The sequence below is a fragment of the Stutzerimonas xanthomarina DSM 18231 genome (genome assembly GCF_900129835.1).
Taxonomy (GTDB): Bacteria; Pseudomonadota; Gammaproteobacteria; order Pseudomonadales; family Pseudomonadaceae; genus Stutzerimonas; species Stutzerimonas xanthomarina.
In genome coordinates, this window is the sequence record NZ_FQXA01000004.1 from 451,073 (window position 1) to 506,521 (window position 55,449).

Genomic DNA, 55,449 nt, shown 5'->3' on the forward strand with positions numbered 1-55,449 from the left:
GATCCGGCGCGCGAAGGCTTGCCGGTACGGGTAGACTGGCTCGACTGGCTGGATCACCAGGTTCTGCGATTGCGCCTGGTGCCCAGTGCGCGGCCGCTACGCTATCAGGCTGGCCAGCATGTGTTGTTATGGAACAGTCTTGGGGTCGCCCGGCCTTATTCGCTCGCGAGCGTACCTTGGGAAGATCGCTGGCTTGAGTTTCACCTCGATTGCCGGCACAGCGGTGCGTTCTGCGACGCGGCACGTACGCTGACCATCGGTGACACTCTGCGGCTGGGCCAACCGCATACGGGCGCGCTGCGCTACGAGCCCGAATGGCAGATGAGGCCGTTACTGTTGCTGGCTGCCGGGACTGGACTTGCCCCGCTCTGGGGCCTGATGCGAGAAGCACTGCACCGAGAACACCAGGGGCCGATTCGGCTGCTGCATTTCTGCCGTGGCGCCTCCTATCTGCAAGGGCCGCTCGAAGCGCTTGCCGAGGCGAATAGCAATCTGAGCATCGAATACGTCGACTGGCGGCATGGAAGCAGCTGTCTGCAGTCGCTGCGTGCCACGTCCCGTCAGGAAGTTGCGCTGATCTGCGGCGGCAGCGGCTTTGTCGAAGACTGCGCCAGGCGCATGTTTCTGGCGGGCCTGCCACGGGGGCAGGTATTGAGTGACGCCTTTCTTACCCGTCAGTTCGGGACATAAAGAACCGCAACAGGCGTGAGCCGTTAATCGGGAACGGCGCGCCAGGCCACGCTGACCGGCAGCTGGCGCGCCGCGCCAATCACGTCAGCGAATCACCTACACGCAGGATCTTCATGGTGTTAGTGCCACCTGTGCCGTGATAGGTGTCGCCCTTGGTCAGGATCACCCAGTCGCCAACATTGACGATGTTGCGCTTGAGCAACTCGTCCACTGCTGATTGGCTGACCTTGTCGGCGGGCAGGGCTGCCGGATCGAAGGGAATGGTCTGCACGCCGCGGAACATGGCAACGCGCGCCTGAGTGTCGCGATGGGGCGAGAAGGCGAAGATTGGTACTGACGAGCGAATCCGCGACATGATCAGCGGGGTATAGCCGCTTTCGGTCAGGCTGATGATCGCCTTGACGCCCGGGAAGTGGTTCGCCGTGTACATCGCCGCCAGTGCCGTGCTTTCATCGCTGCGCTCGAAGCGCTGACCCAGACGATGGCCCGATTTGATGCTGGTTGGATGCTTCTCGGCACCGACGCAAACGCGCGCCATGGCCTTGATCGCTTCGACCGGGTATTCGCCCGCGGCGCTTTCGGCCGAGAGCATCACGGCGTCGGTGTAGTCGAGCACGGCATTGGCTACATCGGACACTTCGGCGCGGGTCGGCATCGGATTCTGGATCATCGACTCCATCATCTGTGTCGCGGTGATCACCACCTTGTTGTTGCGGCGTGCGTGCAGAATGATCTTTTTCTGGATGCCCACCAGCTCGGCATCACCGATTTCAACGCCCAGGTCGCCGCGCGCGACCATCACGCCGTCACTGGCGCGGATCAGGCCATCCAGCGCCTCGTCATCGGCGACGGCTTCGGCGCGCTCGATCTTGGCGATCAGCCAGGCGCTTGAGCCCGCTTCGTCACGCAGGCGGCGGGCCAGCTCCATGTCGGCGGCATCACGCGGGAAAGAGACGGCGAGATAGTCAAGGTCCATATCGGCAGCCAGTTTGATGTCGGCCTTGTCCTTTGCAGTCAATGCCGGTGCGGTCAGGCCGCCACCGCGACGGTTAATGCCCTTGTTGTCAGACAGCGGCCCGCCGATCAGGACGGTGCAGTGCAGCTCATCGGCTGTGCTGTTGTCCACGCGCATGACCACGCGACCATCGTCCAGCAGCAGTTCGTCGCCAACACTGCAGTCCTTCACCAGATCCGGATAGTCGATGCCGACCACTTCCTGGGTGCCGGCGTCGCGCGGGTGGGTAACGGAGAAGCGAAAGCTGTCGCCTTCGGCCAACTCGATGCGCTTATTGGCGAACTTGGCGATACGGATCTTCGGCCCCTGCAGGTCACCCAGCAGCGCGACGAAGCGCCCGTGTTTGGCGGCGATGTCCCGTACCAGCTGCGCCCGTGCGCGGTGCTCATCCGGCGTCCCGTGGGAAAAATTCAGGCGGGCCACATCGAGCCCGGCAACGATCATTTTTTCCAGCACCTCGGGCGAACTACTGGCAGGCCCCAGCGTGGCGACGATTTTGGTACGGCGCGAAGTCATTCAATGCTCCTTTTTCAAGAATGACCGCGAGGCTACTATGCCCGGCGGCTGTAGTCATTGTTGGCCTGCACTACTCTTTCGGTGGCGTCGGAGACGCCCTGAAGGGCGAATTAGCTGGAGCGGTGGACTGCAGTTTTCGTAACGACGGTCGATAATCCGGCATCGGAGGAATCACCCATGCGCACACTGTTCATCATTGTTCTGGCCACCCTCAGCGTAGGCTGCAGCAGCAAAAATGCCCTGAATCGCCATCTCGACGCAGCCTACAAACATTACGAGCTGGGTGATTGCGGCCAGGCCATGCTCGAACTGTCCCAGGCGGAGCGTCGCAGCCGACCGCGGGATAAACTGCAACCGGAAATATCGCTGTTGCGCGGCCAGTGCCTGGAGCGTCAGGGCTTGTTCGTCGACGCGGCACAGACCTATCAGTTCATTCAGGCGCGCTATCCGGCCAGCGAATACGCTTTTCGCGGGCGGGCCAGGCTGGAGACGCTGCGTCAGTTGGGGCACTATCAGCCGGAGGAACGGGTGGTGACCCATGCCGTCAAACCCTGAGACGAGAGCCCGCTCATAACGACCGGCAGGGAAGGATCCCATGCGTATCGCATTACTGATCATCAGCATTTTGTTGGCCCCGCTGGCGTCCGCGGAAATATACCGCTGGGTTGATCCCGCCGGTAACGTGCATTTCAGCGCCAAGCCGCAGGCGGGTGCGGAGCAGATCGAGGTTCGGCCGCAGGTGATCGATAGAGACGAGGCGACCCGCGAGCGCCAGGCGCGCACGGAGCGTTTCTTCGAGGCTCGTCGCGAGGAGCAGGAGGCGGCCAACGTGGCGGCGAGCGCCAGGCAGACGCAACGAGAGCAAGAGTGCCAGCAGCTGCAAAACCGTCTGTCACGCCTGTCTCGTGGCGGGCGCTATTTCAGTGCCGATGCAAAGGGTGAGCGCGTCTACTACAGTGATGAAGAAATAGGGGCGGCGCGGCGGCAGTTGGCCAGTCGTATCAGTCAGCTCTGCCGCTAAATAGCCGGACACGGCAGCAGCGATAAACTTGGCGGCAGGCCCGCATCCGATGAACATGCACAATCAGCGCAGTATTCAACGGCACCAGTTGCCGTATTACCTCAACGTATTCAACCGTTTCACGGACAAGCCCTTGGGTTTCATCGGCAATCTGTCCGAGGCCGGACTGATGCTGATCAGTCCCTATCCGATGATGATCGACGTACGTTTCGATATGCGGCTGAAGATTCCGGGGCAGCATAGCCAGATGCGCTATATCGATTTCAGTGCCGTCTGTCGTTGGTCGCGCGAGGACGTGACGCCCGGTAGCTTTGACTCCGGTTTCATATTCGTCTCACCGCCGCGTGAGATTCGCGAAATGATCGATGCGTTGCACCACTACTTCAGCTTTCGCCCTATGCAGCATATCCCGCCAGCACGTCTGCCACGCATCGAGTCCTCCGGGAACAAGTCCGCTGACCAGGATTGCTGCAAAGGCAGCTGAACCTGTGCAACTTGGCCAAGCGTGCAAGGCTCAAGCGCTTTGCGCAGCAACCCCAACAACTGGTTAGAGCACACCGCCTTTTTTCCACGCTAGATAGCGGCTGATAAGCGCTGGCCCGAGCTCGTGCGGACGGGCATCGAGCAGAGGCACGCCATGGGCGACAAGTTGTTCATGAAGCCTGCCGCGAGCGTGTAGGTAGTCGAGTGCTCCGCAATAATCGAGGGCCTGCTGAAAGGATTCAACGGGCTGCTGACGTAGCTCGTCGAGTACCGGCTCGCGCAAGCTCACGACCAGTACACGGTGGCGACGGGAAAGTTGCCGGACGGCACCGAGCAGAGCCTCGTCATCCTCGTCGCGCAGGTTGCTCAGGATGATCACCAGGGCCCGGCGTTTCTGCAGGTTCAGGACATCGTTGATGGCCAGCGCGAAATCCGCCGGTCGCTGCGTATTGACCAGGTCATAAACACCGTTGAGCAGCGCGTTGAGTTGGGTCTGGCCTTTGGCCGGGGCGAAGAAACGCCGTTGCTCGGTGGCGAACGTATACAGGCCCAATGCGTCGCCCTGGCGCAGAGCGACATAGCCCAGTAGCAGGCTGGCATTGAGCGCATGATCGAAGTGCGCAAGCGGGCCGTCCTTGCTGCGCATCCGTCTGCCGCAATCAAGCATCAGCAGGACCTGCTGATCTCTATCGTCCTGATACTCCCGGACGATGGGCATGCGGTTGCGCGCCGTGGCCTTCCAGTCGATCTGCCGCAGGGTGTCGCCTTCCTGAAAGCCGCGTAACTGGTGAAAGTCCATACCAAGCCCCCGCCTGGGCTGCTGGCGCACACCCAGGCGGCTCAGCCAGCGGTCCACCGCCATCAGTGGCGCACCGTGCAGCTGGGTGAAATCGGGATAGACCCGCGTCTTCGATTGCAGCGGCAGTAGACGCCGCTCTCGCCACAATCCCAGAGGGCTGAACAAGCGAATCTCGCAATGCTCAAACTGGAAGTGCCCGCGACGCGTCGGTTGCAGACGGTAGCTGAGCTGGCAGAACTGCCGCGGTTCCAGCAGCACTTGCTGTGGCAGCGCCTGCACGTCCAGCCCCGCAGGCACATGGTCGAAGATTTCGGCACGCATGGCGCGCGCCGGGTGTCGAATCTCGAGCTGAACGTCATGCCAGCGGCCCAGGGCGAGATTCCCGGCGAGTAAGCGCCGCACCTCTGGCGAAGGCAGGCGGCGCAGATGCAAGGCGTCAAACGTTGCGACCAGTCCCAGGCACAGCAACAAACCCCACCAGGCCGTACGGATAGCCGAAGGCACGGCGCTGTCGAGCGCTGCGGCGATACCCAGTAAAAGCCCAAGGCAAAGCAGGGCGGCCAGTGCGTAGAGCAATCGACGTGACGGACTCATTGACTGCCTCGAATGCCGTTTAGCGTCACAGGCGAGGAGCCGCGATCTGCTCCAGCAGCTGTTGAAGCAGCTGGTCCACCGAAGTGCCTTCTATGTCGAGTTCGGGAGAGAGCCTGACCCGATGCCGCAACACAGCCAGGGCGCAGCCTTTTACATCATCAGGGACGACAAAATCGCCGCCGCGCAACAGGGCGCGTGCACGTGCGCAGCGCACCAGCGCGATCGAAGCGCGTGGCCCAGCGCCCAGTGTCAGCCCCGGCCAGCTGCGGGTGGCTCGGGCCAGCCGAACGGCATAGTCGAGCACCTGGTCGTCCAGCGGCAAGTCGCTGGCGATTTTCTGCAACGCCTGGACATCTTTGGCGTGCAGCAGAACCCGCAAGCCACTGACGTCAAGTATGTCAGTGCGAACCGAGCGAGTGACCTGACGAACCAGCGTCAACTCCTCGTCCGCCTGCGGGTAGTCCATGCGCAGCATCAGCATGAAGCGGTCGAGCTCGGCTTCCGGCAACGGGTAGGTGCCTTCCTGCTCGATCGGGTTCTGCGTGGCCATGACCAGAAATGGCTGGGGTGCAGCGAGTGCGCGGCCCTCAAGGGTGACCTGACGCTCCTGCATGACCTCCAGCAACGCCGCCTGGGTCTTGGCCGGCGCACGATTGATCTCGTCAGCCAACAGCAGGTTGGTGAACACCGGGCCCTTGCGCAACTTGAACTGCTCGCTGGCCATGTCGTAGATCGCATGGCCGGTTATGTCGCTGGGCATGAGGTCCGGCGTGAACTGGATACGCGCGAAGTCACCTCCAAAGCAGCGCGCCAATGCCCGCACCAATAAGGTTTTGCCTAGACCCGGCACGCCTTCGACCAACACGTGACCACCGGCGATCAGTGCCGTGAGCAGTCCATCGACGACTTCGTGCTGGCCGATTACGGCCTTGTGCAGCTCGTGGCGTAGCGCCTGGGCGAGCTGGCTGGCACGTTGGCGCTGATTGCTCGGCGGCACATCTGGATTGACGCTATTTGGATCTGTGGGTGTTTCGCTCATAAGCGGTTCCTGATGCTTTGCAGGCGGGCAACCTGGCGGGTGAATTCGGCGGCGCTGACGGGGTTTTTCAAAGGGGGCAGCATGGCCTGCGTGACAGTCTCGGCACCGGTTCCGCTGACCCTCGCCAGCACCTGGCACTGTTCGGCGTGTTCGAGGGTCTCAAGGCCCGGGTGACGTCGCTGCGCCTGTCGCAGAATATCGTCTTGAAGGCTGCTAATTAATCGGTGCTGTCCGACCCGCCGGTGGAGAAAATCGGCAGTGCCGCGCAGGTGCTCTTGCAGGCGCCGGCGATTCCGCTCGGCTGGCGCCTCCAATGGGCCCTGTCGCTGCGCCACATGCCAGAGCGTTGCAAGCAGCATCAGTAGCAGCGCCGCCAGTGCTTCTGGGAAGTAACGCAGCAACCGTTGCAGCAGATCATCATGTTCGGTGCGATAGATCAGTGTCACGTCGCGGTCCTGGGTGAGGTACCACAGCAGCCAGGCATGGTCGTATTGGGCAATCGCATCGTTCTGCCAGATCCAGCTGTCGGTCAGCGCCGTGATCAGGCCGTTCCCGCGCCGCAGTTGCAGCATGTGCGTCGCGCTGGCGCTGTTGGCCCATGCATGCGCACGGCCACCGGCGTCGTAGAGGTGATAGTTCGTATCAAAGGCGAGATAGGCGGGGGCATCCTCGTTCTCCAGATAGAGGCGAGTCAATGCAGGGCGTTTTTCGGCGTTAGCGGCGGCGTCAGCGGTATGGCTGTCATCGAGGTTCTCGCCTGCTTCGTGCTGCTGCAGGTTCAGCGCATCGAGCAGCAGGTCGCCGCTGCTTCCGTTTTTTTCGTCCCAGATACGCTCAGCGACGAACACCAGGTGGCCACCCTGATCGACCCAGTGCAACAGGCGTTCGGCCTGGCCGGGCGTCATGGTGCTGCGTTCGCCCAGCAACAACAGCACCTGTTGATTTTTTCTGGACTCGACGAGGCCACCGAGGCCTTCTGCATGATCGACGGCGCGTCCCTGGTCGATCAGGAAACGCTCTGCGGCCAGGTACGGATTGCTGCGTACCTCCGGTGCGGGGCCATGCTCGATCGTTTCCTTATAGGGCGTCGCCTTGCTCAGGGCAAAAAGCAGCAACAGCCCAAGCAGCAACCCGCCGGCAGCAAGCAGAAAGAGCCGACGTGGCCTGCTCATGCGAGCCGCTCACTGCCAAACAGTGCGCGCCAACGCTCGCACAGCTCGTCGCGGGCCCTCTCAGGTGGCAGCTGATGCCCGTAGGCCAGGCGCAGCCAGTGGCGCGTCAAGGCTTCGGCGTACTCGAGCAGCTGTGGCTGAGCCTGCTGTCGCAGCAACTCAAGTATTTCCCCCTCGGTATGCGAGTTTTTCAGTGGCATTTGTCGCTCGTGCAGCAGCCGGCTGAGAAAGGCCCGGTAAAGCAGGCCAAGCGCTTCGCGTGGATGTGCGTGCCAAAGCCGCTGCACCTCAGCGACAACGTCCGTCGGAATGCTTTCGGGTTGCAGGTCAAGCCCGAACAGCATGGCAGGCGTTGTTTGCCGCTGTCTGATCCGCAACTGGCCTGGCGTCGCGTATAGCTTGAGCCAGTCACGATAGCGCCACAGCAGCCAGCCGGCCAGGCTGAACAGGGCGGTCCATAGGAACACTTCGATTACGCTTGTGAGGGTGCCGGTGTGCTGGGTTAGCAGATCGCTGCGCAACAGTCGCTCAAGCAGGTGCGCAAGCCAGCCCGGCTCTTCATCCGCTGCTTCGGTGAAGCGCCAGCGGGTGACTGTTTCGCGGTTTCGGAAAGGCGGCTGGTCAAGCAATTCACCAATCCGGTCACTGGCTGCTTTGCTGGTCAAGGGCTGCTTGAGCAGGCGATCACTGTCTGGGCCAGAGGGCTCGATCGTTTGAGTCGTTCCCTCTGCGGCAGTAGCGGCGAGTGCCACCTCGGGTGGCGATACCAACCACAGGCCCAGCCCCACCAGCAGCACCGGCAGTAACGACTTCATGCGTGCCTGCAGGCGACGAAACGTCAGTTCGATATCCCAGGCCTCAAGCGTGGTGCGGCGGTTGAGGTAAAGACTAAAACCGCTGGCGACATATATTGGCTCCCAGACTACCAGCACCAACGCATAGAGCAGGTTCGACAGGTGTTCGAACCACAGCCAATCGCCGTTCATGCCGAGCAGGTCTTGCCAGTCCCAGTCCGCCAGCATCTGCTGTGGGATGAGCATATACATCAGCGCCAGCGCACCAAACCAGAGCCCCATCTCCAGATGCATGCCGACCAAAGTCAGCCAGAATGCGGCCCGTCTGTCTCGTTGTCCCAGCACCGCGAGGCGCTGCTGACGAGCCGAGCCGGCCAATTGCTCGAGCTGTAGCACCGGAAGATCGAAACTGCGAGTCACGCTGAAGCGGCGCCATGTCACGCTGGAAAACCACTGTGGACGCAGCAGGGGGGGCAGTGCCGTGATGCTCTGGCGCAGCGACGGTGTGTCGCCGAACAGTGCTCGCGACAGGATGAACAGAGGCAGCCGTTCATAGAGCGGTTTGAACCACCAGAACAGCAACAACGAAAGCGTCGGGTGTTGCCAGAACAACAGACTGAACAGGGCGAAGATCGGCAACGTTACCAGCGCCCAGCTGCTCATCAGCAATACGGCATGACGCCGTGCCAGCAGGATGCCAAGATCCAGCGCCTCCCATGCAGTGCGGGGGCGGATTGCCATGCTGGCATCATTCAGGCGCATGGAAACGTCGCCCACTTCGTGACAAATAGACTCCGACCAGTAGCCACAACAGAGCACCGACGGCGTATTTGACCGGGGCAGGGGGGTAAGTCATCGACGACCAGTACGCCTCGATAAAGGCTGCGATCAGGAGAAAAAACGTCGCCCCGACGATCAGCCGCACTGCTGTGGCGGCAGCCAGGCGCAATGCCTCGCCGCGTGTTTGGCGGCCGGGGGCGACGAGGGCAGCACCCAGTTTCAACCCGGCTGCGCCCGCCAATGTGATCGCGGTCAGTTCAAACGCACCATGACCGATAACGAATGACCAAAACGGCTGATCGTAGCCGATGCCGGTCAGGTGGCCGGCAATAGCGCCAATGATCAAACCGTTGAACACCAGATAGAACAGGCTGCCAAGGCCGAACAGCAGTCCTCCGGCAAAAGTCTGGAAGGCGATGCCGATGTTATGCATCACGTAGTAACCGAACATGACCCAGTCGTCAGCGGAACCACGCTCGCCGAAGCGGCCGAGCCGAATGGCGTCAGGGTCGTACATGGCTTCCATCTCTGCGACCTGTTCCGGGCTGATAAGGCTGTAGACCAGCTCCGGAAAGGCCAGCACCAGCGCAGCCATACCCAGCAGACTCAGGTAGAAAATCAGACTCGCGGCTGCCAGATAGCGCCACTCTGTGCGAACGAGTCTGGCAAAACCGCCCAGAACGAAGCCGAGCAGGCGGCCACTCAACGGGCTCTGGTGGCGATACATCTGATGGTGCCCGCGCTGAGCCAGCAGCTGCAGACGCTCGACGAAGCGCATGCTGTAACCGCGCGACTGGGCCAGAGCCAGCTGCTGGCAAAGCCGTCGATAGGCTGCCGGAAAGCCGGCGACTGCTTCTGGCGTGCGGGCTTTGCCGCGCTCCAATGTCCTGAGCATCTCCTCGAACGCCTGCCACTCGGCCTGGTGCCGGGTTTCGAACTGGCTTTGCTTCATGCCGGGCCCACCAGGCTACGGGCGATGCCGTGGATCCGGGCTTCCGCCTGTGTAGGTTCAATCTTCAGCGGTTCGGCCAGGATCGAGGCCAGCTCGAGTCGCCTTTGCGCCGTGAGCGTCGAATGGCGCTCGGCGAATGCGATCAGGGCATGTTGCTCGTCCAGTTTCAGGGGTAGCGGGGGCGTTACTGCTTCAGCTTCTGGCAAGGCTGGCGCGCTGACGTTGCGCTCGCGGTACACCACCAAGGTGCCCGCGGCGAGGTCGCCCAAGCGCTTGAATGATGGGTGCCAGAGACAGCAGAGAGCCCCGAGAAAATAGCCGAACGGCAGCATGTCGACGAAACGCAGCAGATTGCGTGTCAGGGAGGAAGTCCAACCGACCGGCGTGCCGTCATCATGGATGACGCGAAGCCCCAACCATTGTTTGCCCGGGGTGCGTCCCTGGTTCAGCACTTCGAACAGCACCATGTACCACCACTGCACCAGAAACAGCAGCAACGCCCCAACACCCATGCCGAACTTGCCCAGCAAAGCGAACGCAAAACCCAAAGCCGCCAACAGCGCGCCCCGTATCAGCAGATCCAGTGCAAATGCCAAGGCGCGAGGGACCAGTCCGGCTGGATGGAGGAGCAAATCGATACCTTCCGGCGTTTCGACACGGTGCGTGTTATCCAGCAAGGCTGTGGCTGAAGGGGCGGATTGCACGGCTCTGGCTCGTAAATGGGGGACTGGATGCTATGCGCACATGGCGTACCGAGCAACGCCTGGCGGAAGCGCTCCTGCTGAATGAAACCATTGAATGACGTCGGCGGCCATAACCGGCTTGGCACTTTGATTGATGCGCCAGCGAGATATTCAGGTCAATGTTCAAACCCCATCTCCACGAGGCGCCGGTCCATTCGGTAAGGCCGGGTCTGGCGCGTTAGACTGGGGCCGACAATCGAGAAGGAAGCTCCCTTGATCTCAAGTATCTTTTGGTACGACTTCGAAACAACCGGCATATCGCCTCGCTGTGACCGGCCTGTGCAAGTGGCCGGCATCCGCACCAACGAGGCGCTGGAGGAAGTTGGCGAACCGCTGAACATCTATTGCCGGCTGAGCGATGACATTCTCCCGCACCCCGCTGCGTGCCTGGTCACGGGAATCACGCCTGCCACGCTAGCGGAAAAAGGCCTGTGCGAGGCTGAGTTCGTGGCCCGGCTGCACCATGAGCTGGCTGTGCCAGGCACTTGTGGCGCGGGGTACAACAGCTTGCGCTTCGATGATGAGGTGCTGCGCTATAGCCTCTATCGCAACTTCTTCGATCCCTATGCGCGTGAATGGCAGGGCGGCAACAGTCGCTGGGACCTCATTGACCTGATTCGTACCGCCTGTGCATTGCGTCCGGAAGGCATCGTCTGGCCGGAAGAGGAGGGGCGAGTCACCTTGAAGCTGGAGCGGCTCAGTGCGGCTAACGGGCTCGAACACGAGAATGCTCACGATGCACTGTCAGACGTGCGGGCGACGATTGCGTTGGCTCGCCTGATTCGCGAGCGACAACCGCGTCTTTATGACTATCTCTACAAGCTACGGCGTAAACATGCGGTGATCGAACAGGTCCAACTTCTAAAACCGATGGTGCATATATCGGGTCGGTTTTCCGCGGCACGACATTTTCTATCGGTGGTACTGCCGCTGGCCTGGCATCCTCGTAACCGTAATGCACTGATCGTTTGCGACCTGAATGCCGACTGCACGCCGTTGTGGAAAGAACAGGTCGAGACCATTCGCGAACGGCTCTATACCCGTCGGGAAGACTTGGGCGAGAAACTTCCGATTCCCTTGAAACTCGTACACATGAACCGCTGCCCCGTGCTGGCACCAATGAGCGTCCTGCGGCCATCGGATATTGTGCGGCTGGGACTGGATATCCAATGTTGCGAGTCGAGAGCGACCGAGTTACGTGGGCGCGAACCGGAGTGGAGCTGGAAGCTTGCCGACATCTACCAAGAGGATGTCTTTACGGGTTCGTCCGATCCGGAGCAGCAATTGTATGACGGCTTTTTCAATGAACGCGACCGGCGCCTGTGCGAGCAGGTACGAGGTACCCCGCCGCTTTCGACAGGCGCCGCACTGCCGTTTGATGACCCGCGCTTGCCAGAGCTGCATTTCCGCTATCGCGCGCGTAACTTTCCCGAGTGTTTATCACTCGCTGAAGCCGAGCAGTGGCATGCCTTCTGCCAGCAGCGCTTGATGAAAGCCGAGTTCGGCGCTCCGAACACCTTGGAGCAGTTTGAAAGAACTGTGCAGACTTTGTTGCCCTCAGCTACGCCCGAACAAGCGCGTTTGCTGCAGCAATGGTCAATACATGCTCGCGGCTTGCGTGAGCGTTACATGCTGTGAAGATGCCTGGTCAGAGAACAAAAAAGCCATCTGAAGCAGCATGACTGCGTCAGATGGCTTTTGGGTACGGCGTTGAAACTTAGCCCAACAAGGTGGCCCAGCTTTCAACCTCGTCGGAACCCCATTGTGCTTTCCATTCTTTCAACGTTTTGTGATTGCCACCTTTGGTTTCAATCACTTCACCGTTGTGAGGGTTCTTGTACTGCTTGACGCGACGGGCGCGCTTGGTCGCGGTAGGTGCTTTGGATGCACGCAGCGGCTTGTTGCTGCGGGCATCGGGGTCGAGCAGAGCGATAATGTCGCGAAGAGACTTCTGATATTCGCCCATCAGTTCGCGCAGTTTGCCTTCAAACTCGAGTTCCTTTTTCAGCTTGTCATCTGCTGACAAGGATTTCAGGCGCTCCTGTAGTTCCTTGATAGCTTCCTCAGTGGCGCGGTATTCATTGATCAGCGACATGTCACTTCCTTGGTATAGGTTTGAACGCAAGTGACCGCAATCATAGACAGCTGCTGCGGACAAGTAAATGTTGGTTTGGGTAAAGTTTGCTCACTTTGTTTCATCTTTTGTGTATGGCGCGAGGTGCACTAGTTAAATCTGGCATCGGTGAAGTAGTGCACATAAACAAAGGTTGCGTCGGGCCACGTCACGCTTATTTACCCCGCCCGGGTGTTTGGAATCCTCTTCAGTGTTGCGTTCCTCCGCCCGCTGAGCAGCGCCAGGCAACTTATCCCTTCGGTTATTGCGGTTTAATCATGATCTTCGTGCAATCGAATGATTCATCCTGACCTGAGAGTAGCAACAGCACAGGGCATGCTGTGGTACGGGTTGAATAATATGGTGGCAGTTTTCTTCGCTGAGCTAGAATGCCGCATCTTTATGGGTAAGCCGGAGTTAACTTAAAAATGCGCACTTTCAGGCTGGTTATCGCCTGTCCCGACGGCGTCGGCATTGTGGCCAAGGTCGGCAATTTCCTGGCGACCTACAATGGCTGGATCACCGAAGCCAATCACCATTCCGATCATCAGAGCGGCTGGTTCTTCATGCGACATGAGATCCGGGCCGACTCTCTGCCTTTTGATCTCGATGGCTTTCGCCAAGCGTTTGCGCCAATCGCGCGCGAGTTTTCCATGGAATGGCGCATCACCGACTCTGCCCAGCGCAAGCGGGTAGTACTGATGGCCAGCCGCGAGTCGCACTGCCTCGCCGATCTGTTGCATCGTTGGCACAGCGGGGAACTGGATTGCGACATTCCTTGTGTAATCTCCAACCACGACGATCTGCGCAGCATGGTCGAGTGGCATGGCATTCCGTATTTCCATGTGCCCGTCCAGCCGGGACGCAAGGAAGAGGCTTTTGCCGAAGTGTCGCGCCTGGTTCGCGAGCAGCGGGCCGACGCGATCGTATTGGCGCGCTACATGCAAATTCTGCCGGCTGAGCTCTGCGAGGAATATGCGCAACGGGTGATTAACATCCATCACAGCTTTCTGCCGTCGTTCGTCGGTGCAAAGCCCTACCATCAGGCCTCGCTGCGGGGGGTCAAACTCATTGGTGCGACCTGCCACTATGTAACCGAAGAGCTCGATGCCGGGCCGATCATCGAGCAGGACGTGGTGCGCGTCAGCCACAGAGACAGCATCGAGGACATGGTTCGGCTGGGCAAGGACGTGGAAAAGATGGTGTTGTCCCGTGGTTTGCGCTATCACCTGGAAGAGAGAGTGCTGGTGCATAGCAACAAGACACTGGTATTCAACTGATCCATCGCTATCGGCGCGGGAGGTGAAATGACCAACCCACTGGACAAGGCTGGCGCGAAAGCGCCACCGATCATCGGAAGCGGTTGTACTCAACGTTACGATCCGGATCGGCTGGGGCCAGAGTTGGGCACTGACTTTCCAGGTGCTGAAGTGCTCTGGAAACGTTACCTTGATGCGTTCGATAACATTGTCGACGACAGCATAAGTAGCGATGTCGTCAATGCTCAAGCCAGCAGCGCGAGACCGGCTGACTGACATTGCAGAACAATCCATTGTTCAGTTCGAGGCCTGCGATGAAACAGACAGATTGCCTGTTACTGGGCGCTGACGCGACGGGCGAGCCCAACGTGCACCCGCTGCATCTGGCCAACCGCCACGGTTTGATCGCCGGCGCCACCGGCACCGGAAAAACCGTGACCTTGCAGCGCCTCGCTGAGCAGTTCAGCGATGCTGGCGTCGCTGTTTTCGCAGCGGATATCAAAGGCGATTTATGTGGCCTGGGCGCCGCTGGCGACCCGCAAGGAAAGATCACCGAGCGGATCGCCAGCATGCCCTGGCTCGATCATCGCCCTCAGGCCTATCCGGTGACTTTGTGGGACGTGCACGGTGTGAGCGGTCATCCGCTGAGGACCACGCTGACAGAGATGGGGCCCTTGTTGCTGGGCAACCTACTGGAGCTGAGCGACAGCCAGCAGGCGGCGCTCTATGCGGCCTTCAAGGTGGCTGATCGCGAAGCGCTGCTGCTACTCGACCTGAAAGATCTCAAGTCCCTACTTGCTCATCTGAAACAGTATCCGGAGATGCTTGGTGAGGATGCGGCCTTGCTAACGAGCGCATCATCCCAGGCGCTGTTACGGCGGCTGGCAACACTGGAGCAACAGGGCGCCGAGGCGCTGTTTGGTGAGCCGGCGCTCGCGCTCGAAGACATTCTGCAGCCTGCGAGCGACGGGCGCGGACGGATTCATCTACTCGACGCCAGCCAGCTCGTCCATCAGGCCCCCAAAGTCTATGCAACCTTTTTGCTGTGGCTGTTGGCGGAGTTGTTCGAACAGCTCCCCGAGCGCGGTGATGCCAATCGACCACTGCTCGCGCTGTTCTTCGACGAAGCGCATCTGCTGTTCAACGGCACCCCGAAAGCTTTGCAGGACAGGTTGCTGCAAGTGGTCAGGCTGATTCGCTCGAAGGGCGTTGGCGTCTATTTCGTCACCCAGAGCCCAACGGATCTGCCGGATGATGTGTTGGCTCAGTTGGGCTTGCGCGTGCAGCACGGACTCAGGGCCTACACGGTCAAGGAGCAGAAAGCGTTGCGTGCGGTGGCGGACGGTTTCCGCGCCAACCCGGCGTTTTCATCGCTGGACACCTTGTCCGGTCTAGGAACCGGTGAAGCGCTGGTCGGTGGCCTCGAGGACAAAGGTACGCCGGCGATGGCCCAGCGTGTTGCCGTCGCACCCCCTCAGTCGCGCATCGGGCCGCTAACCGAGCGCGAGAGACAGGACCTGATCGCCAGTTCGCCGCTGAGAGGCCGTTACGACAGGCCGGTCGACCGTGAATCTGCTTACGAGATATTGCTCGAGCGGGCCAAGCAAGCTTCCGAGAACCAGCCACAAGCAAAGGCTGCTGCATCAAAAAACGGTGTGACCGATGCGTTAGGCGATATGGCCGGGCAGGTATTCAAGAGCGCAATGCGCCAGGCTGCGACGCAGTTAGGTCGGCAGTTGGCACGAGGGCTTTTGGGCTCTTTATTGGGCGGTAAGCGCTGAGCAGAATCAATCAGCTACGGCTGCTTGTTTCTGACGGCTATGCTTGCGGTGCGCATTGCCGCAGTTCACCTGGCCTCTGGGGCTTGTTCTGACAACTCTTTCTCGATCTTCTGCAGCTCGGCCTTGAATACTTGATCATGAACGGTCGGCTTTTTACGCCATGGCTTTCGTTCTGGATCAGGCTGCGCGGCATAGGTCGTGATTTCACCACCGTAGACAGCTTGGAAACGGTTGGCTTGTTTCTCCAGTTCGGCGCGTAGTTCTTCTTTTGTCACGTCTTGTGTTGCCTCTTTATTAAAGTTTATTTTCAGCGCGGCGCGCTAAGGGGCGCGAGCTTCTGGGCTTGAAATGAGGCCCGGCTCGAATTGGGTGCGTATGCGATAGGGGAGACAGTACTGCAAGCGGCCTGGGCTAAACAAGTGTGACGTTAAAACTGTATTCAGCCCGGTAGTTAAGTGCGATGTAGCTCGTATGAAATCTGACTGCGCGAGTTATTGAAAAAGGAAAGCCCCAGCTTGAGCTGTAACGAAAAATTTTCTGACCAGGCTCTGGCTGGCGCAAACAAGCGGGTTCAGCAGTTCTAGCCGCCGTAAAACAACCGTTAATAAAAAAACCGCGCCTGATCCGGCGCGGTTTTTTGGCCATATCTGATTTTTAGCGAGCCGATTGGCTGGCCACGTCATTTGGCGCGCGGCCATAGACGTCGTCCAGCCGCTCGATATCATCCTCGCCCAGATAGCTACCCGACTGGACTTCGATAATTTCCAGCGGAATTTTGCCAGGGTTGGCCAAGCGGTGAATGGACGTCACCGGAATGTAGGTGGACTGGTTCTCGGTGAGCAGGAACGTCTTGTCATTGCAGGTCACCTGGGCAGTGCCGGAAACGACGATCCAATGCTCGGCGCGATGATGGTGCATCTGCAACGACAGCTGGGCGCCCGGGTTGACGCAGATCCGCTTGACCTGGAAGCGGCCGCCCATATCGACCGAGTCGTACCAGCCCCAGGGGCGATAGACAGCGCAGTGATTCTGCGTTTCGGAGCGCTTCATGGCGTCGAGCTTGTTCACCAGCTTCTTGACGTCCTGGACCTTGTCCTTATGGGCGATCATGGTGGCGTCCTTGGTCTCGACCACTACGATATTATCCAGGCCAACCACGGTGACCAGCTTGCCGTTACCGTGCACGAGACAGTTGCGGCTGTCTTCGACAATCACGTCGCCGCGGGTCACGTTACCGTTTTCGTCCTTTTCAAGAACATCCCAAAGCGATGACCAGGAGCCCACATCGCTCCAGCCTGCCGACATCGGCACGACGCATGCCAGTTCGGTTTTTTCCATCACGGCATAGTCGATCGAATTGTCCGGGCAGCAGGCAAAGGTGGCTGGATCGATCAGCAGTTCTTCGCCATTCTTGATGCTGCGCTCCAGCGCCACCCAGCAGGTGTCGTAGATGTCCGGGTCGTGCTTCTTCAGCTCGTCAAGGAACACACTGGCACGGAACAGGAACATGCCACTGTTCCAGTAGTAGTCACCGGAGTCGACGTATTCCTGAGCGCGCACCTCGTCCGGCTTTTCGACGAACTGGGTGACGCGGTTGACGCCTTCTGGCAGCCCGTTGCGCCCCTGGTGATCGCACTTGATGTAACCGTAGCCAGTTTCCGGGCTGGTGGCTGGAATGCCGAACAGGACCATTCCGCCGTTTTCGGCTGCATTGGTGGCCAGGGCGAGAGAGCGTTGGAACGCTTTGTGGTCTTCGATGACGTGGTCGGCCGGCAGCACCAGCAGCAGCTCGTCACGCTCATCGGCAAGCAACTTCATCGCGGCGATGGCAATCGCCGGCGCGGTATTACGGCCGAAGGGTTCGAGCATGAGGCCTTGGGTTTGAAGCTTTCGTGCGGCCAGCTGCTCTTTAACGATGAACCGGTGCTCCTTGTTGCAGACCAGCAGCGGCGCTTGCATGCCTTCAAAGGCCAGGCGCTCAATGGTTTGCTGGAACAGTGTTTGCTCGGCCGTCAGGGCGAGGAACTGCTTGGGAAAGGCCTTGCGCGAAAGAGGCCAAAGCCGGGAACCGCTGCCGCCTGAGAGGATGACCGGAATCATGTTGTTTCTCCTGAATCGTTGAGAAGGGGAAGTTCTTCTTGTCCATGTGGGCGGCCAGATGTCTGTGCTCGCCATGCGCTTCTTGGTCGGGCCTTCAGGTGCCGCGTGCCGTCAAGTTCCGTTTTCCAACAGGAAAACTGCTTTCGGGGCGAACTGCGTGCTCCGAGCCTGAATGTGGGGGGTGCTGTCTGATAGTCGATGGGCGCCGCACTTGCTAATGCAGAGCGGATAGCGGATTCGAAGCGGGCGCCTGCAAGGCTTTCATCAATCTTGAAAAGGCCGGGAGCCGTGCTGCTCTGCTGTGGGCCAGCTGCCCGAAATTGGCGCGCTTGACAGTCTCGCCTAAGCACTGACACCGTGCCGATCCAGCCCGTCTGTCCTCTGTCGGACATGCCGGACGTCACTAAAAGTGTGTCCTGGCTGACAAGCCGAATGCATTGTTTTGAATTCCACTGCACGTTCATGTGCGACGTCCCTTTCCGTCTGGAAATGCCGGTACGCGCTTATGATTGCAGGTGCCTTCGGATAGTTCCCCGTACGCCTGCCGTCGATCGGGGAGTTTTTGACGGGCATCGAAAAAGTGACAGTCCGCTGGCGCAGGAGGCCTTTATCCTCGGCAGGTTCCAGGTCCGTGGTGCACCAGCGGCAGTGTTTTTTGCGGGAGATGTGACTCCTCCAGCGTTAAGAACGAGGGGGTGGCGCTGCTTTCAGTCCTGAGCGTCTCGTAAAAAGACCAAGTGGTCAGGGGTCGAGCTGTCAGGGCAATAACGATAGCCGTCGTAATCAAAGACTTTCAGCTGCTCAGGATCCTGGACGCGTTCCTTGATGACGAAGCGGCTCATCAGGCCCCGGGCTTTCTTTGCGTAGAAGCTGATGATCTTGTATTGGCCGTTCTTCATATCCTTGAAGTCAACGTCGATCACCCGGGCATTCAGCGCCTTGCGTTTCACAGCACTGAAGTATTCTTTTGATGCCAGGTTGAGCAGTACGTCGTCACCCTGCGCCGCCAGTGCTTCGTTGAGCCACTCGCTTATCCGTTCGCCCCAGAAAGCGTAAAGATCCTTGCCGCGTGGATTGGCCAGCTTTGTGCCCATTTCCAGACGATAGGGCTGCATCAGATCCAGTGGTCGCAGCACGCCATAGAGCCCGGACAGCATACGCAGGTGGTGCTGGGCGAAATCGAGATCTTCTTCGGTGAGGTCATTGGCGTTCAGTCCAGTGTAGACGTCGCCCTTGAACGCAAGCAGCGCCTGCTTGGCGTTACCCGGCGTAAAGTCTGAATCCCAGCTGCCATAGCGAGCGACGTTGAGCGCCGCGAGCTTATCGGACAGGTGCATCAGTTCGCTGATCTGTTGAGGCGACATATCGCGCAGTTGACTGATCAGCGCCTGCGCGTGATCCAAATGTTCGGGCTGGGTGAAACGTTGGGTTGTGGGTGGGGTGTCGTAATCCAGTGTCTTGGCTGGGGAAATCACCATCAGCATGCAACGGTCTCCTTTGATGTGAGCGGATTCTAGGCGGTATACCCACCGCCGCTCCAGCTATGGCCTCGATTAGGAGTTGACCTTGACTCGGGGCGAGGGGGCACGCTTTTCTGTGATTTGACGAAGGAGGAAACATGACCGACTGCAACCACGCGCACTGGCAGCCCTCGCACGATTACCGTCCTCTGGAACAGGGCGCGGAAAAACAGACTTGGGCGGTGGTGCTGTTAACCGGCCTGACGATGGTCGCAGAGATCATTGCCGGCTACTGGTTCAATTCGATGGCATTGCTGGCAGACGGTTGGCATATGGCGTCACACATGGTGGCTATCGGCATGGCGGCAACTGCCTACTGGTTGGCTCGACGCTATGTGCATGATCGACGTTTTGCCTTTGGTACCTGGAAAATCGAGGTGCTGGCGGGTTTTGCCAGCGCTGTCTTGCTGGTCATGGTGGCATTGCTGATGATCGGTGAGTCGCTAGTGCGCTTCTGGTCACCGGCGCCGATCGGTTTTGACGAGGCGCTATGGGTCGCGGCGATCGGTTTGTTGGTGAATATGCTGTCAGCCTGGTTGCTGCGCGACCAGCACCACCATCATGGCCACGATCACGATCACGATCACGATCACGATCACTCAAGCGCGTCAGGAAAGGACTTGAACCGTCATGCGGCTTTCATCCATGTATTGACTGATGGCCTGACCTCAGTCGCTGCGATTGTGGCCTTGCTGGGAGGCAAATACTTCGGTTGGGGTTGGCTGGATCCGCTGATGGGCATCATCGGTGCGATCGTGATCCTGATCTGGGCCAAAGGCTTGTTGCGTGAAACGACGAAGGCATTGCTGGACCGGGAAATGGACGACCCGCTGGTGCAACGAGTACGGGAACAGTTGGAGCGAGTGCCGGATACCGACGTGACTGACTTGCACCTGTGGCGAGTCGGGCGAGCGCAATACAGTTGCATCGTCAGCGTCGTTACTCACCAGCCATACTCGGCCGATTGCTACAAAGCGCAACTGGCCGGATTTCCAGAGCTGGTTCACGTGACAGCGGAGGTGAACCGGTGCGACGAAAACGCACAGGTTGATTAACGAGACTAGTCCTCGAACAGGGCTGCGCCAAGCCTAATCCGTCGTTTCGTTAAAAAAACATCATCAGGTCGAAAAAGACTTTTTCCTGTCATCTTTTTTGCGGTATTACCTGGTGCAAGACCGCCGAAACCTGCACTCACAGGTGGCGGCCTCTGGGTGGCCCCAAGCCCCTGCTACCCAAGTCCGCTCATCTTGCGCACGGTGGTTCTTTCTGCGGCGGAGTGCTTTGGCCCTCCGTCGAACCGGCTCCGAAAAGGTGATCGCGTATGGATGACTACGGCAGACCCCGCGCAACTCAGCCCACCCTTTACGTTCTCGATACCAACGTTCTGATTCACGACCCCAACGCGCTATTGAATTTCCAGGAGCATCAGGTCGCCATCCCAATGACCGTGCTTGAAGAGCTGGACCAGCTCAAGACCGGCAAGCACAGCGTGGCGGCGGAGTGTCGACAGACGATTCGCCTGATCGACAAAGTGCTGGGTGATGCTACCCCTGAAGAAGTTGAACTTGGCGTTCCCATCCAGCGTGAGAAAAGCGGCCCGTGCGGCAGCTTGTCGATCCTGATGAGCAAAGTCACCGATTCGAGCGGCCTGCCAGAGGATCTCAACGACAACAAGATCATCAATCAGGTCGTGGACCTGCAGCGTCGCAGCGCGGGCGTTCCGGTGGTCTTGGTCACCAATGACATCAACATGCGGCTGAAGGCGCGTGCCTGCGGTGTCGCCTCTGAGGACTACCACACCGACAAGCTGGTCGACGATGTCGGGCAGCTGTCACGCGGCTACCACAGCCTTAGCGGGTCGTTTTGGGACAGGGTCAGTAAGGTCGATACGCACCAGGGGCACGGCCGCACCTGGCACCGGGTACAGTTGATCGACAACTTGCCCGCGGTGCACATCAACGAGTTCATCCTCGATGAGCAAGGCTTCGTTGGCTGGATCAAGGGTATCAAGGCTGACGAGCTCCTATTGCTCGACATGCATCAGGAGCCCTTGCTGCATCAGGAAGCCTGGGGCCTGAAGCCGCGGGATATTCACCAGGCACTGGCGCTGTTCGCACTGCTTGATCCGGACATCCATCTGGTCAATCTGTCGGGCGCCGCCGGATCGGGCAAGACGATTCTGGCCTTGGCAGCGGCCATCGAGCAGACGGTGGTGAGCAAGCGCTACCGCCGCATCATCGCAACACGCAGCGTGCAGGGGCTGGATGAAGACATCGGCTTTCTGCCGGGCACCGAGGCGGAAAAGATGGAGCCCTGGCTGGGTGCGATAACCGATAACCTCGAAGCGCTGCATATGGACGACGAAAGCACCCATGGCAGCGTCGACTACATCCTGCAAAAGGTGCCGCTGCAGTTCAAATCGCTCAACTACATTCGCGGACGCAGCTTCCAGCAGAGCCTGATCCTTATCGATGAATGCCAGAACCTAACCCCGCACCAGATGAAGACCATCATTACCCGCGCCGGTAGCGGGTCGAAGGTGGTTTGCCTCGGTAACCTGGCACAGATTGATACGCCTTACCTGTCTGCAACCAGCTCGGGGCTCACCTACCTCACCGAACGTTTCAAGGATTTCCCGCACGGGATGCACATCACCTTGCAAGGCGTTCCCCGTTCGGTCCTGGCCGAGTATGCCGAGGCGCATATGTAAAAGAGCCGCAGGAGGCTGAGCCAAGGCTGACCTGGAAGGAAACGGGCGGCCAGCTTCCAGCCTCCAGCTGCGCTAAACTGCGGGACCCCCACAGTTTTAGCAGGATGAAAAATGCTCACCCATCTCGATTCCCAAGGGCGGGCCAACATGGTCGACGTAACCGCCAAGGCCGTCACGGCACGCGAGGCGGTGGCGGAGGCCAGGGTTCGCATGCTTCCCGAAACCCTGCAGATGATCCAGCAAGGCGGGCATCCGAAGGGCGACGTCTTCGCGGTTGCCCGAATCGCCGGCATTCAGGCGGCGAAAAAGACTCATGACCTGATCCCGCTTTGTCACCCGCTATTGCTGACCAGCATCAAGCTCGATCTGCAGCCGGACGGCGACGATTGCGTGAGGATCGAGGCGCGCTGCAAGCTGGCAGGCCAGACAGGTGTGGAAATGGAAGCGCTGACCGCGGCAAGTATCGCTGCGCTGACGATCTATGACATGTGCAAGGCGGTCGACAAGGGCATGGTGATCGAGGGCGTTCGACTGTTGGAAAAGCTGGGCGGCAAGAGTGGTCACTGGCAGGTGCCGGCATGATCCAGGTGCAGTTTTTTGCGCGTTATCGCGAGACACTGGGTCGCGATTCAGAGCGGTTGGACTGGGACGCCTCCTGGCAATGCGTCGACGACCTTCGCTTGCGATTGCTGGCGCGCGGCGCTGAGTGGGCGGTGCTAGGCGAGCAGAACCTGATGTGCGCGCGCAATCAGGAGTTGTGCAGCCTTGAGGAGCCATTAGCCGACGGCGATGAAGTGGCATTTTTTCCCACCGTAACGGGAGGCTGACCATGGGCGTACGAGTCCAGCAGGGCCCATTCGATCCAGGCGCCGAGCTCAACGCTTTGCATGCGGCCAATCTCGGCATCGGTGCGGTTACCGGTTTCGTCGGTTACGTACGTGATTTCAATGACGGTCGTGACGTCGCCGGAATGTTCCTTGAGCATGCCCCAGGTATGACCGAGAAGGCGCTGCAGAAAATCATCGACGAGGCGGCAGACCGCTGGCCGCTGCTGACGCTGGAGATTCTGCATCGGGTAGGGCGACTGGAGCCCGGCGAGCCGATCGTTTTCGTCGGCGCGGCCAGCGCCCATCGAGAGGCGGCGTTTGATGGGTGCCGATTCGTTATGGATTATCTGAAGACCCGCGCGCCTTTCTGGAAAAAAGAAGACACCCCGGCGGGCGCGCGCTGGGTCGAAGGTCGTTGCAGCGACCAGGCAGCAGCCGATCGCTGGCGCCAGGGGCCGGCTGACTAGCCGAACGCGATCTGCATTTTGTAGAACAGCGTCGACATCACGCAGACAATGCCCAGTCCGAGCAACGCGATCCCCCAGCCTCGCTCACGGAAATTGAAACCGACACCCATCAGGACGAAGCTGGTAATGATGAGTAACAGCATGAAGTCGATGCGCTCCATAAAAGCGACTCCCTATATGAATGATTTCATTCCACTCTAGAGGCTTGTACGGTTTGGGCGGTGATCTGCGTCATGCTGGTAGCAGCCGAGGCCCTGAATGCAAAAAGGCGAAGCCATGTCCGCTTCGCCTTTTCGTTTCATCAGTGCTTAGCGCCTGGGTGGGACTGCTGCCAGCAGTTCGGCAGGCGGCATCTCGCAACTGATCGTCCGACCTAATAATGCCTCGATCGCCGGCAGGGCAAAGGCATCATCTTCGCCTGCGAAGCTGATCGAGGTGCCGCTGGCCCCGGCCCGGCCAGTACGGCCGATGCGGTGAACATAGTCATCCGGCACTTCCGGCAGGGTGAAATTGATCACGTGACTGATACCGTCGACGTGAATGCCGCGGCCGGCAACGTCGGTGGCCACCATGACACGGATCTTGCCTTCGCGGAAACCTTCCAGCGCGCGGATGCGCTTGTGTTGCGGTACGTCTCCCGACATCTGCACGGCGCTGATGCCGTCGCGTGTCAGACGCTCTTCGATGCGGCGCACTTCGTCCTTGCGGTTGGCAAAGACCATTACGCGCGTCCAGTTGTTCTGGGTGATCAGGTTATAAAGCAGCTTGTATTTGTCGCTGCCTGCCACGGCGTACACGTGCTGTTCGACCGTGTCGCTGGCGACATTGACCGCCTCGATCTCGACGATTGCCGGTTCCGTGGTCCATTGCTTGGCGAGGTTCATCACGTCTTCGGTGAAAGTGGCCGAGAACAGCAGCGTCTGGCGTTCGCTCTTGGGGGGCGTCTGGCGAATGATCTGGCGAACCTGCGGGATGAAGCCCATGTCCAGCATGCGATCCGCTTCGTCGAGCACCAAGACTTCAACCATGTCCAGGTGCACTTCGCCGCGCTGATTGAAGTCCAGCAGGCGTCCCGGTGTCGCCACCAGAATGTCGCAATAGCGGGACTCGAGCGCTTTGAGCTGCTTGTCGAAGTCCATGCCGCCGACAAAACTCATGACGTTCAAACCGGTGTATTTCGTCAGGTCCAGGGCGTCATTGGCGATTTGAACCACCAGTTCCCGGGTCGGCGCGATGATCAGCGCGCGAGGCTCGCCCATGTAACGATCGCTCGGTGGCGGGGTCTGCAGCAACTGCGTGATGGTCGAGATTAGGAACGCGGCGGTTTTGCCGGTGCCGGTCTGGGCTCGACCAATTGCATCACGGCCCTTGAGCGTAAAGCCGAGGACCTGCGCCTGGATGGGCGTGCAATAAGGAAAACCAAGGTCGTGGATGGCATGCATCAGCTCGGGGGCGAGCTTGAAGTCGTGAAATCGGGTCTTGCCTTCTGCGGGCTCAACCGTGAAATCTTCCAATTTCCAGACTGGCGCGGGTGGTACGGGTGGCTTGCTTGCCCGCTCGCGGCGCGGCTTGCTGTGCGACTTTGGGGAAATATCCTGCTGCGTTTCGGTCTTTTCGACCTGCACCTGGTCGTTAACGCCTTGCTGTGTTGAGGTGCTGCTTTCAGCTTCGGTGGCAGCAGGCTCATTCAAGCCTTTGCCAAACATCTTCTTGAGTGCTTTGAGCACGGTCTTCTCGTCTGTGTCTTGTAAGATTTGCCTGCCAGTGTAATGCAAGAAGCAGATACGGCGAAGTATTGCTCCGGGATGGTCGACTGTCGCTCTGTTATCCGCAAACGCGATTTCGGCCAGACTCCTTGGCACGGTAGAGCGCGCGGTCAGCCACGTTGATGAGGCTATTCAGATCATCGTTCAATCGCATCGGTGCGACGCCGATCGAGATGGTTACGCCCGGCAATAACCCGATCGGCGAATGGAACGAGGTGATATCTGCAAGACTGCCGCGCAACCGCTCTGCGACGTTTCGCGCATCGCTGAAGGCCATTTCCGGCAGCAGCACCACGAACTCTTCACCGCCATAGCGCACCAGGCTGTCGGCTGGGCGCAGCAACTTGCCGAGCGTGTTGACCACCAGGCAGAGCGCATGATCGCCAGCCAGGTGGCCGTGTCTGTCGTTGTATTCTTTGAAACGATCAACATCGAGCATGAGCAACGACAGCGGCTGACCACCGAGTGCGCAACGGGCACTTTCGCGCCCGTAGATATGCTCCAGCCAGCGGCGATTGAATGAGCCGGTCAGTTTGTCGATGTTGGCGTTTTGCTCGCTGTTGATGATCAGCCGGTCACTCAGTCGCACACGCTGGCAGAGCAGTTCGGCCAGGTTCTGCATCAACTGTGGCGAGCGGGTCAGCAACTGCATCGAGCGTCGATGCACGCGCAGCAAGACGCAATCCTCAAGGGCAAGGACGTAGGCTGACGGCTGCAGATCATCCATGAAGCTGATTTCGCCAGCGCAGTCGCCAGGGCCGATTGAGCGAACCGGGCTGCCTTCGAGCGAATCCAGGTGAACCGCCAGCTCGCCGCTGAGAACCAGATAGAGGTAGTGGTTGTGTTCGTGCGGCGTTAGCAGGATCTCGCCAAGCGCCACCGTGCATGGCTCGAACACTTCCTGCAACAGGCGCAGGCAGGGCTCGTCCACCCTGTCCAATAGTCGCGCCTTTTTAAGGTGTTGCATTTCCACCCGCCAACTGGCCGGGTTCATGGCTGCACCATCCGCTCGGATGACACCGTCGTCGTGGCCATCATGCGTCCCTTCAAGACTGGCTAGGTCGGCTTCTTCTGGCCGCGATGCTCGCTACAACGGCAGGCGCATCGAGTTTTGCTCTACCCGTGCCAAGCGTAGTTGCATTTGCTCACCTGGATAGGCGAGCAGCGTCACATTTTTTTCTTGAAGCGGGTCAACTATTGCGGCGGATTTCAATCCAGCCGAGCGGCAAGCCATTCGCCGATATCACGAATTTCGCCGGGCACCACCTCATGAGCCATCGGGTAGTCCTTCCACTGTGCCTGCACCTGGTTCTGAATCAGGCATTCATAGGCGGCGCGCCCCATCGCGGGCAGCACGACACCATCGTTCGAACCGTGTAGCGCCAGTACCGGTAGAGCGGCCTGCATTGGCGACAGCTTCAGGTCGGGATTGAAGGTCGGTGCATAGGTGGAAAGCGCGATGACGCCACCCAACGGGCCGGGCCAGCGCAGGAACGCGGTGTGGTAGACGACAGCGCCACCCTGAGAAAAACCGGCCAGAAAGATGCGGGCGGGATCGATGCCGCTGTCACGCTGTGCCTCGATCAGGTCGATCACGCTTTGTGCTGACTGCTCCAGTTGCGCCTGGTCGATAGCGCGGGCGGGGCTCATCGCGACAATGTCGTACCAGCTTGGCATGGCCCAGCCACCATTGATGGTGACGGCGCGAGTCGGTGCTTGGGGCAGCACGAAGCGGGTCGTCGTCAGCCGCTGTTGTAAGGCCTCAACGATGGGCAGGAAGTCGTAGCGGTCAGCGCCAAGGCCATGCAGCCAGATAACGCATGCGTCAGCGGCGGTTGCGGGCTCGATGATCAGCGGGTCACTCATGATGGGCTCCGTTCGGGTGGCGCGCCAGGTTGGTGCGGGCGCAGAGAAAAAAGCAGCAATTTATGGCGAGGTTACCTTTACTGAGCTCGGCAATGAAGCGCACGGCGGCCCGCAAGGGGCTTTCACGGTTCTGGTACGCCGCTTGCTTTGTCTGATTTGCCCAATGCGCCGGAAGTCATCAGCACTTCTGCAAACTGCGTCTCGGGAGGAGTTGCTGATAATCAAACGGCGGCTAGACTGAGGTCAGTTTCTTCTTCGCCTCCTCGAAAGGTATCGAGCGGCAGTCTGTGATCCAGGCGGAAGACTCTGACCACAAGAATAAAAGCAAACTGGAGGTTTCGATGATAAGGGCTAAATCCACACTGGCCGTGCTTGGTGCCGCGACACTTTTAGGCGCAAGCGGCTTGGTTCAGGCAGGGGCAACGCTGGACGCCGTGAAGAGCAAGGGCTTCGTGCAATGCGGCGTCAGCGACGGGCTACCAGGCTTCTCCTATACCGATGCCAAAGGCGAGTACAAGGGAATCGACGTGGATGTCTGCCGGGCCGTTGCGGCTGCGGTGTTCGGCGATGCGAGCAAGGTCAAGTTCAGCCCGCTGACGGCCAAGGAACGCTTCACGGCGTTGCAGTCCGGTGAGGTCGACGTGTTGTCGCGTAACACCACCTGGACCAGTTCCCGTGATGCTGCGATGGGCCTGAATTTCGCTGGCGTGACCTATTACGACGGGCAAGGCTTCCTAGTGAACAAGGAGCTGGGCGTAAAGAGCGCCAAGGAGCTGGACGGCGCGACTGTCTGCATCCAGGCCGGCACTACCACCGAACTCAATCTTTCCGATTATTTCCGCGCCAACAACCTCAAATACACACCGATCACCTATGACACCTCTGACGAAAGCGCCAAGTCGTTGGAGTCAGGGCGTTGCGACGTGCTCACCTCTGACCAATCTCAGCTCTACGCCCAGCGCATCAAGCTGGCGAAGCCGGGCGAGTATGTGGTGTTGCCGGAAGTCATTTCCAAAGAGCCGCTCGGCCCGGCTGTACGCCAAGGCGATGAAGAGTGGTTCGACATCGTTCGCTGGGCGCTGTACGGCATGATCAACGCAGAGGAGCTGGGTCTCACTTCGGCGAATGTCGAAGAGAAAGCTAAGAACACCAAGAATCCTGATGTGGCGCGTCTGCTGGGTGCCGAAGGTGAATACGGCAAGGATCTGAAATTGCCTAAGGACTGGGCGGTTCAAATCGTCAAGCAAGTGGGTAACTACGGTGAAGTGTTCGAACGCAACATCGGTTCCGGTAGTGATCTGAAGATCGAGCGCGGCCTGAACGCGCTCTGGACCAATGGAGGTCTGCAGTACGCACCGCCGGTGCGTTGACCGAGCTGGGCCGGCGCACAGCCGGCCTTGTTTCAAGGATGAGCACAGCCGGTGCCAAGGCACCGGCAGCGCCGTATGAGGTTTCTTGATGCGAACCATTGCCAAAGCAGGAGCCGCGCGCGGCTCGCTGCTCACGGATCCGCAGGCGCGTGCCTGGTTGTTCCAGGTCATCGCCGTAATAACTGTAGTAGGGATCGGCTGGTTTCTGTTTCACAACACCCAGACCAATCTTGCCCACCGGGGCATCACGTCAGGCTTCGGTTTTCTCGATAACGCAGCCGGCTTCGGCATCTCCCAACACCTGATCGATTACAGCGAGAGCGACTCTTATGGTCGGGTCTTCTGGGTCGGCCTGCTCAATACGCTGCTGGTCAGCATAATCGGCATCATCCTGGCGACCATTATCGGATTCATTCTCGGGGTGGCGCGGCTGTCACCCAACTGGTTGATACGCAAAATCGCGACCGTCTATATAGAGACGTTTCGCAATATCCCGCCATTGCTACAAATTTTCTTCGTCTACTTTGCAGTGCTCAGCCCACTGCCCGGGCCACGGGAAAGCTTGAGTCTTTGGGATGTTGTGTTCATCAATAACCGGGGTGTGCAGATGCCCGCTCCCAGCGCTGGAGAGGGGTTTTGGTCGTTCTGGGTAGCAATTTTCGTGGCGCTGGTTGCGATCGTGATGCTCAATCGCTGGGCACGTGCTCGGCGTCACGCCACCGGCCAGACGTTTCCCATCTTTTCAGCCAGCCTGGCATTGTTTATCGCAATCCCTTCGATCTGCTCGCTGGTGATGGGGGCGCCTTTTCTCTGGGAAGTGCCCGAGCTTCAGCGTTTCAATATTCGCGGCGGCTGGGTTGTGATCCCCGAGCTGGTGTCGATTGTGCTTGCGCTGTCCATTTACACCGCGGCTTTTATCGGTGAAACAGTCCGTGCGGGCATTCAGTCAGTCAGCCATGGGCAGACCGAAGCGGCCGCCTCGTTGGGTCTTCGCCCGGGTCGTGTGCTGCGTTTGGTCATCATTCCCCAAGCCATGCGCGTGATCATCCCGCCGCTGACCAGCCAATACCTCAACCTGGCGAAAAACTCCTCGCTGGCGGCTGCGATCGGCTATCCCGACATGGTGTCGCTGTTTGCCGGCACGGTGCTCAACCAGACCGGCCAAGCGATCGAAACCATGGCCATCACCATGAGTGTGTACCTCGCCATCAGCATCAGCATCTCGCTGCTGATGAACTGGTACAACAAGCGCATTGCGCTGATCGAGCGGTAAGGAAGAGCGCATGACGAGCCATACGTTCAAACCGGACCTGCCGGCGCCCTCCACCAATATTGGTGTGGTGGGCTGGATGCGGGCCAATCTGTTTTCAAGCTGGATCAACACGCTGCTGACCCTCATCGGCCTCTATCTGATCTGGTTGATAGTGCCTCCCATCATTGAATGGGCAATCATCAAGGCCGACTGGACTGGCGAAACCCGCGCGGACTGTTCGCGGGAGGGCGCGTGCTGGGTGTTCGTGCAGACGCGTTTCAGCCAGTTCATGTACGGTTTCTACCCGCCGGAACTTCGCTGGCGCGTGGATGCCACCGCCTGGCTCGCCATCATCGGAGCCGCGCCGCTGTTCTTGAAGCAGATGCGGCACAAGGCAAGCTACGGTATCGCTTTTCTGGTGATCTACCCGCTGCTCGCCTACTGGTTGCTGCACGGCGGTTTCCTGGGCCTTGAGACCGTTCCGACCAGCCGCTGGGGCGGGCTGATGCTGACCATCGTCATTGCCGCTGTCGGTATCGCCGGTGCGCTGCCGCTCGGGATTTTATTGGCGTTGGGGCGGCGTTCCGACATGCCCGCAATCCGGGTTCTGTGCATCACCTTCATCGAGTTCTGGCGCGGGGTTCCTCTGATCACCGTGCTGTTCATGTCATCGGTGATGCTGCCGTTGTTCCTGCCGGAGGGCATGAACCTCGACAAGCTGATGCGAGCCATGGTGATGGTGGTTTTCTTCGAGGCGGCGTACATCGCCGAAGTGGTGCGGGGAGGCCTGCAGGCAATCCCCAAGGGCCAATACGAGGCGGCCGCGGCGATGGGCTTGGGCTACTGGCGCAGCATGCTGCTGGTGATTCTACCGCAAGCGCTGAAGATGGTCATTCCCGGCATCGTCAACACCTTCATTGCCCTGTTCAAGGACACCAGCCTGGTGATCATCATCGGGCTGTTCGACTTCCTCAATAGCATCAAACGCGCCACTTCCGACCCTGCCTGGTTGGGCATGTCGACAGAGGGTTACGTGTTCGCGGCGCTGGTCTACTGGATTTTCTGTTTTGGCATGTCGCGCTATTCAATGCATCTGGAACGCAAGCTCGACACCGGCCACCGCAATTAGGAGAAACACCATGAACGACACATCTCTGCAACCCGAACAATCTCAGCAGGCTGGTGAACCGGTCATCCAGATGCAGGGCGTACACAAGTGGTTCGGTCAGTTCCATGTGCTCAAGGACATCAATCTGAACGTCACTCAAGGTGAGCGTATCGTATTGTGCGGCCCTTCAGGATCGGGCAAGTCCACCACCATTCGCTGCCTCAACCGGCTCGAAGAGCACCAGCAAGGGCGCATCGACATCAATGGCGTAGAGCTGACCAGCGACCTCAAGCAGATCGAGGCGATCCGCAGCGAGGTGGGCATGGTGTTTCAGCACTTCAACTTGTTTCCCCACCTCACGGTGCTGCAGAACTGCACGCTTGCGCCCATGTGGGTGCGCAAGATGCCGCGCCGTCAGGCCGAGGAAGTGGCGATGCATTATCTTGAGCGCGTAAGGATTCCAGAGCAGGCTGACAAGTTTCCAGGGCAACTCTCGGGCGGGCAGCAACAACGGGTCGCGATTGCGCGGGCGCTGTGCATGAAGCCGAAGATCATGCTGTTCGACGAGCCGACCTCGGCCTTGGACCCGGAGATGGTGAAGGAGGTGCTCGATACCATGGTCGGCCTCGCCGAAAGCGGCATGACGATGCTATGTGTGACCCACGAGATGGGTTTTGCGCGCACCGTCGCTGACCGGGTGATTTTCATGGATAAGGGTGAGATCGTCGAGGAGGCTGAGCCCGAGACGTTCTTCACCAAACCGAAAAACGAGCGCACCAAGCTGTTCCTCAGCCAGATCCTTCACTGATCGAACGCAGCGTTGGCGGTGAGTGATCGGCATCCGGCTGATGCCACCGCCTGTCAGCGAGCTAATTCGGCGGCGTCCCCTTAGCCTCGGACGTCGTCATGGGCTAGAATACGCGGCCCGACTGCTCCCCTCTCCGAGGCTGTTCCGACGATGTTGATCCTGCGCGGCGCCCCCGCTCTTTCCGCCTTCCGTCACGGTAAGCTCCTGGCCCAATTGACCGATAAGGTCCCCGCTGTGCGCGGGTTGTATGCCGAGTTTGCTCATTTCGCCGAGGTATCCGGCACGCTAGGTGCGGACGAACAGCAAGTACTGGCCCGGCTGTTGAAATACGGCCCCAGCGTTCCGGTTCAGGAACCTGCAGGACGGCTGTTTCTGGTCATTCCACGCTTCGGCACCATCTCGCCATGGTCGAGTAAGGCCAGCGACATTGCGTGCAACTGCGGCCTCGACAAGATTCAGCGCCTTGAGCGCGGCATTGCCTACTACGTTGAGGGCGAGCTTTCCGATGCCGATGCCAGTCTGGTATCGGCAGTTCTACATGACCGGATGACCCAACTGGTACTTGAGCAGTTCGAGGGCGCGGCAGATTTGTTTAGCCACGCACAACCCAAGCCGCTGCGCGCAATCGATGTGCTGGGCGGTGGCCGAACCGCGCTGGAACAGGCCAACGTGGAGTTAGGGTTGGCATTGGCCGAAGACGAGATTGACTATCTGGTCACCAGTTTCAATGGCCTTGGGCGTAACCCGCACGACATCGAGCTGATGATGTTCGCACAGGCCAACTCCGAGCATTGCCGTCACAAGATCTTTAACGCCAGCTGGGACATCGATGGTGAAAACCAGGAGAAGTCGCTGTTCGGCATGATCAAGAACACCTTCCAGATGCACAGTGAAGGCGTGCTGTCCGCATACAAGGACAACGCTGCGGTCATCGTCGGTAACGTGGCCGGCCGTTTTTACCCGGACGCGGAAACGGGCGAGTACGCGGCGAACCAACAGCCCGTACACATCCTGATGAAGGTGGAAACGCACAACCATCCAACTGCCATTGCGCCTTTCCCCGGCGCGGCCACTGGCTCCGGTGGCGAAATTCGGGACGAGGGCGCAACCGGGCGCGGCGCCAAGCCGAAGGCCGGCCTCACAGGATTCACCGTTTCCAACCTGAACATTCCTGGCTTCGAGCAGCCTTGGGAAGTGCCGTACGGCAAACCCGAGCGCATCGTAAAGCCGCTCGACATCATGATCGAGGGGCCGCTGGGTGGCGCAGCGTTCAACAACGAATTCGGCCGTCCGGCCCTGAACGGTTATTTCCGGACCTTCGAGCAGACAATCAGCACCCCGCGAGGCGAAGAAGTGCGGGGTTACCACAAGCCGATCATGCTGGCTGGCGGTATGGGCAACATCCGTGAAGATCATGTTCAGAAAGCCGAGATCTCGGTTGGCGGCAAACTGATTGTGCTCGGTGGCCCGGCGATGCTCATTGGCTTGGGCGGCGGCGCAGCGTCCTCCATGGCGACCGGCAGCAGCTCGGCCGACCTCGATTTCGCCTCGGTGCAGCGTGACAACCCGGAAATGGAGCGCCGCTGTCAGGAGGTGATCGACCGGTGTTGGCAGCTTGGCGACAAGAACCCGATCAAGTTCATTCATGACGTCGGTGCGGGCGGCCTGTCCAACGCCTTCCCGGAGCTGGTCAATGATGGCGGTCGTGGCGGTCGTTTCGATCTGCGCAAAGTGCCTAACGATGAGCCTGGCATGGCGCCGCACGAGATCTGGTGTAACGAATCCCAGGAGCGCTATGTCCTGTCGGTCGACGCGGCTGATCTAGAGCGTTTCGAAGAGATCTGCAAGCGTGAGCGTTGCCCCTTCGCTGTAGTTGGGGAAGCCACTGCCGAGCCGCACCTTACGGTTGCTGATAGCCATTTCGACGATAAGCCGGTCGATATGCCGCTCAACGTTTTGCTCGGCAAAGCGCCGCGCATGCATCGCAGCGCGGTTCGTGAGGCCGAGCTTGGGGATGACTTTTCAGCTGAGCAGGTCGACCTGTCCGAAGCGATCGATCGCGTGCTTCATCACCCCGCGGTCGCCAGCAAAAGCTTCCTGATCACCATCGGCGATCGCAGCATCACCGGCATGGTCGCGCGCGATCAGATGGTTGGGCCCTGGCAGGTGCCAGTCGCCGACTGCGCGGTGACGGCTACCAGCTATGACGTCTATACCGGTGAAGCCATGGCCATGGGCGAGCGCACACCGCTGGCTCTGCTCGACGCGCCGGCGTCGGGGCGCATGGCAATCGGCGAAACGCTGACCAACCTCGCCGCCGCACGTATCGAGAAGATCTCCGATATCAAGCTTTCCGCCAACTGGATGGCCGCTGCTGGACATCCGGGTGAGGATGCGCGCCTGTTCGATACGGTGAAGGCGGTTGGCATGGAGCTGTGCCCGGAATTGGGTATCACCATTCCGGTCGGCAAGGACTCCATGTCGATGAAGACCCGTTGGAGTGAAGAGGGCGTAGACAAGAGCGTGACCTCACCGCTCTCGTTGGTTGTGTCCGGCTTTGCCCCGGTGGTCGATATCCGCCAGACCCTGACGCCGCGACTGCGCCTGGACAAGGGCGAAACCGACCTGATTCTCATCGATCTGGGTCGCGGCCAGAACCGTATGGGCGCGTCCATCCTGGCGCAGGTCTATGGACAGATGGCCCGTCAGGCGCCAGATGTCGATGATGCGGAAGATCTGCAAGCCTTCTTCGCTGTGATCCAGGGACTCAATGCCGACGGGCTGTTGTTGGCTTATCACGATCGTTCCGACGGTGGCTTGCTGACCACTGCGCTGGAAATGGCCTTTGCCGGTCACTGCGGGCTCAACCTGAATCTCGATTCGCTCGTCGAAACTGCCGCCCAGATCCCCGCAACGTTGTTCAATGAGGAGCTGGGCGCGCTGGTGCAGGTTCGCCAGGGTGATACGGAAATCGTTCTCGCTCAGTTCAGCGCAGCGGGACTTGCCGACTGCGTGTCGGTCATCGGGCAGCCCGTCAATAATGGGCATGTGGCGATCAAGTTCGAAGGCGCCGATGTTTTCGCCGGTGATCGCCGTCTCTTGCAGCGGCAGTGGGCCGAGACGAGTTACCAGATCCAGCGGCTGCGGGATAATGTTGACTGCGCCGATCAGGAGTTCGACGCTCTGCTTGAAGAAGACAACCCCGGATTGAGCGTTACCCTGGGCTTCGACGTGAACGACAATATCGCCGCGCCTTATATCAAGCGTGGCGTGCGGCCTGAGGTGGCTGTCCTGCGCGAGCAGGGCGTGAACGGTCAGACTGAAATGGCGGCAGCGTTCGATCGCGCGGGCTTCGCCGCAGTCGACGTGCACATGAGCGACATCCTGTCAGGGCGCATCAGCCTTGAGCGCTTCAAGGGCTTGGTGGCGTGTGGCGGTTTCTCCTACGGCGATGTGCTGGGCGCTGGCGAAGGCTGGGCCAAATCGATCCTGTTCAATGGTCGCGCTCGGAAAGATTTCAGCGCTTTCTTTGAGCGCAAGGACAGCTTTGCGCTTGGCGTCTGCAATGGCTGCCAGATGTTGTCCAATCTTCATGAACTGGTACCTGGCAGCGAATCCTGGCCGCACTTCGTGCGTAACCGTTCAGAGCAGTTCGAAGCGCGTGTGGCGATGGTACAAATCCAGGATTCGCCGTCGATCTTCCTTCAAGGGATGGCCGGATCGCGTTTGCCAATCGCTATCGCGCATGGCGAAGGTCACGCAGAATTTGAAAGCGAGGAAGCGCTGCTTGAAGCGGACCTGTCCGGTACGGTAGCGCTGCGCTACATCGATAATCACGGCAAGGTCACCGAGCGTTACCCAGCCAACCCCGGCGGCTCGCCACGTGGCATTACCGGCCTCACCACTCGGGACGGGCGTGTGACGATCATGATGCCTCACCCAGAGCGGGTATTTCGTGCAGTGACCAACTCCTGGCGTCCGGACGAGTGGCAGGAGGACGGCGGCTGGATGCGCATGTTCCGCAATGCGCGGGTCTGGGTGGATTAGGGCTGAACTGAGCCAGAGAGCCAGAGAGCCAGAGAGCCAGAGAGCCCGAAGCGTGCAAGCGTTTCGGGCTTTTTCTTGTCTGTGACGGAGTCGCCGCGTTATGGCTGAACCAAGCAGTGGCGCCAACGTCTGATCTTGACCCGGGGCAGGCAATGGCGCTCTGGACCTGAACATAATTCACTCAGCGGAGCCGGTGCTTTGCTAACCGTTTCTGTGCGGAGATGTTGATGTACAAGCTGTGTTTCTATGTCCCAGAGAGCCATCTGGAAGCAGTCAAGAAAGCGGTTTTTGAGGCGGGTGGCGGGCGTATCGGTGCTTACGACAGTTGCTGTTGGCAGGTGCTGGGACACGGGCAGTATCGCCCGCTGGAGGGCAGCAAGCCGTTTCTAGGGCAGCTTGGTCAGGTTCAGCCAGTGTCGGAATGGAAAGTCGAATTGGTGGTTGCTGACGAGCTGATCCATGACAGCGTCAAGGCCCTCAAGCGCGCGCACCCCTATGAAACCCCGGCTTTTGAGGTGTGGCGGCTGTCCGATTTGCAGTTCTGAATTGATCTTCAAAGAAAGCCGAGTCGCCATAAAGGTGACTCGCTTTTTTATGCTTCATGCGTGATGGCAATCAAACGCTGACGTTTAGGCGTACTTCGATGTTCCCGCGTGTAGCGTTGGAATAGGGGCACACCTGATGCGCCGCTTCAGCCAGCTGCTCGGCAGCGGACTGCTCAAGGCCTGGCAGACTGACGTTTAGCTCTACTTCAAGCCCGAATCCTCCAGGAATCTGGCCGATGCCTACCTGTCCCGCGACCGACGTGTCGGCAGGAAGTGGTTGCTTTAGCTGGCTTGCAGCGAACTTGAGTGCGCCAATGAAGCAAGCTGCATAGCCTGCGGCGAACAATTGTTCCGGGTTGGTTCCATCGCCACCTTGCCCGCCTAGTTCACGAGGTGTGGACAATTTCACATCGAGCAGCCCGTCGGACGATGCGGCCCGGCCGTCGCGGCCTCCGGTTGCGGTGGCGGTGGCTGTATAGAGCGCCTTGATGCTTTGCATGATTCGCTTCCTTCGAGAATGACGAGGCTTATTAAGCTAGCGCGCTAATAGTTATCGCGCAAGATAAAATTATTAACGAAGCATATGTGTCTGGCGTGAGATGGGTGGGGGTAGGTTGCGATCAGTCGCGGGTTAGCAATGCACTTCGAAGGGAAACCAGCTGGTCGCGCAGGGCCAGCAACGCCTCGTGTGATTGCCCGGTACATTCGACCATGCAGGCGGGAAAGTCGCGGGCCTGCTTCTTCATAGCCAATCCGGCCTCGGTGAGACGCAGTTCGACCACCCGCTCGTCGCGGCTGCTGCGGGTCCGGCTGATCAGGCCTTCGGCCTCCAAGCGCTTGAGTAAAGGCGTCAGCGACCCCGGTTCGGTCAGCAGCCGGGCGCTGATCTCCCCAACGGTCAGCCCGTCGCGCTCCCAGAGCACGAGCATGGCCAAGTATTGCGGGTAGGTCAGGCCGATGCCTTGTAACAGCGGCTTGTAGGCTTTGGTCATCTGCAGGGAGGCAGAATACAGGGCGAAACACAGCTGTTGGTCAAGCTGTAACTGTTCGTCGGAAGGGCGCTTCGTCATGGGAGGTCGAGTGGCGAGGAAATGGCCCTCACGGTAACGCGCAGCCTTGCTTGCTGCCAAGCTCGCGGCTCGTTCAGGGGCGAATCTCTATCAGGGTGCCGTCTTTTACCAGATTCCAGATCTCGCGCATGTCATCGTTCTTCAAGGCGATGCAGCCTTCCGTCCAGTCGAGCGTATGGAAGTACCATTCGGGATATTCTTCGTCGACCGGAGTGCCGTGCAACATGATCATGCTGCCCGGGCTCGCGCCTGCGCTGCTCGCGCGAGCCAAGTCCTTCGCATTCGGGTAGGAGATGTGCATCGCCAGGTTGTACTTGTCGGAAGTCTTGCGCCAGTCGATCCAATACAGTCCTTCGGGGGTGCGCTTGTCACCCTCGCGCTGTTTCGGGCCGGCTTGCTTGCCGAGGGAAACGCGGTAACTTTTCATGCTGACGCCGCGGCTGATCAAGTGCAGCTTGCGCTCGGACTTGACCACCAGAACCTTGTCGATGAACGCGTCGTCGAGGGCCGGGGTCGCGTTTGCATGAGAGAAAGTGGCGAAACTAAAGCAGACTATTGCTAACAGCCAGTGCATTGGGGCGAATCCTGAATCCAAACTGCATCAGACCTGTTTGCGCGCCACTCGCATTGCTTCGATGGCTTCGTTGCGCACCGGGAAGGCCTGCTGCACCCGGTCGGCGAAGAAGTATTCTAGGGTACGACCCACGGTCGGAAAAGCCAGCTCTGACCAAGGGATATCGACCTGTCGGAAAAGCCTGACTTCCAGACTTTCATCACCCGCACAAAATCGTTCGTCGACCAGCTCAGCTCGGAAGAACATGTAGACCTGATTAATGTGCGGCAAGTCGAACAGCGTGTATAGCTGCAGATCCATGACGCGCGCGCAGGCTTCCTCGAGTGTTTCCCGCTCTGCTGCTTGCTGCACGGTTTCGCCGTTTTCCATGAATCCGGCCGGGAGTGTCCAATATCCTCGTCGTGGTTCGATTGCGCGTCGGCAAAGCAGCACACGTTCATCCCATACAGGCAGGCAGCCCGCAACGATGCGCGGGTTCTGGTAGTGGATCGTATCGCAGGACGCACAGACGAATCGCCGCCTGTTGTCTCCGTCGGGCACTCGTTCAATGATCGAGCCGCCGCACTGGCTACAGAATTTCATCGCGATTCCTTTGATTGCGGTAGTTGCCTGATCGCAGGTTCGATCAGCTAGCAGGCTTTGCTGAGAGCCGGCCTGCTGGAAAAAGTTTGCCAGCATCGGTTGACCTCGTCGACACGCCTTGGCTGGCTGCCCTGGAGCTTTTGGATTTTGGCTTGGCCCGTCTTGGGCGCTTCGGTGATTCATGCCATGATGCCAGTCAAAGACAGAAAGAGACGTTCCATGCTGGACAAGATTCTCCAACGGGTGCGGGATTACTCGCCGCATCTTCTGGAGCCGGAAGGCAGGATGCCCGAGGCGGCCGTACTGATGCCCATCACCCGCAGCGACTCGCCGGAACTGGTGCTGACGCTGCGCGCCAGTGGTCTTTCTACCCATGGTGGTGAGGTGGCGTTCCCTGGGGGGCGACGCGATCCAGAGGATCGTGACTTGATTCACACCGCCTTGCGCGAGGCTGAGGAAGAGGTCGGGTTGGCGCCGGGAATAGTTGAGATCGTTGGGCCTCTGAGCAGTCTGGTTTCGCTGCACGGGATTCATGTCACGCCTTATGTCGGCATCGTCCCGGACTATGTTGAATACCGCGCCAACGATGCGGAAATCGCCTCGGTGTTTTCCGTCCCGCTGGAGTTTTTCTGCGAGGATGCGCGTGAGGTGACTCATCGGATCGACTACCAGGGCGGCGCTTGGTACGTCCCGTCTTACCGATATGGCGAATATAAGATCTGGGGGCTGACAGCGATCATGGTCGTCGAGTTGGTCAATCTGGTGTACGACGCCGGGATCGAAATGCGCCTGCCTCCCGCGTCCTACATCGATCTGAGTCAGAAGAGGTCATAACCGTGAAATATCGCTTGGGTGATTCCCTCGTTGAAACCCATCCACAAAGCTGGGTTGCACCAAATGCCACGTTGGTGGGCAAGATTCGCCTGGAAGCCGGCGCTAACGTCTGGTTTGGTGCCGTGCTGCGTGGCGATAACGAGCTAATCCATATCGGTGAGAACAGCAACGTGCAAGATGGCAGCGTTATGCACACTGATATGGGTTATCCACTGACACTGGGCACCGGAGTCACTGTTGGTCACAACGCCATGCTGCACGGCTGCTCCGTCGGTGACTACAGCCTGGTCGGGATCAACGCCGTGGTTCTCAACGGCGCGAAGATTGGTAAATACTGCATCATCGGCGCCAATACCCTGATCGCCGAGGGCAAGGAAATCCCGGACGGTTCGTTGGTAGTCGGTTCGCCGGGCAAGGTGGTTCGCGAACTGACTGACCAGCAGAAAAAAATGCTGGAAGCCAGTGCGGCGCATTACGTGCACAACGCCCAGCGCTATGCGCGTGATCTGGCGGAGCAGGACGATTGACTGCAGATGAACGTCCAGTTGCATCACCCTGCGTAAGTGTCTGCGCGCTGGGCGAGGATGATACCTGCACGGGCTGCCAGCGCAGTGTTGACGAGATTCGTCGCTGGGGGCAGATGAATAACTCTGAACGGCGACAGGTGTTGCTGCGTTGTCACGAGCGTGCGCGCCGAAGCGGTCTGCTGTTTTAGTTGCTCGGTGGGCGATGGCGTATGGGCGCTGCGTTGGCGCGTGACGCATCGTTAGAGGCAGCTCGCGCGACAGCGTTGCGGGTGCCTCGGCTATCGATACAATCCTGTAACTGTCCAGCCTGAGTTTGCTGAAGTGACGTCGGTTTATTGATCGTCGCTCTTTGAATCCTCAGTCTCCTCGATCACCCAGGCGCGCACGCTTTTGACGCGGTTGTCCGCGGCCTGCAAGATCTCGAGCCGGTACTGGTTGATTTGCAGGCAGATTCCGCTGTCCGGGATGTGCTCAAGCGCCTCGGTGATCAACCCATTAAGTGTCTTGGGGCCGTCGCAGGGGAGCTGCCAGCCCAGCGCGCGGTTGACTTCGCGCAAGTAGGCGGCACCGTCGATCACCAGCGTGCCGTCGTCCTGCGGATGTATATCCGGGCTGCGCAACGCATCCTGATTGCTGAACTCACCGACGATCTCTTCGAGAATGTCTTCCAGTGTCACGATTCCCAGCACATCACCGTATTCGTCAACGACGATGCCGATGCGTCGCTTCTGCTTCTGGAAGTTGACCAGCTGTGTGGAGAGAGGCGTGTTTTCCGGAATGAAGTAGGGGTCATTGCAGGCTTCCAGCAGGCTTTCCCGGGTCAGCTGGTCGTGGCTGAGCAGGCGTGCAATCTGGCGCATGTGCACGATGCCTTCGATCTGGTTGATGTCTTTGCGAAACACGGGAAGGCGCGTGTGCGGCGTCGTTCGCAGCTGAGTCACGATGGTTTCGAGGTCATCTTCGAGGTCGATACCGGCGACTTCGTTGCGCGGAATCATGATGTCGTCGACCGTTACCCTTTCCAGGTCGAGGATGCCGAGCAGCATGCTTTGCCGCTTCATCGGCATGTCGCTGCCTGATTCGTGCACGACGCTACGCAGTTCTTCCGTGGACAGGCTATCCGTGCCTTTGTTGGACAGGTCAACGCCGAGCAGCTTGAGGAGGCCGTTACTGATCCAGTTGAGCATTGCCACCAGCGGATACAACACCTTCTGCAGCATCAGCAGCGGCAGGCTGACCGGATAGGCCACGGCTTCAGGCCGCAGGGCGGCGAGGGTCTTGGGGGTGATTTCCCCGAAGATCAGCAGGATTATTGTCAGGCCGATGGTGGCGATTGCGATTCCGGCCTCACCCCACAGCTTGATTGCCAGCACGGTGGCAATTGCGGAGGCGAAAATGTTGACGAAGTTGTTGCCGACCAGAATGGTCCCAAGCAGCCTGTCCGGGCGTTCAAGCAGGGCGCTGGCACGTTTTGCGCCGCGGTGCCCTTCCTTGGCCTGGTGGCGCAGGCGATAACGATTGAGGCTGAGCATTCCGGTTTCGGAGCTGGAGAAGAATGCCGAGCACAACAGCAGACCGACCAGCATGCCGACCAGAAAGCCGGGGTGTAGATTCTCCACGGAGTGGTCCTAGATATGCAGAATGAATTCGCGGACCAGCTTGCTGCCGAAGTAAGCCAGCATCAGCAAGCAGAAGCCTGCCAGCGTCCAGCGGATGGCCTTGTAGCCGCGCCAGCCTAGCTGATGGCGACCCCACAGCAGCAGCCCGAACACTACCCATGCGAACACTGAGAGCAAGGTCTTGTGGACCAGATGTTGCGCGAACAGATTGTCGAGGAAGATCCAGCCGGAAATCAGTGAGGCCGACAGCAGTAGCCAGCCGGCCAGCAGGAAGCCAAATAGCAAGCTCTCCATGGTTTGCAGCGGCGGGAAGTTCCTGATCAGGCCGGACGGGTGCTTGTGCTTGAGGTGATGATCCTGCAGCAGTAGCAGCAATGACTGGAACACGGCAATCGTGAGCATTCCGTAAGCGAGGATCGACAGCAGGATGTGCGCCAGTATGCCTGGCTGCTCGGCAATGGCCGGTGGCGTGCCGGACGGTGCGAACTGGGCAAACAGCACGGTCAGGCAGCCGAGTGGAAAGAGCAGCAACAGCAGATTTTCGACAGGCATCCGGTAAAGCGCGAGCAGGATCAGCAAGATTACCGCGGCAGCAATCAGGCTCGAGGCGGTGAAGAAGTCCAGATGCAGGCCGCTCGGTGAAAGCAGCTGGATGAACAGGCTTACGCCATGTGCGGCGAGCGCCAACGCGCCCAACATAAGAAGCAGACGCTTGTCCGGCACGGTGCGTTGCGCCAGGCGCAGGCCCTGGTATCCGGTGACGCCGACATAGAGGCAGGCGGCAGCTAGGCTCGGGAGCAAAGGGTGCATAGGTCTGTTAGTAGGCTCGAAAGGCGATGAGTGTGGCATAAACGTCGGACGCACAAAAGTGTGCGGTTGGCCGCGGGTACCGCCACGGTGCCGGTCTATAGGTGCGTAACGGGCGGATGACGACGGCCAGGGCAGGCATGATCTGGCCGCTCGATGAAAAGCATTGATAGCGGGGTACCGGCCTGAGGCATGCAGCTTCTATAATCGGTGCCTTAACCACATCCAGCGTGGAAATGGCACATGTTTGAAAACCTAACCGACCGCCTCTCCCAGACGCTTCGCCATGTTACCGGCAAGGCCAAGCTGACCGAGGACAATATCAAGGACACCCTGCGCGAAGTGCGAATGGCATTGCTAGAGGCCGACGTTGCGCTACCTGTGGTCAAGGAGTTTGTCGCCAGGGTCAAGGACAGAGCTGTCGGTACCGAGGTCTCCAAGAGCCTGACGCCCGGTCAGGCTTTTGTGAAGATCGTCCGCGTCGAGCTGGAAGAGCTGATGGGCGCGGCGAACGAAGACCTTGATCTCAGCGTGGTTCCGCCTGCGGTAGTGCTGATGGCGGGCCTGCAAGGGGCGGGCAAGACGACTACGGTTGGTAAGCTCGCAAGGTTCCTCAAGGAGCGCAAGAAGAAGTCAGTGTTGGTGGTGTCGGCCGACGTTTATCGTCCAGCAGCCATCAAGCAGCTCGAGACGCTCGCGGCGGAAGTGGGCGTGACCTTCTTCCCGTCTGACACCAGTCAGAAGCCGGTCGAGATTGCTCAAGCGGCCATCCGCGAGGCCAAACTCAAATACATCGATGTGGTTCTGGTCGATACCGCCGGTCGTCTGGCTATCGATGCGGAGATGATGGCCGAAATCCAAGCTGTTCATGCGGCGATCAAGCCGGCTGAAACATTGTTTGTGGTTGACGCCATGACCGGCCAGGATGCGGCCAACACTGCCAAGGCTTTCGGTGAAGCGCTTCCGCTGACAGGTGTGGTTCTCACCAAGGTCGATGGTGACGCACGTGGCGGTGCTGCCCTGTCGGTGCGCCACATCACCGGTAAGCCGATCAAGTTCCTGGGTATGGGTGAGAAGAGCGACGCGCTCGAGCCCTTTCATCCGGACCGCATTGCGTCTCGAATCCTCGGCATGGGTGATGTGCTCAGCTTGATCGAGCAGGCCGAGCAGACGCTCGACCGGGAAAAGGCCGAGAAGCTCACCAAGAAGCTGAAGAAGGGTAAAGGGTTCGATCTGGAAGATTTCCGTGATCAGCTTCAGCAAATGAAAAACATGGGTGGCCTGGGCGGCTTGATGGACAAGCTGCCGTCAATCGGCGGCATGAATCTATCGCAGATGGGGAATGCTCAGGGCGCGGCCGAGAAGCAGTTCAAGCAGATGGAAGCCATCATCAATTCGATGACGCCTGTCGAGCGCCGTAACCCGGACATCATCAGCGGTTCGCGCAAGCGTCGCATTGCCATGGGCTCCGGCACGCAAGTGCAAGATATTGGCCGCCTGATCAAGCAGCACAAGCAAATGCAGAAAATGATGAAGAAGGTCAGTGGCAAAGGCGGCATGGCGAAGATGATGCGCGGCATGGGGGGCATGTTGCCGGGCGGCGGCGGAATGCCCAAGTTTTAATGTTTCGAAGGTATCAGTGGATGCCGCGCCGGGCTCCGCTGACGCTGGATAGGCCTGCTGGCGAGGCCTGCGGTTGTTTTTGAAAAAGCCATTTGCAAAAGTCCGGATAATCCTTAGAATATGCGGCCTTTCGGGCCTTGAGCCCGGCATTCAGATTTGCTGTACCGACTACAGGAACGATGTTCACATGGTAACTATTCGTCTGGCCCGTGGCGGCTCCAAGAAGCGCCCTTTCTACCACCTGACCGTGACCAACAGCCGCAACCCGCGCGATGGTCGCTTCGTTGAGCGTATCGGTTTCTTCAATCCGATCGCTTCGGGTGCGGAAGTGAAGCTCTCTGTAAACCAGGAGCGCGCTACTTACTGGCTGAGCCAGGGCGCACAGCCGTCTGAGCGTGTTGCTCAGTTGCTGAAGGAAGCTGCCAAGGCCGCTGCCTAATTACATGAACGCAACGTCTGCTCCGGCCGAAGACCTGATTGTTATCGGCAAAATTGTTTCGGTGCATGGCGTGCGTGGTGACGTAAAGGTCTACTCCTTTACCGATCCTATCGACAATCTGCTCGACTATCATCGCTGGACGCTCAGGCGAGGTGACGAGGTCAAGCAGGTCGAGTTGGTCAAGGGTCGCCTGCAGGGCAAGATCCTGGTGGCTACGTTGAAGGGGCTGACAGATCGGGAAGAGGCGCGTAGCTACGCGGACTTCGAGATCTGTATCCTGCGCAGTGAATTGCCGCAGCTGACCGACGATGATGATTATTACTGGTACCAGCTCCAGGGCCTGACGGTCATCAACCAGCTTGGGCAAGTGCTCGGTCGGGTCGATCACCTGCTCGAGACTGGCGCCAACGATGTGCTGGTGGTCAAGCCGTTCGACGGCAGCTTGGATGATCGCGAACGCCTGCTGCCCTATACCGACCCCTGTGTATTGAAGGTCGATCTGGAGGCAGGCGAGATGCGGGTCGAATGGGATGCGGACTTCTAGTCAACATGCCCAATCTTCGTGTCGATGTGATCAGTCTGTTCCCGGACATGTTTGCTGCTATCAGTGAATATGGAATCACTAGCCGGGCAGTAAAGCAGGGGTTGCTCCAGCTGCATTGCTGGAATCCTCGAGCGTATACCGAAGATCGTCATCAGACGGTCGATGATCGGCCTTTCGGGGGCGGTCCGGGCATGGTGATGAAGATCAAGCCACTGGAGCTCGCCCTTGCAGATGCTCGGCATGCTGCAGGTGAGAAGGCCAAGGTGATTTATCTTTCTCCCCAGGGACGGCAGCTCAAACAGGCTGACGTCCGTGCATTGGCGGGTGAGGAAGGATTGATCCTCATTGCAGGTCGTTACGAAGGTATCGACGAGCGCTTCATAGAAGCGCATGTGGATGAAGAATGGTCGATTGGCGACTATGTGCTGTCCGGCGGTGAATTGCCGGCCATGGTGCTGATCGACGCAGTGACCCGCCTGCTCCCTGGAGCGCTGGGTCATGCTGATTCGGCTGAGAAGGATTCGTTTACCGACGGCCTGCTCGACTGCCCGCATTACACGCGACCGGAGGTGTATGCGGATAAGCGTGTTCCTGAGGTGCTGCTCAGCGGCAATCATGAACACATCCGGCGTTGGCGTTTACAGCAGTCCCTCGGAAGGACCTGGGAACGTCGCGCTGATCTTCTGGATAGCCGCTCGCTTTCTGGGGAAGAACAAAAGCTGCTGACGGAATACATCCGCCAGCGGGACGATAGTTAAACGTATCGATGGCACGCCAGAAAGGCCTGTCTCAGGAGCACAGCATGACCAACAAGATTATTCAGGCGATTGAAAGCGAGCAGATGACCAAGCAGCTGCCCCCCTTCGCCCCAGGTGACACCGTAGTTGTCCAGGTCAAGGTGAAGGAAGGCGAGCGTGAGCGTCTGCAGGCCTTCGAAGGCGTCGTGATCGGCAAGCGTAACCGCGGCCTGAACAGCGCTTTCACCGTTCGCAAGATCTCCAATGGTGTAGGCGTTGAGCGTACATTCCAGTACTACAGCCCGATGGTCGACAGCCTCAGCGTCAAGCGCCGTGGTGATGTCCGTAAAGCCAAGCTGTACTACCTCCGCGCGCTGTCCGGCAAGGCAGCTCGCATCAAGGAAAAGCTTTCCTGAGAAAAGTTTTTCCCAGAAAAAGCAGCCTCCGGGCTGCTTTTTTTATGGGCGATTGGTTTGTCCTAGCTGTATAGCCAGGCCGCGAGCGGCGTGCTGCTCGCGGCCTGTGCCGTGCGCATGGTCTGGAAGTGTTGGCGCTCTCAGGGTATCGGACGACCCGGCTCGGATTTGTTCACGGCTGCATGAGCGTCTGCGTTGTCGGTCAGGGCAATCAAGGTCCAGCCGGCCTCTGGCTTGATCCGAGCGTCCGGGTGGAATACGTGTGTATGGCCGTGGTTGTCTATCGCGAAATACAGGACGGCGCCTGATCCATTTAGGGCCTGATACTCCTGCCAGCCGAAGGTTTCGGTCAGTTTGTTGCTTTTGAATGAGTCGCCTCGACCTAGACGTCCCGCTAGCTGCGAGTAAGTCAGCGTGGGCGTGCCTAGTGGACGGCCTCGGTGTTCGTCGCTGGGTCGATGTTTGTCGCTGCGTCGATTCTCTTGGGTACTTGCCAGGTTAAAAAGTCGACCGACGCCGAACTCGTGACGGAAGCGCATGGCGGCAAGGGTGTTCATTTCGCCTACAGGCGACAACGCCAGCAGGTGTCCGAGCCCAACCAGATCGAGGTGGTTTTCGGCGTGTTGAGAGGCCGGGTTTCCGTAATAGGTTGGTAGATTCTCCATCCGCGCCGCGCGAATGTTGTCCCAGCTGGAGTCGGTCAGCATGACTCTCACGCCTTGTTCGCTCAGCGCGCGACCAATTGCTCTTGCAACGGGATTGGCGCCCACGATCAAAAAACCACTGGGTGGGGGCTCTGCAACTTTGAGCAACCTCGCCAAGGGGCGGGCGGTTGCGCTTTGCAGTACCACAGTGCCAATGATAACGGCGAAGGTGAGCGGCACGAGCAACAGTGCATCCTCATGCCCCGTTTCGTTTAGGCGAACCGCAAAAATTGCGGATACGGCAGCCGCAACGATCCCACGGGGCGCTATCCATGCGAGCAGCAGGCGTTCCTGCCAACTTAACTGCGAACCCCAGGTGCACAGGGCGATCGCCAGCGGTCGGGCCACGAACTGCACGATCATCAGAAGGATCAACACTGCCGGCCCCAGCTCCACCAGTGCCGTCAGATCGAGCATTGCTGCCAGCAGGATAAACAGCCCCGAGATGAGCAGAATGCTCAGGTTTTCCTTGAAGTGAAGGATGTCTCGAACGTCAACATCGCGCATGTTCGCGAGCCAGATGCCCATTAGGGTGACTGCTAGTAGACCGGATTCATGGACCAAGCTATTGGCGGCGACGAACACGCCGAGCACCGATGCCAGTGTCGCCAGGTTCTGCAAGTATTCCGGCAGCCAGTGTCGTTTCACCAGTTGGCCGAGGATCCAGCCTCCTGCTATGCCGAGCGCGGTTCCGCACAGCAGGACCCCGCCGAACGTCTGCAGGCTTTGCGTCCAGGCGGCTTCGGTGCCTCGGGTAATGATGAAGCTGTAAACCACCACCGCAAGCAAAGCGCCGATCGGGTCGATGATGATGCCTTCCCAGCGCAGGATATTGGCAACCACTGCGTTGGGGCGCACCACGCGCAGCATCGGTACGATCACAGTCGGACCGGTAACAAGCGTCAAGCTCCCCAGGAGCAACGCCAGTTCCCAGTCGAAGCCAAGCAGCCAATGAGCGGACAGGGTGATCACGCCCCAGGTTGTCAGCGCGCCGATGCCGATCAGGCGGCGCACGACCGTGCCAATTCCGGGCAGCTCGGAGACGCGTAGTGTCAGGCTGCCCTCGAAGAGGATCAATGCCACCGCCAGTGAAACCAAAGGGAATAGCAGGGTGCCAAACAGGCGAGTCGGATCCAGCCAGCCGAGCACGGGGCCGGCCAGGATTCCGCTCAGCAAGAGGAAAAGAATCGCAGGCAGTCGTAATCGCCATGCCAGCCATTGGCTAGCGAGCGAGGCGATGCCGAGCGCGGCGAGGGCGACAAGGATGTCTTGTTCGGTCATGGTTACCGGGTCGTCGATTGGAAGGGCGGCAAGCTAGGGCGTTCAGCTGACAAGCTCAGCGTCCGGGCTATCTAATCTGACACCGCTTAACTGAAACAGGTCTGCAAGGAGAGGCTGGGGCAGCTGGCTGGTATGGGCGGTCTATGGAACACTGGCCCCCTTTTTCCTTCCAGTGTCCCTCAGCATGCCGGCTCAAGACGACCCCCTTATCGATCGTTTCCTCGATGCTCTTTGGCTCGAAAAGGGACTTTCGGACAATACCCGCGACGCCTATCGCAGTGATCTGGCGTTGTTCAACGGCTGGCTGGACGGGCGCAATGTGCGGCTGGTCGATGCGGGTCGGGACGTCATTCTCGACCACCTTGCCTGGCGTCTAGCTAATGGCTATCAGGCTCGTTCTACGGCGCGGATGTTGTCCGGGCTTCGTGGGTTCTATCGATTTCTGCTGCGCGAAGGATTGATCACGGTCGATCCAACGCTGCGAGTTGATCTGCCGCAGCTGGGACGGCCGTTGCCCAAAGTGTTGTCCGAGACGGATGTCGAGGCGTTGTTGTCCGCGCCGGATGTTGGCGATCCGCTGGGCCTGCGTGATCGGGCGATGCTGGAAGTGCTGTATGCGACCGGTCTGCGGGTCACCGAGCTGATCGGCCTTCGTCTTGAGCAGATCAATCTTCGCCAAGGCGTCTTGCGTACGTTCGGTAAAGGAAACAAAGAGCGCCTGGTACCGTTGGGTGAGGAGTCCATGCACTGGCTGGCGCGCTACCTGCGTGACGCCCGTGACGAGCTGCTCGCCGGCAAGGCCGGCGATGTAGTGTTCACGAGCCGGCGCGGGGATCTGATGACCAGACAGGCGTTCTGGCACCGAATAAAACTGCATGCCTGCCAGGCAGGAATCGCCGCATCCATCTCGCCGCACACGCTACGTCATGCATTCGCTACGCATCTGCTCAATCATGGAGCGGATCTACGAACGGTGCAGATGCTGCTCGGTCACAGCGACCTGTCCACAACCCAGATCTATACGCACATTGCCCGCGCGCGGCTGCAGGAGCTCCACGCGCAGCATCATCCGCGCGGCTGAACGGCTGGCTTTGGAAGATGCGCTGCAGGCCACAAAGCGGATGAGCGAAGCCCTGTCGCCTGCACTGGATGACAGGGCTCTATGTTAATCTGCCGGCCTACCTTCGATCGAAGTCGCCAGGAGATTTCATGCGCGCGAATCGTATCTTTGCTGCCGTTGCCATAGGCCTCGTCAGCTCCGTTGCCCTGGCTGCCGACGCTGAACAGGCGATCCGTGAGTCGCTCAATGCCCTCCAGCCCGATATGCCCATCGAGGCAATTGCGGAAAGCCCCATGAAGGGTGTTTATCAGGTTCAACTCAAGGGTGGGCGCCAGCTCTACGCGAGCGCCGATGGTCAGTTCCTGATTCAGGGTTATATGTATCAGTTCAAGGACGGCCAGGCGACCAACCTGACCGAGCAGGCTCAGAGCCAATCTGTGGCGAAGGCGATTGACGCGATTTCCACCAACAAGATGGTGGTTTTCTCGCCTGAAAAACCGAAGACCCATATCACCGTGTTTACCGACACCGACTGCGGCTACTGCCAGAAGCTGCACAGTGAGGTGCCGGAGCTGAACCGTCTTGGCGTCGAGGTTCGTTATATGGCCTTTCCGCGGCAGGGGATGGGCAGTCACGCTGCCAACACTCTGACCAGCGTATGGTGTGCAAAGGATCGTCAGGCTGCGATGAACAAGGCCAAGGCGCGTGAGAATGTGCCGGCCGCCAGCTGCGACAACCCGGTCGCCGAGCAGTATGAGTTAGGCCAGCTGATCGGTGTGCAGGGCACCCCGGCAATCATTCTCGCGGATGGTCAGATCATCCCTGGCTACCAGCCGGCGCCGCAGCTCGCCGAACTTGCGCTGAAAGCCAAGTAGTCGCTGAGGCAGCCGCTTCGGTCACGAAGAGGCTGTCCGTTTTGATGACAACTGAACTGTTCCTCCCCTCGTGTTCAAAGCCAGAAGGCATATTGAGGAGGTGGACAAAATGAAGCTCGAAGGTTCCTGTCATTGCAAGGCCGTTCGTTTTTCTGTGGAGTCGGCCGAACCCTATCCATTCATGCGCTGTTATTGCTCTATCTGCCGCAAAACGGCCGGGGCGGGTGGCTATGCGATCAATCTGGGTGGGGATCATCGGACGCTGAGCGTCCAGGGCCGCGAAAACCTCAGCATCTACCAGGCCAGGATGGTCGATGCGGAAACCGGCGCGGTGCGTATCAGCGATGGGCAGCGTCATTTTTGCAAGCTGTGTGGCAGCGCACTCTGGTTGTGGGACCCGAACTGGCCGGACCTTGTGCATCCACATGCGTCGGCAATCGATAGCGACTTGCCGAGCCCGCCCGCGTCGACACACCTGATGCTGGGCTCAAAGGCGTCATGGGTCGAGCCTCAGCTAGGGCCTGACGACCGTTGCTTCGATGAATACCCTGATGAGTCGCTTGCGCAGTGGCATCAGCGCCTGGGGTTGCAGGGCACGTCGGGCTAGCAACTGCCCCTACCTGGCCGCTGTCGATTTGACTAAAGCTCGCGCGCTTCGTAATGTGCGACTCTTTTGTTCGGCCGTCGTGTAGGGCCGTCCGTTGGCAATGGGGAGTGCAACTTGAAACCGGTGAAAGTTGGCATCTGTGGGCTGGGAACCGTCGGTGGCGGTACCTTCAACGTGCTCGAGCGCAACGCAGCTGAAATCGCGCGCCGTGCAGGGCGTGGCATCGAGGTCGCGCAGATTGCGGCTCGTCATGCGAACCCCAAGTGCAACACCGGTGATACCCCGATTACCACCGATATCTTCGATGTCGCCAACAACCCGGAGATCGACATCGTCGTCGAGCTGATCGGGGGCTACACCTTAGCTCGCGAACTGGTGCTCAAAGCCATCGAGAATGGCAAGCATGTGGTCACGGCGAACAAGGCGTTGATCGCCGTGCACGGCAATGAGATCTTTGCGAGGGCGCGGGAGAAGGGCGTCATCGTCGCCTTCGAAGCCTCGGTTGCCGGCGGTATCCCAATCATCAAAGCCATCCGCGAAGGGCTGGCGGGTAACCAGATCAATTGGCTCGCGGGGATAATCAACGGAACCGGTAACTTCATTCTCACCGAGATGCGAGAGAAAGGCCGGACCTTCGAAGATGTACTGAAGGAGGCTCAGGAGCTCGGTTATGCCGAGACCGATCCGACCTTCGACGTCGAAGGCATAGACGCCGCCCATAAGCTGACCATCCTTGCGTCCATTGCCTTCGGCGTGCCGCTGCAGTTCGACAAGGCCTACACCGAAGGCATCTCCAAGCTGACCACGGCTGACGTCAACTACGCCGAGGCGCTGGGCTACCGCATCAAGCACTTGGGCGTCGCGCGCAGCACTGCCTCGGGGATAGAACTGCGTGTCCACCCGACGCTGATCCCGGCTGATCGCCTGATCGCCAACGTCAATGGCGTGATGAACGCGGTCATGGTCAACGGTGATGCCGTCGGCTCGACCCTTTACTACGGCGCCGGTGCCGGTATGGAACCCACGGCTTCGGCTGTGGTGGCGGACCTGGTGGATGTGGCCCGTGCGCTGACCACCGACCCGAACAACCGCGTCCCACACCTGGCCTTTCAGCCGGATTCGCTCTCCGCTCATCCGATCCTGCCGATCGGCGCTTGCGAAAGTGCTTATTACCTACGCATTCAGGCCAAGGACCGCCCGGGCGTGTTGGCGCAGGTCGCCACTATCCTGTCGGAGCGTGGCATCAATATCGAATCGATCATGCAGAAGGAAGCCGAGGAGCAAGACGGGCTGGTCCCGGTCATCCTGGTCACGCATCGGGTGGTCGAGCAGCGGATCGACGATGCCATCGCCGCACTTGAAGCGCTTGCCGACGTGGTCGGCAACGTGGTGCGGATTCGTGTCGAGCAATTGAACTAACTCAGCAACGTCGGGCTGCTCAGGCGGCCCGCAGTCAGCGTCCAACGTAGGTTTGAACAATGCGCTACATCAGTACCCGCGGCCAGGCACCCGCCCTGAATTTCGAAGACGTGCTGCTTGCCGGGTTGGCCAGCGATGGCGGTCTATACGTGCCGGAAAACCTGCCGCGCTTCACCGTAGAAGAAATCGCGTCCTGGTCTGGGCTGCCTTACCACGAGCTGGCGTTCAAGGTGATGCGCCCGTTCGTTACCGGCAGCATTCCGGATGCGGACTTCAAGCAGATTCTGGAAGAAACCTACGGCGTGTTTGCCCATAGTGCGGTCGCACCGCTGCGCCAACTGGACAGCAACGAGTGGGTGCTCGAACTCTTCCACGGCCCGACCCTGGCGTTCAAGGACTTTGCCCTGCAGCTGCTAGGTCGGCTGCTGGACTATGTGTTGGCCAAGCGCGGTGAGCGCGTAGTGATTATCGGCGCCACATCGGGCGATACCGGCTCGGCAGCGATCGAAGGCTGCCGCCGTTGCGACAACGTCGATATATTCATCCTCCATCCGCACAACCGGGTCTCCGAAGTGCAGCGTCGGCAGATGACGACCATCTTTGGCGACAACATCCACAACATCGCCATCGAAGGCAACTTCGACGACTGCCAGGAAATGGTCAAGGACAGCTTCGCTGATCAAGGTTTCCTCAAGGGCACGCGGCTGGTAGCGGTCAACTCGATCAACTGGGCGCGGATCATGGCTCAGATTGTTTACTACTTCCATGCGGCACTGCAGCTAGGCGGTCCGGCCCGTTCGGTGGCGTTTTCTGTGCCGACGGGGAACTTCGGCGATATTTTCGCAGGCTACCTGGCGCGCAACATGGGCCTGCCAATCAGTCAGCTGGTGGTGGCAACCAACCGAAATGACATCCTCCACCGTTTCATGAGTGGCAACCGCTACGACAAGGACACACTGCACCCGTCCCTGTCGCCCTCCATGGACATCATGGTGTCCTCCAACTTCGAGCGGCTGCTGTTCGATTTGCACGGTCGTAACGGCGCTGCAGTTGCCGAACTGATGAGTGCATTCAAGGCCAGCGGCAAGCTGTCAGTCGAGGAGGAGCGCTGGGTTGAGGCACGCAAGCTGTTCGATTCGCTAGCCGTAGACGATGCACAGACCTGCAAAACGATCGCCGAGGTGTTTACCAAGACCGGCGAGTTGCTCGATCCGCACACGGCGATCGGGGTTTATGCCGCACGCGAGTGCCGCCGCAGTCTGGCTACGCCGATGGTAACGCTGGGTACCGCCCATCCTGTGAAATTTCCCGAGGCTGTGGAAAAGGCCGGGGTTGGCAAGGCGCTGGAATTGCCGGCGCATCTGGCTGACCTGTTCGAGCGTCCGGAACGTTGCACTGTGCTGAAGAACGATCTGAAAGCCATGCAGGCTTTCGTCAGCGAACATGGCAATCGTGGCAAGCCGCTGTAAGCGACTAGCAGTAACGAAAAAAGGCCTGTCGTAAGACTGGCCTTTTTTCGTTAAAGGGGGACGATGCCGAGATTACTCGTCGAACTCTTCCCAGCCGCCCATTTCCCTCCAGCGATTGACGATGCCGCAGAACAGCTCGGCAGTCTTTTCTGTGTCATAGCGCGCAGAGTGTGCTTCGCGTCCATCGAAGTCGATGCCGGCTGCCTGGCAAGCCTTTGCGAGAACGGTCTGGCCGTAGGCGAGGCCGGCCAGCGTTGCGGTGTCGAAGCTGGAGAACGGGTGAAACGGATTACGCTTGATGTCGCAACGGGCGATCGCCGCGTTTAGAAAACCGAGATCGAAGCTGCTGTTGTGACCGACCAGAATGGCGCGTTTGCAGCCGGCTGACTTCACCGCTTTGCGCACGCTGCGGATGATCTCGTTCATCGCCTGCGATTCGGGGACCGCCATGCGCAGTGGGTGGTCGAGCTTGATGCCGGTGAACTCCAGCGCGGCAGCCTCGATATTGGCGCCGGCGAAAGGCTCGACACGGAAGAAGAGGGTGTCCTGCGGGTAAAGCAGACCTTGCTCATCTATGCCGATGGTTACGGCGGCGATTTCCAGCAGCGCGTCTGTGGCGCAGTTGAATCCACCGCACTCCACGTCAACAACGACTGGGAGGAAGCCGCGAAAGCGTCTCGCCATCGGCGAGCGCGGCTTGCCAGGTTGGTTGCCTTCCAACTCGTCATCAAACTGATCGTCGCTCATGCGCCCGCCTCCAGCCGCCAATGCAGGGTTTCGCCTGCACGCAAGGGCACGACGTTGTGCTCGCCGAACGGCAGGTTGGCCGGCACGCTCCAAGACTCGCGGATAAGGGTGATGGTATCGGTGTTGCGCGGCAGGCCATAGAAATCGGCGCCGAAGTGGCTGGCAAAGGCTTCCAGACGATTCAGTGCGCCGCGCTGCTCAAAGGCCTCGGCATACAGCTCGATCGCAGCGAACGCTGTGTAGCAACCGGCGCAACCGCAGGCGTTTTCCTTGGCATGCTGGGCATGCGGCGCCGAGTCGGTGCCGAGAAAGAACTTCGGATTGCCGCTGGTAGCCGCATCGAGCAGCGCTTCCTGGTGAACGTTGCGCTTGAGAATGGGCAAGCAGAAAAAGTGAGGGCGGATGCCGCCGACCAGCATGTGGTTGCGGTTATAGAGCAAGTGGTGAGCCGTGATGGTTGCCCCGACATTGCTGCTGGCAGCCTCGACGAACTGCACGGCGTCGCGCGTCGTGATGTGCTCGAACACCACCTTGAGACTGGGGAAGCGCTCGGTGACGCGGCTGAGCTGCTCATCGATGAAGTATTTTTCGCGATCGAAGATATCAATTTCCGAACGCGTCACTTCGCCATGGACCAATAATGGTAAGCCAACCTCGGCCATGGTCTCGAGCACCGCGAAGATGTTGTCGATTCGGGTGACGCCGGATGCCGAATTGGTCGTGGCCCCGGCCGGATAGAGCTTGGCAGCGAACACGTAGCCACTGGCTTTGGCGGTGCGCACATCTTCGGGCTGCGTGCCGTCAGTGAGGTAGAGCACCATCAGTGGCTCAAAGGCGCTGCCAGCCGGGCGGGCTGCAAGAATGCGTTGGCGATAGCTGTCCGCCTCTGCTGCATTGCGAACCGGTGGTACAAGGTTCGGCATGATGATCGCTCGTGCGAACTGGCGTGCGGCGTCCGCCACGGTGTGCGGCAGCGCTGCGCCGTCGCGCAGATGAATATGCCAATCGTCGGGGCGCAGTAATGTCAGTCGGTCGGACATGCAGGGTTCCAGGCGGGTAAAACGTGCGGGAATGCTACCGGAAACGCGGAAAAAAATCGCCGCAGGCGGGACGTTGCGGCGAAACAGATGATCAAGCGATGGCGCGACGTGGGCCGCGGCGGGTTCAAGTTTTAAGGGCAGGTACCGATACCCCGGTTGAATGTCGTTCACCGTGGAGCACCTACGTGCGCTTGCGCCTTCTAGTGATTGCCTGTCTGTTGGCTTCCCCAGCCAATGCCCTTACGTTCCAGACTCGTCTGGAGCGTGCGCAGTGGCAGGTCGAAGGTGATCAGTTCGAATGCCGATTAACGCAGCCGGTCGCAGGCTTTGGAGCGGGT

The 55,449-nt window shown here is 59.4% G+C and carries 57 protein-coding genes (2 of these 57 only partly in view); 33 read left to right on the forward strand and 24 right to left on the reverse strand.

The window, feature by feature from the left end; translation table 11 throughout:
• Positions 1–690, forward strand: the 3' portion of a protein-coding gene (locus BUE09_RS13125) for an iron-sulfur-binding ferredoxin reductase (RefSeq protein ID WP_073301363.1). The gene continues 255 nt to the left of window position 1, outside the view; 690 of the gene's 945 nt are visible here — the last part of the coding sequence; its start codon lies beyond the left edge, outside the window; the stop codon is at positions 688–690.
• A gap of 79 nt (positions 691–769) precedes the next feature.
• Here BUE09_RS13125 and pyk read toward each other — a convergent pair whose 3' ends face one another.
• Positions 770–2,221 (reverse strand): pyruvate kinase, encoded by a 1,452-nt coding sequence (gene pyk / locus BUE09_RS13130; RefSeq protein ID WP_073301364.1) that lies wholly within the window; start codon positions 2,219–2,221, stop codon positions 770–772.
• 177 nt (positions 2,222–2,398) lie between these two features.
• On the opposite strand from pyk, the gene BUE09_RS13135 reads away from it, so the two are divergent.
• The 3 genes from BUE09_RS13135 to BUE09_RS13145 are packed head-to-tail and all read left to right on the forward strand — an operon-like array spanning position 2,399 to position 3,726.
• Positions 2,399–2,776: a tetratricopeptide repeat protein gene (locus BUE09_RS13135; RefSeq protein ID WP_073301365.1), complete on the forward strand. Its 378-nt coding sequence runs from the start codon at positions 2,399–2,401 to the stop codon at positions 2,774–2,776.
• Between the two features lie 40 nt (positions 2,777–2,816).
• Positions 2,817–3,242: a DUF4124 domain-containing protein gene (locus BUE09_RS13140; RefSeq protein WP_073301366.1), complete on the forward strand. Its 426-nt coding sequence runs from the start codon at positions 2,817–2,819 to the stop codon at positions 3,240–3,242.
• A gap of 49 nt (positions 3,243–3,291) precedes the next feature.
• Positions 3,292–3,726 (forward strand): PilZ domain-containing protein, encoded by a 435-nt coding sequence (locus BUE09_RS13145; protein ID WP_073301367.1) that lies wholly within the window; start codon positions 3,292–3,294, stop codon positions 3,724–3,726.
• Positions 3,727–3,789: 63 nt separating this feature from the next.
• Here the strand turns inward: BUE09_RS13145 and BUE09_RS13150 are convergent, their stop codons facing one another.
• From BUE09_RS13150 to BUE09_RS13175, 6 genes are read right to left on the reverse strand one after another with little or no spacing between them, the layout of a single operon-like run.
• A complete protein-coding gene (locus BUE09_RS13150; protein WP_073301368.1) occupies positions 3,790–5,118 on the reverse strand; it encodes a DUF58 domain-containing protein in 1,329 nt (442 codons plus the stop codon).
• Positions 5,119–5,143: 25 nt separating this feature from the next.
• Complete coding sequence (locus BUE09_RS13155; protein ID WP_073301369.1) at positions 5,144–6,157, reverse strand: AAA family ATPase; 1,014 nt, start codon at positions 6,155–6,157, stop codon at positions 5,144–5,146.
• Positions 6,154–7,329 carry a DUF4350 domain-containing protein gene (locus BUE09_RS13160; protein WP_073301370.1) on the reverse strand — a complete coding sequence of 392 codons (1,176 nt, stop codon included), beginning with the start codon at positions 7,327–7,329 and terminating at the stop codon, positions 6,154–6,156. Before BUE09_RS13160 ends, BUE09_RS13155 begins: the two co-directional genes overlap by 4 nt.
• On the reverse strand, positions 7,326–8,885 hold the full coding sequence (locus BUE09_RS13165) for a DUF4129 domain-containing protein (protein ID WP_073301371.1): 1,560 nt from the start codon (positions 8,883–8,885) through the stop codon (positions 7,326–7,328). Before BUE09_RS13165 ends, BUE09_RS13160 begins: the two co-directional genes overlap by 4 nt.
• Entirely contained in the window at positions 8,872–9,855 is a 984-nt protein-coding gene (locus BUE09_RS13170; protein WP_073301372.1) for a stage II sporulation protein M, read from the reverse strand. Before BUE09_RS13170 ends, BUE09_RS13165 begins: the two co-directional genes overlap by 14 nt.
• A complete protein-coding gene (locus BUE09_RS13175) occupies positions 9,852–10,559 on the reverse strand; it encodes an RDD family protein (protein WP_073301373.1) in 708 nt (235 codons plus the stop codon). Before BUE09_RS13175 ends, BUE09_RS13170 begins: the two co-directional genes overlap by 4 nt.
• A 252-nt stretch (positions 10,560–10,811) precedes the next feature.
• Between BUE09_RS13175 and sbcB the strand changes: the two genes are divergently transcribed.
• Entirely contained in the window at positions 10,812–12,236 is a 1,425-nt protein-coding gene (gene sbcB, locus BUE09_RS13180) for an exodeoxyribonuclease I (RefSeq protein WP_073301374.1), read from the forward strand.
• Between the two features lie 79 nt (positions 12,237–12,315).
• On the opposite strand, the gene mvaT is transcribed toward sbcB, so the two are convergent.
• The gene (gene mvaT / locus BUE09_RS13185) at positions 12,316–12,693 is read right to left on the reverse strand and encodes a histone-like nucleoid-structuring protein MvaT (protein ID WP_019342167.1); all 378 of its coding nucleotides are present in this window, start codon (positions 12,691–12,693) and stop codon (positions 12,316–12,318) included.
• Positions 12,694–13,139: 446 nt separating this feature from the next.
• On the opposite strand from mvaT, the gene purU reads away from it, so the two are divergent.
• From purU to BUE09_RS13200, 3 genes are read left to right on the forward strand one after another with little or no spacing between them, the layout of a single operon-like run.
• Entirely contained in the window at positions 13,140–13,991 is an 852-nt protein-coding gene (purU, locus tag BUE09_RS13190; RefSeq protein WP_073301375.1) for a formyltetrahydrofolate deformylase, read from the forward strand.
• A 27-nt stretch (positions 13,992–14,018) separates the two neighbouring features.
• The gene (locus tag BUE09_RS13195) at positions 14,019–14,246 is read left to right on the forward strand and encodes a hypothetical protein (RefSeq protein WP_073301376.1); all 228 of its coding nucleotides are present in this window, start codon (positions 14,019–14,021) and stop codon (positions 14,244–14,246) included.
• 38 nt (positions 14,247–14,284) lie between these two features.
• Positions 14,285–15,751 carry a helicase HerA-like domain-containing protein gene (locus tag BUE09_RS13200; protein ID WP_073301377.1) on the forward strand — a complete coding sequence of 489 codons (1,467 nt, stop codon included), beginning with the start codon at positions 14,285–14,287 and terminating at the stop codon, positions 15,749–15,751.
• Positions 15,752–15,816: 65 nt separating this feature from the next.
• Here the strand turns inward: BUE09_RS13200 and BUE09_RS13205 are convergent, their stop codons facing one another.
• The 3 genes from BUE09_RS13205 to yaaA form a co-directional block, all read right to left on the reverse strand.
• Entirely contained in the window at positions 15,817–16,026 is a 210-nt protein-coding gene (locus BUE09_RS13205) for a hypothetical protein (protein WP_073301378.1), read from the reverse strand.
• Positions 16,027–16,405: 379 nt separating this feature from the next.
• Positions 16,406–17,851 carry a mannose-1-phosphate guanylyltransferase/mannose-6-phosphate isomerase gene (locus BUE09_RS13210; RefSeq protein WP_073301379.1) on the reverse strand — a complete coding sequence of 482 codons (1,446 nt, stop codon included), beginning with the start codon at positions 17,849–17,851 and terminating at the stop codon, positions 16,406–16,408.
• A 707-nt stretch (positions 17,852–18,558) separates the two neighbouring features.
• Positions 18,559–19,335 carry a peroxide stress protein YaaA gene (yaaA, locus tag BUE09_RS13215; protein WP_073301380.1) on the reverse strand — a complete coding sequence of 259 codons (777 nt, stop codon included), beginning with the start codon at positions 19,333–19,335 and terminating at the stop codon, positions 18,559–18,561.
• A gap of 134 nt (positions 19,336–19,469) precedes the next feature.
• Here yaaA and dmeF point away from each other — a divergent pair, with 134 nt between their 5' ends.
• From dmeF to moaE, 5 genes are all read left to right on the forward strand, one after another.
• A complete protein-coding gene (gene dmeF / locus BUE09_RS13220) occupies positions 19,470–20,426 on the forward strand; it encodes a CDF family Co(II)/Ni(II) efflux transporter DmeF (RefSeq protein WP_073301381.1) in 957 nt (318 codons plus the stop codon).
• A 266-nt stretch (positions 20,427–20,692) separates the two neighbouring features.
• A complete protein-coding gene (locus tag BUE09_RS13225; protein WP_073301382.1) occupies positions 20,693–22,081 on the forward strand; it encodes a PhoH family protein in 1,389 nt (462 codons plus the stop codon).
• A gap of 111 nt (positions 22,082–22,192) precedes the next feature.
• Positions 22,193–22,663, forward strand: coding sequence for a cyclic pyranopterin monophosphate synthase MoaC (gene moaC, locus BUE09_RS13230; RefSeq protein WP_073301383.1), 471 nt, complete (start codon positions 22,193–22,195; stop codon positions 22,661–22,663).
• Positions 22,660–22,908, forward strand: coding sequence for a MoaD/ThiS family protein (locus tag BUE09_RS13235; protein ID WP_073301384.1), 249 nt, complete (start codon positions 22,660–22,662; stop codon positions 22,906–22,908). Before moaC ends, BUE09_RS13235 begins: the two co-directional genes overlap by 4 nt.
• A 2-nt stretch (positions 22,909–22,910) precedes the next feature.
• Positions 22,911–23,375 carry a molybdopterin synthase catalytic subunit MoaE gene (moaE, locus tag BUE09_RS13240; protein ID WP_073301385.1) on the forward strand — a complete coding sequence of 155 codons (465 nt, stop codon included), beginning with the start codon at positions 22,911–22,913 and terminating at the stop codon, positions 23,373–23,375.
• Here moaE and BUE09_RS20400 read toward each other — a convergent pair.
• From BUE09_RS20400 to BUE09_RS13255, 4 genes are all read right to left on the reverse strand, one after another.
• Complete coding sequence (locus BUE09_RS20400; RefSeq protein WP_167369787.1) at positions 23,372–23,536, reverse strand: hypothetical protein; 165 nt, start codon at positions 23,534–23,536, stop codon at positions 23,372–23,374. The genes moaE and BUE09_RS20400 overlap by 4 nt on opposite strands.
• A 147-nt stretch (positions 23,537–23,683) precedes the next feature.
• Positions 23,684–25,102: an ATP-dependent RNA helicase RhlB gene (gene rhlB, locus BUE09_RS13245; protein WP_073301386.1), complete on the reverse strand. Its 1,419-nt coding sequence runs from the start codon at positions 25,100–25,102 to the stop codon at positions 23,684–23,686.
• A 97-nt stretch (positions 25,103–25,199) separates the two neighbouring features.
• A complete protein-coding gene (locus tag BUE09_RS13250; protein ID WP_073301387.1) occupies positions 25,200–26,135 on the reverse strand; it encodes a GGDEF domain-containing protein in 936 nt (311 codons plus the stop codon).
• 215 nt (positions 26,136–26,350) lie between these two features.
• The gene (locus BUE09_RS13255; protein ID WP_073301388.1) at positions 26,351–27,007 is read right to left on the reverse strand and encodes an alpha/beta hydrolase; all 657 of its coding nucleotides are present in this window, start codon (positions 27,005–27,007) and stop codon (positions 26,351–26,353) included.
• A 341-nt stretch (positions 27,008–27,348) separates the two neighbouring features.
• Between BUE09_RS13255 and BUE09_RS13265 the strand changes: the two genes are divergently transcribed.
• From BUE09_RS13265 to BUE09_RS13290, 6 genes are all read left to right on the forward strand, one after another.
• The gene (locus BUE09_RS13265; protein WP_073301451.1) at positions 27,349–28,377 is read left to right on the forward strand and encodes an amino acid ABC transporter substrate-binding protein; all 1,029 of its coding nucleotides are present in this window, start codon (positions 27,349–27,351) and stop codon (positions 28,375–28,377) included.
• Between the two features lie 88 nt (positions 28,378–28,465).
• On the forward strand, positions 28,466–29,650 hold the full coding sequence (locus BUE09_RS13270) for an amino acid ABC transporter permease (RefSeq protein WP_073301390.1): 1,185 nt from the start codon (positions 28,466–28,468) through the stop codon (positions 29,648–29,650).
• Between the two features lie 10 nt (positions 29,651–29,660).
• Positions 29,661–30,758: an amino acid ABC transporter permease gene (locus tag BUE09_RS13275; RefSeq protein WP_073301391.1), complete on the forward strand. Its 1,098-nt coding sequence runs from the start codon at positions 29,661–29,663 to the stop codon at positions 30,756–30,758.
• 10 nt (positions 30,759–30,768) lie between these two features.
• On the forward strand, positions 30,769–31,545 hold the full coding sequence (locus BUE09_RS13280) for an amino acid ABC transporter ATP-binding protein (protein WP_073301392.1): 777 nt from the start codon (positions 30,769–30,771) through the stop codon (positions 31,543–31,545).
• Positions 31,546–31,695: 150 nt separating this feature from the next.
• Positions 31,696–35,592 (forward strand): phosphoribosylformylglycinamidine synthase, encoded by a 3,897-nt coding sequence (gene purL / locus BUE09_RS13285; protein ID WP_073301393.1) that lies wholly within the window; start codon positions 31,696–31,698, stop codon positions 35,590–35,592.
• Between the two features lie 227 nt (positions 35,593–35,819).
• On the forward strand, positions 35,820–36,137 hold the full coding sequence (locus BUE09_RS13290) for a YqfO family protein (protein WP_073301394.1): 318 nt from the start codon (positions 35,820–35,822) through the stop codon (positions 36,135–36,137).
• A gap of 70 nt (positions 36,138–36,207) precedes the next feature.
• Here the strand turns inward: BUE09_RS13290 and BUE09_RS13295 are convergent, their stop codons facing one another.
• The 4 genes from BUE09_RS13295 to BUE09_RS13310 form a co-directional block, all read right to left on the reverse strand.
• Positions 36,208–36,636, reverse strand: a complete 429-nt coding sequence (locus BUE09_RS13295; protein WP_073301395.1) for an organic hydroperoxide resistance protein — start codon at positions 36,634–36,636, stop codon at positions 36,208–36,210.
• A 121-nt stretch (positions 36,637–36,757) separates the two neighbouring features.
• Positions 36,758–37,207 carry a MarR family winged helix-turn-helix transcriptional regulator gene (locus tag BUE09_RS13300; protein WP_073301452.1) on the reverse strand — a complete coding sequence of 150 codons (450 nt, stop codon included), beginning with the start codon at positions 37,205–37,207 and terminating at the stop codon, positions 36,758–36,760.
• Positions 37,208–37,280: 73 nt separating this feature from the next.
• Positions 37,281–37,781, reverse strand: coding sequence for a L,D-transpeptidase family protein (locus tag BUE09_RS13305; protein WP_073301396.1), 501 nt, complete (start codon positions 37,779–37,781; stop codon positions 37,281–37,283).
• A gap of 27 nt (positions 37,782–37,808) precedes the next feature.
• Positions 37,809–38,363, reverse strand: a complete 555-nt coding sequence (locus BUE09_RS13310) for an NUDIX hydrolase (RefSeq protein ID WP_073301453.1) — start codon at positions 38,361–38,363, stop codon at positions 37,809–37,811.
• A gap of 219 nt (positions 38,364–38,582) precedes the next feature.
• Here BUE09_RS13310 and BUE09_RS13315 point away from each other — a divergent pair, with 219 nt between their 5' ends.
• The 3 genes from BUE09_RS13315 to BUE09_RS13325 are packed head-to-tail and all read left to right on the forward strand — an operon-like array spanning position 38,583 to position 39,912.
• On the forward strand, positions 38,583–39,197 hold the full coding sequence (locus BUE09_RS13315; protein WP_073301397.1) for a CoA pyrophosphatase: 615 nt from the start codon (positions 38,583–38,585) through the stop codon (positions 39,195–39,197).
• Between the two features lie 2 nt (positions 39,198–39,199).
• Positions 39,200–39,724: a gamma carbonic anhydrase family protein gene (locus BUE09_RS13320; protein WP_073301398.1), complete on the forward strand. Its 525-nt coding sequence runs from the start codon at positions 39,200–39,202 to the stop codon at positions 39,722–39,724.
• Entirely contained in the window at positions 39,721–39,912 is a 192-nt protein-coding gene (locus BUE09_RS13325; RefSeq protein WP_073301399.1) for a DUF1289 domain-containing protein, read from the forward strand. Before BUE09_RS13320 ends, BUE09_RS13325 begins: the two co-directional genes overlap by 4 nt.
• A 144-nt stretch (positions 39,913–40,056) precedes the next feature.
• Here the strand turns inward: BUE09_RS13325 and BUE09_RS13330 are convergent, their stop codons facing one another.
• On the reverse strand, positions 40,057–41,343 hold the full coding sequence (locus BUE09_RS13330; RefSeq protein WP_073301400.1) for an HlyC/CorC family transporter: 1,287 nt from the start codon (positions 41,341–41,343) through the stop codon (positions 40,057–40,059).
• Between the two features lie 9 nt (positions 41,344–41,352).
• Positions 41,353–42,153, reverse strand: a complete 801-nt coding sequence (locus BUE09_RS13335; protein WP_073301401.1) for a cytochrome C assembly family protein — start codon at positions 42,151–42,153, stop codon at positions 41,353–41,355.
• 240 nt (positions 42,154–42,393) lie between these two features.
• Between BUE09_RS13335 and ffh the strand changes: the two genes are divergently transcribed.
• The 5 genes from ffh (at position 42,394) to rplS (ending at position 45,909) form a co-directional block, all read left to right on the forward strand.
• Positions 42,394–43,773, forward strand: coding sequence for a signal recognition particle protein (gene ffh, locus BUE09_RS13340; protein WP_073301402.1), 1,380 nt, complete (start codon positions 42,394–42,396; stop codon positions 43,771–43,773).
• Between the two features lie 187 nt (positions 43,774–43,960).
• Positions 43,961–44,212, forward strand: a complete 252-nt coding sequence (gene rpsP, locus BUE09_RS13345) for a 30S ribosomal protein S16 (protein WP_003282953.1) — start codon at positions 43,961–43,963, stop codon at positions 44,210–44,212.
• Between the two features lie 4 nt (positions 44,213–44,216).
• On the forward strand, positions 44,217–44,756 hold the full coding sequence (rimM, locus tag BUE09_RS13350; RefSeq protein WP_073301403.1) for a ribosome maturation factor RimM: 540 nt from the start codon (positions 44,217–44,219) through the stop codon (positions 44,754–44,756).
• A 5-nt stretch (positions 44,757–44,761) separates the two neighbouring features.
• Positions 44,762–45,514 (forward strand): tRNA (guanosine(37)-N1)-methyltransferase TrmD, encoded by a 753-nt coding sequence (trmD, locus tag BUE09_RS13355; RefSeq protein WP_073301404.1) that lies wholly within the window; start codon positions 44,762–44,764, stop codon positions 45,512–45,514.
• A gap of 44 nt (positions 45,515–45,558) precedes the next feature.
• Positions 45,559–45,909 (forward strand): 50S ribosomal protein L19, encoded by a 351-nt coding sequence (rplS, locus tag BUE09_RS13360; protein WP_019342204.1) that lies wholly within the window; start codon positions 45,559–45,561, stop codon positions 45,907–45,909.
• 140 nt (positions 45,910–46,049) lie between these two features.
• On the opposite strand, the gene BUE09_RS13365 is transcribed toward rplS, so the two are convergent.
• Positions 46,050–47,894 (reverse strand): cation:proton antiporter, encoded by a 1,845-nt coding sequence (locus BUE09_RS13365; RefSeq protein WP_073301405.1) that lies wholly within the window; start codon positions 47,892–47,894, stop codon positions 46,050–46,052.
• Between the two features lie 184 nt (positions 47,895–48,078).
• Here BUE09_RS13365 and xerD point away from each other — a divergent pair, with 184 nt between their 5' ends.
• The 5 genes from xerD (at position 48,079) to thrC (ending at position 53,324) form a co-directional block, all read left to right on the forward strand.
• Positions 48,079–48,975 carry a site-specific tyrosine recombinase XerD gene (gene xerD, locus BUE09_RS13370; RefSeq protein ID WP_073301454.1) on the forward strand — a complete coding sequence of 299 codons (897 nt, stop codon included), beginning with the start codon at positions 48,079–48,081 and terminating at the stop codon, positions 48,973–48,975.
• Between the two features lie 128 nt (positions 48,976–49,103).
• The gene (locus tag BUE09_RS13375; RefSeq protein ID WP_073301406.1) at positions 49,104–49,829 is read left to right on the forward strand and encodes a thioredoxin fold domain-containing protein; all 726 of its coding nucleotides are present in this window, start codon (positions 49,104–49,106) and stop codon (positions 49,827–49,829) included.
• Between the two features lie 109 nt (positions 49,830–49,938).
• Entirely contained in the window at positions 49,939–50,436 is a 498-nt protein-coding gene (locus tag BUE09_RS13380) for a GFA family protein (protein ID WP_073301407.1), read from the forward strand.
• Between the two features lie 114 nt (positions 50,437–50,550).
• Complete coding sequence (locus tag BUE09_RS13385; protein WP_073301408.1) at positions 50,551–51,855, forward strand: homoserine dehydrogenase; 1,305 nt, start codon at positions 50,551–50,553, stop codon at positions 51,853–51,855.
• Between the two features lie 59 nt (positions 51,856–51,914).
• Positions 51,915–53,324, forward strand: a complete 1,410-nt coding sequence (gene thrC / locus BUE09_RS13390; protein WP_073301409.1) for a threonine synthase — start codon at positions 51,915–51,917, stop codon at positions 53,322–53,324.
• 72 nt (positions 53,325–53,396) lie between these two features.
• On the opposite strand, the gene rnt is transcribed toward thrC, so the two are convergent.
• On the reverse strand, positions 53,397–54,071 hold the full coding sequence (rnt, locus tag BUE09_RS13395; RefSeq protein WP_073301410.1) for a ribonuclease T: 675 nt from the start codon (positions 54,069–54,071) through the stop codon (positions 53,397–53,399).
• Positions 54,068–55,111 carry a dihydroorotase gene (gene pyrC / locus BUE09_RS13400; protein ID WP_073301411.1) on the reverse strand — a complete coding sequence of 348 codons (1,044 nt, stop codon included), beginning with the start codon at positions 55,109–55,111 and terminating at the stop codon, positions 54,068–54,070. Before pyrC ends, rnt begins: the two co-directional genes overlap by 4 nt.
• A 185-nt stretch (positions 55,112–55,296) precedes the next feature.
• Here pyrC and BUE09_RS13405 point away from each other — a divergent pair, with 185 nt between their 5' ends.
• On the forward strand, positions 55,297–55,449 hold the 5' end (the start) of the coding sequence (locus tag BUE09_RS13405; protein WP_073301412.1) for a flagellar protein MotY. 741 nt of this gene lie beyond the right edge of the window; only the first 153 of its 894 coding nucleotides appear in the window; its start codon is at positions 55,297–55,299; its stop codon lies off the right edge, out of view.

What these genes read in the sequence shown, in the direction of transcription:
- pyk (WP_073301364.1), bottom strand. Translation starts at nt 2,221, where the DNA reads ATGACTTCGCGCCGTACCAAAATCGTCGCCACGCTGGGGCCTGCCAGT.
- BUE09_RS13135 (WP_073301365.1), top strand. Translation starts at nt 2,399, where the DNA reads ATGCGCACACTGTTCATCATTGTTCTGGCCACCCTCAGCGTAGGCTGC.
- BUE09_RS13140 (WP_073301366.1), top strand. Translation starts at nt 2,817, where the DNA reads ATGCGTATCGCATTACTGATCATCAGCATTTTGTTGGCCCCGCTGGCG.
- BUE09_RS13145 (WP_073301367.1), top strand. Translation starts at nt 3,292, where the DNA reads ATGAACATGCACAATCAGCGCAGTATTCAACGGCACCAGTTGCCGTAT.
- BUE09_RS13150 (WP_073301368.1), bottom strand. Translation starts at nt 5,118, where the DNA reads ATGAGTCCGTCACGTCGATTGCTCTACGCACTGGCCGCCCTGCTTTGC.
- BUE09_RS13155 (WP_073301369.1), bottom strand. Translation starts at nt 6,157, where the DNA reads ATGAGCGAAACACCCACAGATCCAAATAGCGTCAATCCAGATGTGCCG.
- BUE09_RS13160 (WP_073301370.1), bottom strand. Translation starts at nt 7,329, where the DNA reads ATGAGCAGGCCACGTCGGCTCTTTCTGCTTGCTGCCGGCGGGTTGCTG.
- BUE09_RS13165 (WP_073301371.1), bottom strand. Translation starts at nt 8,885, where the DNA reads ATGCGCCTGAATGATGCCAGCATGGCAATCCGCCCCCGCACTGCATGG.
- BUE09_RS13170 (WP_073301372.1), bottom strand. Translation starts at nt 9,855, where the DNA reads ATGAAGCAAAGCCAGTTCGAAACCCGGCACCAGGCCGAGTGGCAGGCG.
- mvaT (WP_019342167.1), bottom strand. Translation starts at nt 12,693, where the DNA reads ATGTCGCTGATCAATGAATACCGCGCCACTGAGGAAGCTATCAAGGAA.
- purU (WP_073301375.1), top strand. Translation starts at nt 13,140, where the DNA reads ATGCGCACTTTCAGGCTGGTTATCGCCTGTCCCGACGGCGTCGGCATT.
- BUE09_RS13195 (WP_073301376.1), top strand. Translation starts at nt 14,019, where the DNA reads ATGACCAACCCACTGGACAAGGCTGGCGCGAAAGCGCCACCGATCATC.
- BUE09_RS13200 (WP_073301377.1), top strand. Translation starts at nt 14,285, where the DNA reads ATGAAACAGACAGATTGCCTGTTACTGGGCGCTGACGCGACGGGCGAG.
- BUE09_RS13210 (WP_073301379.1), bottom strand. Translation starts at nt 17,851, where the DNA reads ATGATTCCGGTCATCCTCTCAGGCGGCAGCGGTTCCCGGCTTTGGCCT.
- yaaA (WP_073301380.1), bottom strand. Translation starts at nt 19,335, where the DNA reads ATGCTGATGGTGATTTCCCCAGCCAAGACACTGGATTACGACACCCCA.
- dmeF (WP_073301381.1), top strand. Translation starts at nt 19,470, where the DNA reads ATGACCGACTGCAACCACGCGCACTGGCAGCCCTCGCACGATTACCGT.
- BUE09_RS13225 (WP_073301382.1), top strand. Translation starts at nt 20,693, where the DNA reads ATGGATGACTACGGCAGACCCCGCGCAACTCAGCCCACCCTTTACGTT.
- moaC (WP_073301383.1), top strand. Translation starts at nt 22,193, where the DNA reads ATGCTCACCCATCTCGATTCCCAAGGGCGGGCCAACATGGTCGACGTA.
- BUE09_RS13235 (WP_073301384.1), top strand. Translation starts at nt 22,660, where the DNA reads ATGATCCAGGTGCAGTTTTTTGCGCGTTATCGCGAGACACTGGGTCGC.
- moaE (WP_073301385.1), top strand. Translation starts at nt 22,911, where the DNA reads ATGGGCGTACGAGTCCAGCAGGGCCCATTCGATCCAGGCGCCGAGCTC.
- BUE09_RS20400 (WP_167369787.1), bottom strand. Translation starts at nt 23,536, where the DNA reads ATGGAGCGCATCGACTTCATGCTGTTACTCATCATTACCAGCTTCGTC.
- BUE09_RS13250 (WP_073301387.1), bottom strand. Translation starts at nt 26,135, where the DNA reads ATGAACCCGGCCAGTTGGCGGGTGGAAATGCAACACCTTAAAAAGGCG.
- BUE09_RS13255 (WP_073301388.1), bottom strand. Translation starts at nt 27,007, where the DNA reads ATGAGTGACCCGCTGATCATCGAGCCCGCAACCGCCGCTGACGCATGC.
- BUE09_RS13265 (WP_073301451.1), top strand. Translation starts at nt 27,349, where the DNA reads ATGATAAGGGCTAAATCCACACTGGCCGTGCTTGGTGCCGCGACACTT.
- BUE09_RS13270 (WP_073301390.1), top strand. Translation starts at nt 28,466, where the DNA reads ATGCGAACCATTGCCAAAGCAGGAGCCGCGCGCGGCTCGCTGCTCACG.
- BUE09_RS13275 (WP_073301391.1), top strand. Translation starts at nt 29,661, where the DNA reads ATGACGAGCCATACGTTCAAACCGGACCTGCCGGCGCCCTCCACCAAT.
- BUE09_RS13280 (WP_073301392.1), top strand. Translation starts at nt 30,769, where the DNA reads ATGAACGACACATCTCTGCAACCCGAACAATCTCAGCAGGCTGGTGAA.
- purL (WP_073301393.1), top strand. Translation starts at nt 31,696, where the DNA reads ATGTTGATCCTGCGCGGCGCCCCCGCTCTTTCCGCCTTCCGTCACGGT.
- BUE09_RS13290 (WP_073301394.1), top strand. Translation starts at nt 35,820, where the DNA reads ATGTACAAGCTGTGTTTCTATGTCCCAGAGAGCCATCTGGAAGCAGTC.
- BUE09_RS13295 (WP_073301395.1), bottom strand. Translation starts at nt 36,636, where the DNA reads ATGCAAAGCATCAAGGCGCTCTATACAGCCACCGCCACCGCAACCGGA.
- BUE09_RS13300 (WP_073301452.1), bottom strand. Translation starts at nt 37,207, where the DNA reads ATGACGAAGCGCCCTTCCGACGAACAGTTACAGCTTGACCAACAGCTG.
- BUE09_RS13305 (WP_073301396.1), bottom strand. Translation starts at nt 37,781, where the DNA reads ATGCACTGGCTGTTAGCAATAGTCTGCTTTAGTTTCGCCACTTTCTCT.
- BUE09_RS13310 (WP_073301453.1), bottom strand. Translation starts at nt 38,363, where the DNA reads ATGAAATTCTGTAGCCAGTGCGGCGGCTCGATCATTGAACGAGTGCCC.
- BUE09_RS13315 (WP_073301397.1), top strand. Translation starts at nt 38,583, where the DNA reads ATGCTGGACAAGATTCTCCAACGGGTGCGGGATTACTCGCCGCATCTT.
- BUE09_RS13335 (WP_073301401.1), bottom strand. Translation starts at nt 42,153, where the DNA reads ATGCACCCTTTGCTCCCGAGCCTAGCTGCCGCCTGCCTCTATGTCGGC.
- ffh (WP_073301402.1), top strand. Translation starts at nt 42,394, where the DNA reads ATGTTTGAAAACCTAACCGACCGCCTCTCCCAGACGCTTCGCCATGTT.
- rpsP (WP_003282953.1), top strand. Translation starts at nt 43,961, where the DNA reads ATGGTAACTATTCGTCTGGCCCGTGGCGGCTCCAAGAAGCGCCCTTTC.
- rimM (WP_073301403.1), top strand. Translation starts at nt 44,217, where the DNA reads ATGAACGCAACGTCTGCTCCGGCCGAAGACCTGATTGTTATCGGCAAA.
- trmD (WP_073301404.1), top strand. Translation starts at nt 44,762, where the DNA reads ATGCCCAATCTTCGTGTCGATGTGATCAGTCTGTTCCCGGACATGTTT.
- rplS (WP_019342204.1), top strand. Translation starts at nt 45,559, where the DNA reads ATGACCAACAAGATTATTCAGGCGATTGAAAGCGAGCAGATGACCAAG.
- BUE09_RS13365 (WP_073301405.1), bottom strand. Translation starts at nt 47,894, where the DNA reads ATGACCGAACAAGACATCCTTGTCGCCCTCGCCGCGCTCGGCATCGCC.
- xerD (WP_073301454.1), top strand. Translation starts at nt 48,079, where the DNA reads ATGCCGGCTCAAGACGACCCCCTTATCGATCGTTTCCTCGATGCTCTT.
- BUE09_RS13375 (WP_073301406.1), top strand. Translation starts at nt 49,104, where the DNA reads ATGCGCGCGAATCGTATCTTTGCTGCCGTTGCCATAGGCCTCGTCAGC.
- BUE09_RS13380 (WP_073301407.1), top strand. Translation starts at nt 49,939, where the DNA reads ATGAAGCTCGAAGGTTCCTGTCATTGCAAGGCCGTTCGTTTTTCTGTG.
- thrC (WP_073301409.1), top strand. Translation starts at nt 51,915, where the DNA reads ATGCGCTACATCAGTACCCGCGGCCAGGCACCCGCCCTGAATTTCGAA.
- rnt (WP_073301410.1), bottom strand. Translation starts at nt 54,071, where the DNA reads ATGAGCGACGATCAGTTTGATGACGAGTTGGAAGGCAACCAACCTGGC.
- pyrC (WP_073301411.1), bottom strand. Translation starts at nt 55,111, where the DNA reads ATGTCCGACCGACTGACATTACTGCGCCCCGACGATTGGCATATTCAT.